The sequence below is a fragment of the Allopusillimonas ginsengisoli genome (assembly GCF_004153455.1).
Taxonomy (GTDB): domain Bacteria; phylum Pseudomonadota; class Gammaproteobacteria; order Burkholderiales; family Burkholderiaceae_B; genus Allopusillimonas; species Allopusillimonas ginsengisoli.
Genome location: NZ_SDQE01000002.1, coordinates 1 through 56,090, shown reverse-complemented (window position 1 = coordinate 56,090; position 56,090 = coordinate 1). Strand labels below are relative to the sequence as shown.

At 54.6% G+C, this 56,090-nt stretch carries 55 protein-coding genes and 3 pseudogenes (1 of these 58 running past the window's edge); 38 read left to right on the top strand and 20 right to left on the bottom strand.

Translation table 11 applies throughout. The features are described 5' to 3' along the window. A protein-coding gene (locus tag ERE07_RS05185) for a fused MFS/spermidine synthase (protein ID WP_245153469.1) crosses the window boundary here: on the top strand, window positions 1–748 show its 3' portion. The gene continues 59 nt to the left of window position 1, outside the view; only the last 748 of its 807 coding nucleotides appear in the window; the start codon falls outside the window, past its left edge; its stop codon occupies window positions 746–748. A 20-nt stretch (window positions 749–768) separates the two neighbouring features. Here the strand turns inward: ERE07_RS05185 and ERE07_RS05180 are convergent, their stop codons facing one another. Further along, entirely contained in the window at window positions 769–2,472 is a 1,704-nt protein-coding gene (locus ERE07_RS05180; protein ID WP_130007762.1) for a sulfate adenylyltransferase, read from the bottom strand. Between the two features lie 187 nt (window positions 2,473–2,659). Beyond that, window positions 2,660–3,406: a GntR family transcriptional regulator gene (locus ERE07_RS05175; protein ID WP_130007761.1), complete on the bottom strand. Its 747-nt coding sequence runs from the start codon at window positions 3,404–3,406 to the stop codon at window positions 2,660–2,662. A 170-nt stretch (window positions 3,407–3,576) separates the two neighbouring features. On the opposite strand from ERE07_RS05175, the gene ERE07_RS05170 reads away from it, so the two are divergent. The 3 genes from ERE07_RS05170 to ERE07_RS05160 are packed head-to-tail and all read left to right on the top strand — an operon-like array spanning window position 3,577 to window position 5,949. Continuing rightward, window positions 3,577–4,554, top strand: coding sequence for a Bug family tripartite tricarboxylate transporter substrate binding protein (locus ERE07_RS05170; protein WP_167670736.1), 978 nt, complete (start codon window positions 3,577–3,579; stop codon window positions 4,552–4,554). A gap of 22 nt (window positions 4,555–4,576) precedes the next feature. Then, on the top strand, window positions 4,577–5,488 hold the full coding sequence (locus ERE07_RS05165) for a fumarylacetoacetate hydrolase family protein (protein WP_130007759.1): 912 nt from the start codon (window positions 4,577–4,579) through the stop codon (window positions 5,486–5,488). Between the two features lie 20 nt (window positions 5,489–5,508). Then, on the top strand, window positions 5,509–5,949 hold the full coding sequence (locus ERE07_RS05160; protein WP_130007758.1) for a RidA family protein: 441 nt from the start codon (window positions 5,509–5,511) through the stop codon (window positions 5,947–5,949). A 114-nt stretch (window positions 5,950–6,063) separates the two neighbouring features. On the opposite strand, the gene ERE07_RS05155 is transcribed toward ERE07_RS05160, so the two are convergent. Beyond that, complete coding sequence (locus ERE07_RS05155) at window positions 6,064–7,377, bottom strand: MFS transporter (protein ID WP_130007757.1); 1,314 nt, start codon at window positions 7,375–7,377, stop codon at window positions 6,064–6,066. 158 nt (window positions 7,378–7,535) lie between these two features. On the opposite strand from ERE07_RS05155, the gene ERE07_RS05150 reads away from it, so the two are divergent. Continuing rightward, on the top strand, window positions 7,536–8,258 hold the full coding sequence (locus tag ERE07_RS05150; RefSeq protein ID WP_130007756.1) for an ArsR/SmtB family transcription factor: 723 nt from the start codon (window positions 7,536–7,538) through the stop codon (window positions 8,256–8,258). 113 nt (window positions 8,259–8,371) lie between these two features. Here the strand turns inward: ERE07_RS05150 and ERE07_RS05145 are convergent, their stop codons facing one another. From ERE07_RS05145 to ERE07_RS05130, 4 genes are all read right to left on the bottom strand, one after another. Further along, window positions 8,372–8,845: an OsmC family protein gene (locus ERE07_RS05145; RefSeq protein ID WP_130007755.1), complete on the bottom strand. Its 474-nt coding sequence runs from the start codon at window positions 8,843–8,845 to the stop codon at window positions 8,372–8,374. Window positions 8,846–8,951: 106 nt separating this feature from the next. Next, on the bottom strand, window positions 8,952–9,356 hold the full coding sequence (locus ERE07_RS05140; RefSeq protein WP_130007754.1) for a RidA family protein: 405 nt from the start codon (window positions 9,354–9,356) through the stop codon (window positions 8,952–8,954). 219 nt (window positions 9,357–9,575) lie between these two features. Beyond that, complete coding sequence (locus ERE07_RS05135) at window positions 9,576–10,001, bottom strand: DUF2231 domain-containing protein (protein ID WP_130007753.1); 426 nt, start codon at window positions 9,999–10,001, stop codon at window positions 9,576–9,578. A 4-nt stretch (window positions 10,002–10,005) separates the two neighbouring features. Then, window positions 10,006–10,344, bottom strand: coding sequence for a hypothetical protein (locus ERE07_RS05130; protein WP_130007752.1), 339 nt, complete (start codon window positions 10,342–10,344; stop codon window positions 10,006–10,008). A gap of 293 nt (window positions 10,345–10,637) precedes the next feature. On the opposite strand from ERE07_RS05130, the gene ERE07_RS05125 reads away from it, so the two are divergent. The 3 genes from ERE07_RS05125 (at window position 10,638) to ERE07_RS05115 (ending at window position 14,791) form a co-directional block, all read left to right on the top strand. Beyond that, a complete protein-coding gene (locus tag ERE07_RS05125) occupies window positions 10,638–12,401 on the top strand; it encodes an ABC transporter permease (protein ID WP_209021095.1) in 1,764 nt (587 codons plus the stop codon). A gap of 2 nt (window positions 12,402–12,403) precedes the next feature. Further along, the gene (locus tag ERE07_RS05120) at window positions 12,404–13,537 is read left to right on the top strand and encodes an ABC transporter ATP-binding protein (RefSeq protein ID WP_130007751.1); all 1,134 of its coding nucleotides are present in this window, start codon (window positions 12,404–12,406) and stop codon (window positions 13,535–13,537) included. Between the two features lie 105 nt (window positions 13,538–13,642). Next, on the top strand, window positions 13,643–14,791 hold the full coding sequence (locus ERE07_RS05115) for an ABC transporter substrate-binding protein (protein WP_209021094.1): 1,149 nt from the start codon (window positions 13,643–13,645) through the stop codon (window positions 14,789–14,791). Window positions 14,792–14,831: 40 nt separating this feature from the next. Here the strand turns inward: ERE07_RS05115 and ERE07_RS05110 are convergent, their stop codons facing one another. Beyond that, window positions 14,832–15,806, bottom strand: coding sequence for an aromatic alcohol reductase (locus ERE07_RS05110; RefSeq protein WP_130007749.1), 975 nt, complete (start codon window positions 15,804–15,806; stop codon window positions 14,832–14,834). A gap of 368 nt (window positions 15,807–16,174) precedes the next feature. Between ERE07_RS05110 and ERE07_RS05105 the strand changes: the two genes are divergently transcribed. After that, window positions 16,175–17,119, top strand: coding sequence for a LysR family transcriptional regulator (locus ERE07_RS05105; RefSeq protein WP_130007748.1), 945 nt, complete (start codon window positions 16,175–16,177; stop codon window positions 17,117–17,119). Between the two features lie 20 nt (window positions 17,120–17,139). Here ERE07_RS05105 and ERE07_RS05100 read toward each other — a convergent pair whose 3' ends face one another. After that, on the bottom strand, window positions 17,140–17,544 hold the full coding sequence (locus ERE07_RS05100) for an SRPBCC family protein (protein ID WP_130007747.1): 405 nt from the start codon (window positions 17,542–17,544) through the stop codon (window positions 17,140–17,142). Window positions 17,545–17,943: 399 nt separating this feature from the next. Continuing rightward, window positions 17,944–18,948, bottom strand: a complete 1,005-nt coding sequence (locus ERE07_RS05095) for a LacI family DNA-binding transcriptional regulator (RefSeq protein WP_167670735.1) — start codon at window positions 18,946–18,948, stop codon at window positions 17,944–17,946. A 139-nt stretch (window positions 18,949–19,087) separates the two neighbouring features. Here ERE07_RS05095 and ERE07_RS05090 point away from each other — a divergent pair, with 139 nt between their 5' ends. From ERE07_RS05090 to ERE07_RS05075, 4 genes are all read left to right on the top strand, one after another. Continuing rightward, on the top strand, window positions 19,088–20,794 hold the full coding sequence (locus ERE07_RS05090; protein ID WP_130007745.1) for a thiamine pyrophosphate-binding protein: 1,707 nt from the start codon (window positions 19,088–19,090) through the stop codon (window positions 20,792–20,794). An 8-nt stretch (window positions 20,795–20,802) separates the two neighbouring features. Beyond that, window positions 20,803–21,519: an SDR family NAD(P)-dependent oxidoreductase gene (locus ERE07_RS05085; RefSeq protein WP_130007744.1), complete on the top strand. Its 717-nt coding sequence runs from the start codon at window positions 20,803–20,805 to the stop codon at window positions 21,517–21,519. Between the two features lie 101 nt (window positions 21,520–21,620). Next, window positions 21,621–22,601, top strand: a complete 981-nt coding sequence (locus ERE07_RS05080) for a Bug family tripartite tricarboxylate transporter substrate binding protein (RefSeq protein ID WP_130008281.1) — start codon at window positions 21,621–21,623, stop codon at window positions 22,599–22,601. 2 nt (window positions 22,602–22,603) lie between these two features. After that, a complete protein-coding gene (locus tag ERE07_RS05075; protein WP_130007743.1) occupies window positions 22,604–23,374 on the top strand; it encodes an SDR family NAD(P)-dependent oxidoreductase in 771 nt (256 codons plus the stop codon). 43 nt (window positions 23,375–23,417) lie between these two features. On the opposite strand, the pseudogene ERE07_RS05070 reads toward ERE07_RS05075, so the two are convergent. After that, window positions 23,418–23,765: pseudogene (locus tag ERE07_RS05070) on the bottom strand (ATP-binding cassette domain-containing protein); the annotation flags it as partial. Window positions 23,766–23,946: 181 nt separating this feature from the next. On the opposite strand from ERE07_RS05070, the gene ERE07_RS05065 reads away from it, so the two are divergent. From ERE07_RS05065 to ERE07_RS05055, 3 genes are all read left to right on the top strand, one after another. Next, window positions 23,947–26,511, top strand: a complete 2,565-nt coding sequence (locus ERE07_RS05065) for a TonB-dependent receptor domain-containing protein (RefSeq protein ID WP_130007741.1) — start codon at window positions 23,947–23,949, stop codon at window positions 26,509–26,511. Between the two features lie 277 nt (window positions 26,512–26,788). Next, complete coding sequence (locus ERE07_RS05060) at window positions 26,789–27,577, top strand: Slam-dependent surface lipoprotein (RefSeq protein ID WP_130007740.1); 789 nt, start codon at window positions 26,789–26,791, stop codon at window positions 27,575–27,577. Between the two features lie 278 nt (window positions 27,578–27,855). Next, window positions 27,856–28,050: a hypothetical protein gene (locus ERE07_RS05055; RefSeq protein ID WP_130007739.1), complete on the top strand. Its 195-nt coding sequence runs from the start codon at window positions 27,856–27,858 to the stop codon at window positions 28,048–28,050. A gap of 33 nt (window positions 28,051–28,083) precedes the next feature. On the opposite strand, the gene ERE07_RS05050 is transcribed toward ERE07_RS05055, so the two are convergent. Beyond that, a complete protein-coding gene (locus ERE07_RS05050) occupies window positions 28,084–28,611 on the bottom strand; it encodes a rhodanese family protein (RefSeq protein WP_130007738.1) in 528 nt (175 codons plus the stop codon). A 364-nt stretch (window positions 28,612–28,975) separates the two neighbouring features. Between ERE07_RS05050 and ERE07_RS05045 the strand changes: the two genes are divergently transcribed. The 6 genes from ERE07_RS05045 to dsbG all read left to right on the top strand — a co-directional run bounded on the left by ERE07_RS05045 (window position 28,976) and on the right by dsbG (window position 35,152). Further along, window positions 28,976–29,653 carry a winged helix-turn-helix domain-containing protein gene (locus tag ERE07_RS05045; protein ID WP_130007737.1) on the top strand — a complete coding sequence of 226 codons (678 nt, stop codon included), beginning with the start codon at window positions 28,976–28,978 and terminating at the stop codon, window positions 29,651–29,653. Further along, window positions 29,650–31,008 (top strand): sensor histidine kinase, encoded by a 1,359-nt coding sequence (locus ERE07_RS05040; RefSeq protein WP_209021092.1) that lies wholly within the window; start codon window positions 29,650–29,652, stop codon window positions 31,006–31,008. Before ERE07_RS05045 ends, ERE07_RS05040 begins: the two co-directional genes overlap by 4 nt. A 109-nt stretch (window positions 31,009–31,117) precedes the next feature. Beyond that, the gene (gene dsbD / locus ERE07_RS05035) at window positions 31,118–32,965 is read left to right on the top strand and encodes a protein-disulfide reductase DsbD (protein ID WP_245153467.1); all 1,848 of its coding nucleotides are present in this window, start codon (window positions 31,118–31,120) and stop codon (window positions 32,963–32,965) included. Beyond that, window positions 32,962–33,795 carry a TlpA disulfide reductase family protein gene (locus ERE07_RS05030; protein WP_130007735.1) on the top strand — a complete coding sequence of 278 codons (834 nt, stop codon included), beginning with the start codon at window positions 32,962–32,964 and terminating at the stop codon, window positions 33,793–33,795. The genes dsbD and ERE07_RS05030 overlap by 4 nt, the downstream gene beginning before the upstream one ends. Further along, complete coding sequence (locus ERE07_RS05025; protein WP_130007734.1) at window positions 33,795–34,343, top strand: TlpA family protein disulfide reductase; 549 nt, start codon at window positions 33,795–33,797, stop codon at window positions 34,341–34,343. Before ERE07_RS05030 ends, ERE07_RS05025 begins: the two co-directional genes overlap by 1 nt. A 35-nt stretch (window positions 34,344–34,378) precedes the next feature. Then, a complete protein-coding gene (dsbG, locus tag ERE07_RS05020; protein ID WP_130007733.1) occupies window positions 34,379–35,152 on the top strand; it encodes a thiol:disulfide interchange protein DsbG in 774 nt (257 codons plus the stop codon). A 108-nt stretch (window positions 35,153–35,260) separates the two neighbouring features. Here the strand turns inward: dsbG and ERE07_RS05015 are convergent, their stop codons facing one another. Next, a complete protein-coding gene (locus ERE07_RS05015; protein WP_280634359.1) occupies window positions 35,261–35,830 on the bottom strand; it encodes an MFS transporter in 570 nt (189 codons plus the stop codon). Between the two features lie 189 nt (window positions 35,831–36,019). Between ERE07_RS05015 and ERE07_RS05010 the strand changes: the two genes are divergently transcribed. Then, window positions 36,020–36,928 carry a nucleotidyl transferase AbiEii/AbiGii toxin family protein gene (locus tag ERE07_RS05010; protein ID WP_130007732.1) on the top strand — a complete coding sequence of 303 codons (909 nt, stop codon included), beginning with the start codon at window positions 36,020–36,022 and terminating at the stop codon, window positions 36,926–36,928. On the opposite strand, the gene ERE07_RS05005 is transcribed toward ERE07_RS05010, so the two are convergent. Next, window positions 36,905–37,807 (bottom strand): type IV toxin-antitoxin system AbiEi family antitoxin domain-containing protein, encoded by a 903-nt coding sequence (locus ERE07_RS05005; RefSeq protein WP_130007731.1) that lies wholly within the window; start codon window positions 37,805–37,807, stop codon window positions 36,905–36,907. The genes ERE07_RS05010 and ERE07_RS05005 overlap by 24 nt on opposite strands. Before the next feature lie 572 nt (window positions 37,808–38,379). Then, window positions 38,380–39,291 carry a LysR family transcriptional regulator gene (locus tag ERE07_RS04995; RefSeq protein WP_130007730.1) on the bottom strand — a complete coding sequence of 304 codons (912 nt, stop codon included), beginning with the start codon at window positions 39,289–39,291 and terminating at the stop codon, window positions 38,380–38,382. 169 nt (window positions 39,292–39,460) lie between these two features. Here ERE07_RS04995 and ERE07_RS04990 point away from each other — a divergent pair, with 169 nt between their 5' ends. Continuing rightward, a complete protein-coding gene (locus ERE07_RS04990; RefSeq protein WP_130007729.1) occupies window positions 39,461–40,222 on the top strand; it encodes an SDR family oxidoreductase in 762 nt (253 codons plus the stop codon). Between the two features lie 128 nt (window positions 40,223–40,350). Beyond that, window positions 40,351–41,555, top strand: a protein-coding gene (locus tag ERE07_RS04985) for an IS3 family transposase (RefSeq protein WP_130007728.1) whose coding sequence is annotated in 2 segments (ribosomal slippage) — window positions 40,351–40,633 and window positions 40,633–41,555 — 1,206 coding nt in all. Because the reading frame shifts where the segments join, the coding sequence is not laid out codon by codon here. 226 nt (window positions 41,556–41,781) lie between these two features. On the opposite strand, the gene ERE07_RS04980 is transcribed toward ERE07_RS04985, so the two are convergent. From ERE07_RS04980 to ERE07_RS04965, 4 genes are all read right to left on the bottom strand, one after another. Continuing rightward, a complete protein-coding gene (locus ERE07_RS04980) occupies window positions 41,782–42,195 on the bottom strand; it encodes a Zn-ribbon domain-containing OB-fold protein (protein WP_130007727.1) in 414 nt (137 codons plus the stop codon). Between the two features lie 2 nt (window positions 42,196–42,197). Then, window positions 42,198–43,352, bottom strand: a complete 1,155-nt coding sequence (locus tag ERE07_RS04975) for an acetyl-CoA acetyltransferase (RefSeq protein WP_130007726.1) — start codon at window positions 43,350–43,352, stop codon at window positions 42,198–42,200. Continuing rightward, window positions 43,349–44,515: a mandelate racemase/muconate lactonizing enzyme family protein gene (locus ERE07_RS04970; protein ID WP_130007725.1), complete on the bottom strand. Its 1,167-nt coding sequence runs from the start codon at window positions 44,513–44,515 to the stop codon at window positions 43,349–43,351. Before ERE07_RS04970 ends, ERE07_RS04975 begins: the two co-directional genes overlap by 4 nt. 71 nt (window positions 44,516–44,586) lie before the next feature. After that, window positions 44,587–45,408: a FadR/GntR family transcriptional regulator gene (locus ERE07_RS04965; protein WP_130007724.1), complete on the bottom strand. Its 822-nt coding sequence runs from the start codon at window positions 45,406–45,408 to the stop codon at window positions 44,587–44,589. Window positions 45,409–45,588: 180 nt separating this feature from the next. Between ERE07_RS04965 and ERE07_RS04960 the strand changes: the two genes are divergently transcribed. The 13 genes and pseudogenes from ERE07_RS04960 to tnpC all read left to right on the top strand — a co-directional run. Continuing rightward, complete coding sequence (locus ERE07_RS04960) at window positions 45,589–46,500, top strand: 3-hydroxyacyl-CoA dehydrogenase family protein (RefSeq protein WP_209021091.1); 912 nt, start codon at window positions 45,589–45,591, stop codon at window positions 46,498–46,500. Further along, a complete protein-coding gene (locus tag ERE07_RS04955; protein WP_130007723.1) occupies window positions 46,497–47,354 on the top strand; it encodes an ABC transporter ATP-binding protein in 858 nt (285 codons plus the stop codon). Before ERE07_RS04960 ends, ERE07_RS04955 begins: the two co-directional genes overlap by 4 nt. Beyond that, window positions 47,351–48,217 carry an ABC transporter permease gene (locus ERE07_RS04950; RefSeq protein ID WP_130007722.1) on the top strand — a complete coding sequence of 289 codons (867 nt, stop codon included), beginning with the start codon at window positions 47,351–47,353 and terminating at the stop codon, window positions 48,215–48,217. The genes ERE07_RS04955 and ERE07_RS04950 overlap by 4 nt, the downstream gene beginning before the upstream one ends. Window positions 48,218–48,368: 151 nt before the next feature. Beyond that, window positions 48,369–49,352: an ABC transporter substrate-binding protein gene (locus ERE07_RS04945; protein WP_167670734.1), complete on the top strand. Its 984-nt coding sequence runs from the start codon at window positions 48,369–48,371 to the stop codon at window positions 49,350–49,352. After that, a complete protein-coding gene (locus ERE07_RS04940; protein WP_130007720.1) occupies window positions 49,349–50,587 on the top strand; it encodes a CaiB/BaiF CoA transferase family protein in 1,239 nt (412 codons plus the stop codon). The genes ERE07_RS04945 and ERE07_RS04940 overlap by 4 nt, the downstream gene beginning before the upstream one ends. Next, complete coding sequence (locus ERE07_RS04935; protein WP_130007719.1) at window positions 50,584–51,399, top strand: enoyl-CoA hydratase-related protein; 816 nt, start codon at window positions 50,584–50,586, stop codon at window positions 51,397–51,399. The genes ERE07_RS04940 and ERE07_RS04935 overlap by 4 nt, the downstream gene beginning before the upstream one ends. 573 nt (window positions 51,400–51,972) lie before the next feature. Next, window positions 51,973–52,491 (top strand): reverse transcriptase family protein, encoded by a 519-nt coding sequence (locus ERE07_RS21995; RefSeq protein WP_245153557.1) that lies wholly within the window; start codon window positions 51,973–51,975, stop codon window positions 52,489–52,491. Then, window positions 52,380–52,646, top strand: coding sequence for a reverse transcriptase domain-containing protein (locus tag ERE07_RS21990; protein ID WP_245153539.1), 267 nt, complete (start codon window positions 52,380–52,382; stop codon window positions 52,644–52,646). Before ERE07_RS21995 ends, ERE07_RS21990 begins: the two co-directional genes overlap by 112 nt. Before the next feature lie 6 nt (window positions 52,647–52,652). Beyond that, on the top strand, window positions 52,653–53,042 hold the full coding sequence (locus tag ERE07_RS21985; protein WP_245153465.1) for a group II intron maturase-specific domain-containing protein: 390 nt from the start codon (window positions 52,653–52,655) through the stop codon (window positions 53,040–53,042). 429 nt (window positions 53,043–53,471) lie between these two features. Next, window positions 53,472–53,639 (top strand): annotated as a pseudogene (locus tag ERE07_RS04925) (integrase core domain-containing protein); the annotation flags it as partial. A gap of 54 nt (window positions 53,640–53,693) precedes the next feature. Continuing rightward, window positions 53,694–54,068 carry an IS66-like element accessory protein TnpA gene (tnpA, locus tag ERE07_RS04920; protein ID WP_130007718.1) on the top strand — a complete coding sequence of 125 codons (375 nt, stop codon included), beginning with the start codon at window positions 53,694–53,696 and terminating at the stop codon, window positions 54,066–54,068. Beyond that, window positions 54,035–54,325 carry an IS66 family insertion sequence element accessory protein TnpB gene (gene tnpB, locus ERE07_RS22325; RefSeq protein WP_425330956.1) on the top strand — a complete coding sequence of 97 codons (291 nt, stop codon included), beginning with the start codon at window positions 54,035–54,037 and terminating at the stop codon, window positions 54,323–54,325. Before tnpA ends, tnpB begins: the two co-directional genes overlap by 34 nt. Beyond that, a pseudogene (gene tnpC, locus ERE07_RS04910) lies at window positions 54,294–55,673 on the top strand (IS66 family transposase); the annotation flags it as partial. The gene tnpB and the pseudogene tnpC, both read left to right, overlap by 32 nt. Here the strand turns inward: tnpC and ERE07_RS22235 are convergent. Further along, window positions 55,656–55,850 carry a hypothetical protein gene (locus ERE07_RS22235; protein ID WP_342366238.1) on the bottom strand — a complete coding sequence of 65 codons (195 nt, stop codon included), beginning with the start codon at window positions 55,848–55,850 and terminating at the stop codon, window positions 55,656–55,658. The pseudogene tnpC and the gene ERE07_RS22235 overlap by 18 nt on opposite strands. Between the last annotated feature and the right edge of the window lie 240 nt (window positions 55,851–56,090).

The following is a 56,090-nucleotide window of genomic DNA, read 5'->3' as shown; positions in this document are numbered from 1 at the left end:
GGTACATACGCCCCATACCGGAAGCATTAACCTGATTGATGAAGAGGGCGTGCGTTATCTGCATTTCGGGACTCCCTGGGTTCAGGGCGCGATGCGTCTTGATGATTCTTACGCGCTGGAAATCGAATACGTTCAGCAAATGATGGTGTGGCTGCTGTTTATGCAGCAACCTGCGCATATCGTGCAATTGGGCCTGGGAGCGGGCAGTCTCAGTAAATTCTGCTGGCGGTATTTTTCGCAAGCGCGCGTGACGGCCGTCGAGATCGACCCCGCCGTCATTGATATCTGCCGGACGTCATTTGACTTGCCGTCTGATGATCAACGACTGACCGTGTTGGCGATGGATGCCATGGATTTTGTTCGAGATCCGGCGCAGCATGGCACGGTCGACATATTACAAGTTGATCTCTACGACGCTCTGGCAGTAGCGCCGGTATTGGGGTCTACCGAGTTCTACCGGGCGTGTGCAGACTGCCTGACGCCAGAAGGCATCATGACGATCAATTTATTCTGTGATTATCCTATGCACCAGCAGCACCTGGATGTCATTGCTGACGCTTTTCCTGCGGTTGCACATTTGCCGGAGGTGCATGACGGCAATATCGTTGCGATTGCATTCAAGCAGCCGCCTTCGGTGGATTTCAGCGTCTTGTCACGGCGCGCACAACGTATCAGAAAAGAATACGGCCTGCCAGCCGAATCATGGGTTGACGGCTTGCAGGCCTGGATGCAGGGTGTTGATCAGTAAATGCCGCAGCGCGACATTATTCAATCAGCGCCGCGATAGCGCTTATAGGGAAGCACGTTCCAGATGCGTTCCTGAAGTTTGTCATGGGCGATAGAGGCCGGCACATCGTCAAGCAGTTGAATTGCAGACGCCAACTCACGTTCCACTTCGGCCTTGTCCTGATACATGAATTCGTCTGAGGCTTGATCAGGAGATTGTTGCAGCTTTTCTTCCAGATCGCTGATAATCCGTTCCTGCTGTTGCCGCAAATCAACCCGTGCCTCTTCCAGCCAGCGCGGATGCAGGTTGCGGTTGTGGTCCACGACTGAGCTGTATTCCGCGTATATGCCTGTATAGATATCGTTGGCATGGGTGCGTGCATCGTGGTTGGCAATCTCCAGATCACGGACTGTCAGATCCTCGGGCGAAAGCGGCTCTTTGCGCGGTGCGCCACCCAATCGGGTGTACTTGGTGTAGAAAGGGAACAAGCTCTGAATTACTTTGCCCACTGGCAACGTCCCCTGTCCGTCTTCCTCTGAAATGCCTTTGGGCTGTATGCCTTGCATACCAGCCAGGGCAGATTCTGGGCGGACGACCTCCTTGGGCGGCATTATGCCGTGGCGCAGCATCTCACGTATTCCCGTTCCCGAAATGTTCAGGCGATAACGCTCGTCGTGTGGACACGTTTCGATCGTGCTGTGGCTGGCGCATCGAGCACAGTAAAAAACTTCGTGGAACAGACGTATTTCAATGCCCATCTCTTGAGGGCTGAACTCATCAAATATGCTGTGACTGGCATATTTATCGTAAAAACTGCCTATGCCCGCGTGATCTCGCCCGATCAGGGCATGCGTGCAGCCGTAGTTCTTCATGATCAAGGCATGTAGTACGGTTTCGCGTGGGCCGGCAAAGATGTAGGTGACGCGTAGCGGAGATAGTATCGACCGCTCTTTGGGGTAATACGTCTCCAGCACACTGCGGTAGGCAAGCATGCGATACTCATGGCGTACATACTCGCGCTTGGCCATTTCCACCAAAGGCTGTAGCAGCAACCCATCGATGCCTTCCAGCGCATTACGGTGCATGTACTCATGACCGCGGTGCAAGGGATTGGCGCCTGTAATGAAACCTGCCACAGATTTAAACTTGCGCTCTTCGTAGAACAAGCGCCAAGTATCCTTAGGCTCGCGACGCAATTTTTCGAACGGACCCCAGTCCACGCGCTGCAGCAGGCTGAGCTTACCTCCCAACGACACATCTCCCATACGACGGTGGATGGCGTCCACGCCGGGATGATTACGATCCGTTGTGCCAAAGAGCTGTTGTGCCCGCGCTTGCTTGTCGTAATCGAAAATATCTTCAACGGCCAGGATCGCGATCGGCTCATTATGGTGATCCGTCAACGCGACTTCCGAGTCGACTGACAGGCCTTTGATGACTTCCTGGTTGCGTTCGCCGGTTGGGGCAAAGCTTAACGGTACGGGCCAGATCAATCCGTTGCTCAGGCGACCTGTATTCAGCACAGCGTTGTAGTCGGCTTCATTCATGAAGCCTTCGTTGGGCGACAAGACGCCCGTTGTGATCATTTCTATGGTGATGATGGCTTCGAGGTCCACGCGTATGCTGGGCATGGATCGTGCGCGTTCGATTTCTGCCTTCAGCTTGCCAGCAGGGACAACACGATTGACGAGAGTGCCGCCATGGGGCTGCTGTGGGCAGTGCTCAAAGGGCTGAGTAAACTCCATGAATCCTCCGAATAGGGTCAGTTTCTTATTAAGAACAGAAAACACACGGGCTTATTCTTATGAGGATCATTGTAGTGACCCTGCAGAACTTTGCTCGCGTGAACCCGGAGGTGTTCAGCAGTGTTCCTGCCAGAGCTATCTGAGCTGGCAAGGCAGTAGCGATAATTTGTGAAAAAGCGTTGGAAAGCTACTTTTTACTCAGCCGCCTCTTCCGAGTCGGCTTATTACGCCCTGCCACGCCTTCCTTCTCGGCCAGCGCACGAACCACAACAGAACAGGTGGCCATTAGATGGTCGAGCAAAGTACGCACCGCAGTGTCGGCATCGCGCCTCAACGCGGCATCCATAATCTGTCGATGTTCTTCGTGCACTTCGGGCTTGCGCGACTTCAACCTGGCCAGATTGCGATAGCGCTCAGCCTGGTCAAACAAATTCTCTGAGATCGCGATGGTCCGGCGACTTCCACACGCTGCGATTAACGCGGTGTGGAAGCGGCGGTGCGGATCGGCCCAATCTTGATTCACCACGGTGGATTCTGGGTCTTTATATCTCGGTACTTCGCCTAAACGGTAAAAGCTGAGAACAACTTCGTTTTCCCATTCGCGCCCCCCGTTTTCAATGGACTTCCGTAAGGCGCCTTCGTAGAGCCAGCAGCGTGTTTGCGTAAGGTCGATGACGTCTTCCTGACTGATCTCGCATACGAAGAAACCACGTTGATCATGTTGCGTAACCAGACCTTCTGCGGAAAGCCTGTTCAACGCTTCTCGCAAGGGAATCATGCCGGCGCCGTAGATCCCGGCCAGACTGGCTAATGTCAGTTTGGATCCCGGCCCGAGTGTTCCCAACAGAATGTCTGAACGGAGGCGGTGATAGAGAAGACTGGCAACGGTCATTTGCGGCGCAGCTTCGGCGAGAGTGGGCAAAGTGGAATGCATCGGCTTAACAATATATATGTTCTTGAATCTTAGAGCGCTTTGCGTTCATGGATGCCATATTAGACTCCGGCACAGATAATCGCAGGGCAAAGTGTTGTTTGTTGTCAAAATATATACTAAACTGGGACAAAATAACAAATAGTATATATTTTAACAAGGAGGAGACCCTAATGGCTATCAGCAATCTTGCCCGTAGCTTGGCGGTCGCATTGGCGTTGACTGCGCCCATGTTTGGACACGCCGCAGTGCAGTACCCCTCACAACCCATAAAAATGATCGTGCCTTTCCCGGCCGGAGGTCAGGGCATCGATATGGTGTCGCGTACGATTTCTAAACGGCTAAGTGAGATCACTGGCCAGTCGGCCGTTGTCGACAACCGACCGGGTGCCGGCACAATAATCGGCTCCAGCATGGTGGCAAAAGCGCCAAACGATGGCTATACCCTGCTGGTGATGGCGAACAGCTTTACCGTAAACCCCAGCATTCAGTCCGATCTTCCTTATGACACGCGGGCAGATTTCGCACCGGTTGCATTGCTCACCATAACGCCCCATGTACTCGTAGCACGGAAGGCGTTGCCCGTAAATGAATTGAAAAGTCTGATCGAGCTAGGCAAGGAAAAGCCCGGATCGATAACTTATGCCTCAATCGGCAATGGAACTTCTCCCCATCTGGCTGGAGAAATGCTGAAAAAACTAGCTGGCGTCAATTTCGTTCATGTGCCGTACAAGGGAACGCCGCTGGCCATTACAGCGTTGCTTGGCGAGCATGTCGATCTGCTGTTCGGAAATCTCCCTGATGTTCTGCCCTACATACAGGATGGCAGGTTGAAGCCAATAGCAATATCCGCCACCCAAAGGCACGCAAGCATGCCAGACGTTCCAACCATGGGCGAGGCTGGATTCCCCGAGTTCGAATCCAATTCATGGTATGGAATCGTCGCCCCGGCAGGTACATCACCTGAGGTAATTGGGCAACTCAATACGCTTCTGGTGCAGATACTTTCTGAAAAACCAATTCGCGACTCGTTTGCCGAACGCGGCCTGGATGTGATCGCAAGTACGCCAGAAGAATTCCAGGCATGGCTGAATAAGGAAATCGACAAGTACGCTCAGGTCATTAAGGACTCAGGCGCACATATAGATTAGTGGTCAGTAAAGTGGAGATCCCATGTTTTTTTGTGTATTCGAGCTTTTCGGTCGCCCTAAACTGGGCGGTTGCCTGGATCCTGATAAGGACCGCATCGTTAATCTGACGGAAGCCTGGCCAGCCAATCTGGCGCCTGCACCGACTGACCTTCTCGATCTGATAAAGCGTGGCGATGAAGGATTGGACGTTGTCGCACGTCTTTTGGACTCGGTCGAGCCTACTATGCAGGCGTCCACGCTTAAGATACTTCCGCCAATACAGCGACCGCCCAAGAATATATTTTGTGTTGGGCGCAATTACAGGCAACATATCATCGAGGGAAACGTTGCGAGAGGCATCGAGCCGAATACCTTTCCCGAACACATCGAGTTCTTCACGAAAGCGCCCACGACCATTACCGGGCATGGCGCTGATATTCCATCGCATAGTGGCATAACAGCCCAACTGGACTACGAGGCCGAACTGGCGATCGTCATCGGTGCCACGGGTAGTAATCTCGCACCCGACGCCGCCCTTGATCTTGTTTTTGGCTACACGATCGTCAACGACATCACTGCCAGAGACCTGCAACGGCGGCACGGCCAATGGTTCAAAGGGAAAACGCTGGATGGTACATGCCCGATTGGGCCATGGGTGGTGCATAAGTCGGTCTTGGCGAATGTCAACAACTTGAGCATAAGCCTCAAGGTCAATGGCGAGGTTCGACAAAGCGATAACACTGGTTCGTTGATTTTCGATATCCCCACTATTGTCGAGCAGCTGTCAAAAGGCCTTACCTTGGAGCCAGGTGACATTATTGCAACCGGGACTCCGTCTGGTGTCGGCTACGCAATGACTCCACCACACTTTCTTGGCGACGGTGACCTTGTCACTGTCGAAATCGAAGGAATCGGTCGCTTGGAAAACACTGTCCGTACCAAGCTGAACACTTAATTTTTCAAAGGAATGATGCAATGGAAAAGAAGATCATACGTAGTCCACTCGTGCCAGAGACCGGAGGCCCGTTCAACCTTGCCGTTACGTATGGCGGAATGATCTATATTTCAGGCTTACCTCCATTCGAAGAAGGTTTCTGCGCCGAGCTGCGTGAAGCCCGAAAGCTGGGTAAGCCGTTGCCCAAGATGCCGGACCTGGACATGGAAACCCAAACACACATCGTGATGAAACACCTGAAGGCGCTGCTTGAAGCGGGAGGCTCCAATATGGATTGCCTGTTGAAAGTGGTAGTGTGGCTTAAGGATCAAAGCAAAATGGGACCCTTTGACGATATCTACCGTAGCTATTTCAGCAACGATGAAGCATTGCCGACCAGAACCCGTATTCAGGCCGGGCGTACGCCATTCGACTGCGCGCTGGAGATCGATGCTATTGGTTATATACCGTCGCAGCAGTAGGTGACTGAAGACTGGCGCCCTGCGTCCTTGAGGCGAGGGGCACGCTGCTGGCGTACGAACATAAGCGACAACAGGCACGGCGTACCGCGCCTGTTTTGTCGCGCGATATTTTGATTAATCGTTATTGCTGTCGAGCCGTGTGGGCTGAGGTTGGGGCTGATATTCCCTACGTTGACCGCGATGCGCCAGATACATTGCCGCCGCAAGAAGCTGTATGCCAATGACTGTCGCAAAGAATGTGGTTTGCATAGCGTTTGGCGTTACAGCGGTTTGGCTGAGTATCAAGCCGAAGACTGCGGGTGCAAAAGCGTAGGTTCCTTGGCCAATGGCTACGATGAGCGCCACAACGCGGGCTACATTTTCCGGGGCGAAATCCGATTGAGCAACAAGCGGTGGGATAGACGTTGCGTTGCCTATCCCCGAGCCGAAAAGTATGACACCTATGGTAATGAGCCATACGTTGTGCCCGCCCGAGAGTAGCAATATTGCTGACCCGACGGCCTGAACGACATAGCCGGCTGCCGCAACGACGCGTCGATTGCCATATCGTTGAACCGCTTGAGCGGCTATGGATCGACCAACAATGGCGCATGCGGTGCCCAACCCCATGAGCCAACCCATGCGCTGTGCGCCGATCGCGGGCGAGAAAAGGTTAAAAAGATGAGCCAGCAAACCAATCTGTGCAAACAGGCCGATAGCCATGCCGGCGGATAACGTAATGAATGCTCCGTTACGCCAAAGCGCGAAACCCGGCAGTGTGTTGGCGTCTTTAGGCTGTGAGCGTTGAATTGCGCTTGTATTCGGAGGTTGGCCATCAAGAGCTTGCCCCACGCTTTCGGGCGTCTTGATAAAAACGTAACGCGTGAGCAACAGCACTGCGCAGATGACGATCATGCCTACCGTGCTCGCAGCGCCTACAAACCCTAATCCGCCAATCAACGCGACCCACAAAGGCGAGAAGATCACACCACCGACACTGGCGCCGTTGTATGCCTTGCTTAAGGCAGCGGGCCGGTTTTTGTTGTACCAGGCCGCAACAATTGTATTGATCGCTACAGCACCCATCGTTACCCATCCGGCCCCGGTCATTATTGCGGCTAAGAACAGTTGCCAGGGCATTTGAACGATCGCCCAGCCGACCACCCCGACCGCAGTGAATATGGCACCGCCCACCGTTGTTGCGGGTAAGCCAATCCGCGCATAAAGGCGCGGCAGATTTGCGACCACTAAGGCCCCAACGAGAAAATGCAACGTTACTGCTGCCGAGATCAGGCTCAGCGGCCAGTTTGTTCGTTGTGCCACCTCTGCCAGGTAGATTGGCGGCCCATAGAAGCCTATTCCCCAACCCAAGACGGCCAAAACGAATGCGGCGCGGACAACCCAAACGCCAAAGAATTTTGATGCAAGGCAGGATTGAGCAGTTTTCATGGAGTGCGTATTCCGGAGCCGGACGAGCGGCGACTGGGTGTTGAAGGGGGGGATGACGATTTATATTGTGTCTATAGCAAAAACAAGGTGCTACGGTGTAGACCGTACCGTGACACGCTTCGCTGTTGTTAGAATTGAAATAAGCTCCAGGAGGCCCCATGGTCAGTATCTCTTCTTTTGCGCAAACTGCATCATTGATGGGTGATCTTGCCCGTGCTGGCATGGTGTTGGCGTTGATGGACGGGCGTGCGCTCACCGCATCGGAGCTTGCCCGTGTCGCCGGTATTGCACCGCAAACTGCTAGCGGGCATCTCAGCCGCTTGGTCGATGCCGGCTTAGTTGTTAGAGAGGTGCAAGGGCGGCATCGCTATCATCGTTTGGCCTCTCCCGCAGTTGCCCACATGATTGAAAGCATCATGTCTTTGTCTGGGGGGGAAGACACCCCGCACGTGCCGCCGAGAAGTCCTGCACTCGTCACAGGGCCTCGTGATAAGGCGTTGCGTTATGCGCGCACTTGCTATGACCACTTGGCAGGTCAGTTAGCGGTGCAGATTACTGACAGTCTGATCGAATCAGGCCGCATTGAACTTTCCAGCGACGGTGGCGCATTGACCGACGAGGGCGACAGCTTCTTGCGCGCGCTGGGGGTAGACCTGGAGGCAGCTCGCCGCCGCTCATCGAATAAGGGAACAAGGCGCGTTTTTTGTCGCCCGTGCCTGGATTGGAGTGAACGTCGGCCTCATATTGGCGGTGCTTTGGGTGCTGCACTGTGCCAATGCTATTTCGACAAGGGCTGGATGCGACGTGCCGCGGGCGGTCGGGTCGTGACGATCACGCCAAACGGTCGGCAAGCGATTCAGGAGTTTTTTTCGACGAAGTGAGGTGACACGAAAGCACTGGTTCGGCGACAGCCTTCAGCATATGGTGGGTGGCGTGGCTATCTGAGCTGCGAACGCAAATCGAATGATAGTCCGGGTGTCTGCAATTATTCCGGCTAGCGCGCTGGAAACACCGGCTCGCAACGCACCTCCGTCTTAATCGAGTTGGCAATAAAGCACTCCTCATGGGCCTCATGATGCATATGATTGATTTCATCAGGGCTGGGCAGGTGATCGCCCGAAAACTGTACCTCCGGCCTTAGCGTGATCAAAGACACCGCCATTTTTCCCTGGGTATTTTTTTCCATTACGCCCGTTGCCGAATCAAAATAACGGTCGACGCAGAACTTTCTTTTTCGTGCGATGGAAAGAAACCAAAGCATGTGGCAGCTCGAAACGGAGGAAACAAAAGCCTCTTCCGGATCAACCGCCGAAGGGTCCGACATTGGGGCTGGTACGACAAAAGGAGACGAAGAGCCTGGTACCTCGATCCCGCCGTCGAATCTTAGTAGATGCTTTCTGCTGTACCTGTTGCTCAGGAAGTCTTGTTCACCGCGAACCCAAAGTACCTCTGCAGCGTGCTGAGCCATTTGATTACTCTCAATTATTAAGGTTTCTGCCCGAGCCGATAAAGGCGCCAGCCTCAGAAGAAGCAAGTAATCGGATGGCTTCCAGCCTGGATTCGGCCAACAGCCATCAAGTGCTGGTGGCATCAGGCAATTTTGCGATGACCTTGATCTCGAAGTCAAATCCATAAAGCCAGGTTACGCCAACAGCAGTTAAGGTTGGGTGGGGTGCATTTCCCCAATATTCCGGGACAATTTCCCAGATGGCCTCGAATTTTGATTCGGGATCAACCATAAAAACAGTGACGTCAATCACGTCATCGAAGGAACCGCCTGCCTCCACAAGAATCGCATTCAGATTATCAAAGGCCTGTCGAACTTGTGCTGCCAAATCAGGCTCGGGTGAGCCATCCTCTCGGCTGCCTACTTGTCCTGAAACGAATAAAAAGCCATTGGATCGGATTGCCGGGGAATAGCGATTCCGTTCATAGAGGGCACGACGCCCTTTTGGAAAAACAACATCACGATTTTGCATTACTACCTCCATTAACGAATCGGGTTGGATCCGGTATTGATCGTGACGTGACTATAAGAGGGCTCGCTTTGCAGATAAATAGGTAAATCGCTTCAATACTGTTTGTAAAATACAAACAATGGCCAGGGGCTGGGAATAGAGATGGATCGCAATCGATGTTATGCCAGCTGGCCTCAGCTCACCAAAGCGGGCAGGGGCGAGTGTGGGAGGTAGGCGGGCTTATCGGGGCGACGATACGTCTCTACCTATGCCATGGCCATAGACCATACGGCCGCCCAGCCAGCCACCCAGGGCCAAAGCGAGGAAGCCCGCCGCGTCGAGCAGCAATGACAGCTTATCGGGAGCGAGGGGTTGCAGATGATCCAATCGCAATAGCAGGCGGGCAGTAAACAGGATAAATGCGATGATCATGATGCTCATGTGCAGATAGGTGTCGCGCAGCGGGACGCCTTCAGGCACGCGCTGCAGCTCCAACAGCCCAGCCAGCATGGCCACGATCGCCATCACGCACCCCACCGCCAGCAGCCCGCCCGACCATCGCCACGCGGCTTCACCCAGCCGTAGACTGGCGAAATCGGCAATGACGGCCAGTGACCAACAGGCAATCGGGAAGTGAACGAGGGCGGGATGCAGTGGATGACGCATGGCGTTAGATCACCACACTGAGCAAGGTCAGAAAACCGATGATGGCTACGGCAGCGTGTATGATGACGACGGCTTTGGGTGGCAGTTGCTTGCGCAAATGGAAAGAGGCAAGAAAGAAGCCACCCAGGGCTGCAATCAATAAAATAATGAAACCGGTCAACACTTGCTGGGTCGTTGAACCCTGCACCAGCATCACAATGAGCAGGATCAGGCCGATGGCGCCAAGCAGCGCATGAATCAACGATAGTGCCCAAGGCGCAAACTTGCCGCGCAGCACATGCGAGGCAAGAATCAGACCGCCGATGGCAGCAATGGCAAAAATAAAAAGGACGTAGTTGAGCATTTCCATGGTCTCCTCGCGATGACTCGGTTTATCGGTGAGCGGTCCTGCTCTCCGGAATAAACATTAGATGCTCTGAGCGCCCGGGGCGTTTCAGTATGGTTGGGTTCAGGGTTACGCTTTACTAGCGTTGTGGGCGCGCCGCGCGGTGCGGCGCCAGGCAGATACGGCTTGACAGTCTCATAAACTCGTATAAGACTTCAGCCGTGGGAGGGTGTGTGGACGGAGCGTCGCATCTTGAAGAAATGGTTCTCTCCCGTAAGCGCAGGGGACATTCAGAAATTTCTAAATATCGCTTGAAGATAGCGTTTCGAGATCCAACGGTTGTCGTTGGCATTTTGGCAGCGCTGTTGTTTTCTTACCTGATCGTTGCCCCTATTGTCTCCCTTCTTGCGGATGCATTTCAGGTTCAGTTTGCCGATGCATCGCGTTTAGGGCAGAGCGTCGGATCGCTAACGTTCTATAACTTGGGCCGGGTGTTCAGGTCCATCGTTGCGCCAGATATTCTCTGGCTTCCGCTGGTCCACACGCTCAGTGTCGCTTTTGGGGCGATGGCTATCGCCCTCATCGTCGGGGCCGTCATGGCCTGGTTTATCAGCCGAACCGATATCATGGGTCGAAAGTGGTTCGCCACAGCACTCATTGTTCCTTATATGCTGCCCTCATGGACGCTTGCGTTGGCATGGAGTTCGGTTTTTCTTAACCGCACCGTTGGCGGCCAGCCGGGCTGGTTGGAGTCGCTTGGCTTTGAGCCTCCGGATTGGCTCGCTTATGGCCAGTTCCCCATTACCATTGTCTTGGCGCTGCACTATACGCCTTTCGTTATTTTGCTTTTTGGCAATGCGCTGCGCTCTTTTGACGCACAGATGGAAGATGCCGGACGGATGCTGGGGGCGAGTCGGACAGTGATTGCCCGCCGCATTATCCTCCCATTGATGCGACCGTCACTCTTGTCGGCCATCACACTAATCTTTGCCAAATGTCTGGGCGACTTCGGCGTGGCCTATGTGCTCGGCGCACCGGTCAAGTATGACGTGCTAGCCACGTCGTTATTTCGAAGCGTCACGGCGCGACAAGGTGGTGAAGCGGCCGTGCTGGCAGGAGTCATTATCCTCATCGGCACAATTTCTGTGCTCATTGATGCGCGACTGGTCCGCGAAGCGCGTCGATTCGTGACCATTGGCACCAAGGGGGGAATGGACCGAACGCGCCGCCTCGGATCCTGGCGTTTGCCCATGACGGCTGTCGCCGGAATGGTATTTCTTATCAGCGTCGCGATCCCCCTGACAGTCCTGTTTCTTACCACAGTCATGCGAACCCCAGGTAAGTTTACGGTGGATAACTTCACCTGGGCGTACTGGGTCGGCCATGATCTTCCCACGACGGCGCTGCGTAATGGCATTCTGATCACCGCGGATTTTTGGCATGCCGCATGGAACTCGCTGTGGATGGTGGGTATTGCAGCGATATGTGCTGGCGTATTGGGTGTTCTGGTTGGATATGTGGTGGTGCGTTCACCCTTGAAGTCGATAGGCGCTTACCTGCGTTATGTGACGTTCCTACCTTATCTGGTTCCCGGGATCGCGTTTGCGGCGGCATGTTTGTCGATATTTGCTGTGCCTCATGGGCCCATCCCCGCGCTATATGGCACCGCGGCGATTCTGATCCTGGCCCTGATGGCGGACCAGATGCCGTTTGCGTCGCGCGCGGGGATATCCGCCATGATGCAACTAGGCAAGGATCCCGAGGAAGCAGCCCAGATTGCAGGGGCGGGGTGGTGGAAACGCCTGCTGAAAATTGTCATTCCCATTCAGAAGGGGCCGCTCGCTGCAGCCATTCTGTTGCCTTTCATATCAGGATTGAAAGGCTTGAGTCTTGTGATTATGTTGGCGACGCCAGGGACTGATCTACTGACGACGTATGCGATACGGCTTGTGGACTTTGGCTACAGCCAGGCTGCCAATGCCGTCGTACTCATGTTGTCGGCGATAGCGTTCTTTGGCACCTTATTTCTGCAAAAAGCGACGAAAACGAGCCTTGCGTCAGGGCTAGGAGGGTGATTGTGCCAAGAATTACGCTACGCGGGATCCAGAAGTACTACAGCGGGAGCGGCGCACCTGCGGTGATGGATCTGGATCTCGACATCGAGGATGGAGAATTTCTGTGCATTCTGGGGCCTTCTGGTTGCGGCAAAACCACCACGCTGAGAATGATCGCCGGATTGGAGCATCCCACATCCGGTGAGATACGGGTTGGCGACCAAGTGATCGATTCGGTAGAAAAGGGCATCTATGTGCCGCCCGAGAAGCGGAATATGGGCTTTGTGTTCCAAAGTTATGCACTATGGCCGCATTTAACTGTGCAAGACAATGTGGAGTTTGGGCTTGTGCTCCGCAATGTAGGCAGTGCAGCGCGAAAAGCCGCTGCAGATGAGGTTTTGGATAAACTGGGCATCGCCAAGTATCGTGATCGGTATCCGTCTGACTTGTCCGGTGGCCAACAGCAACGCGTAGCGCTGGCGCGGATGCTGGCGGTACAACCGAGCGTGATCCTTATGGACGAACCCCTATCGAACCTGGACGCGAAATTACGTCTTGAAATGCGGGCGGAGCTCAAAAGAATTCACCTCGAGACCAAGGCGACGATCCTGTTCGTAACGCATGATCAATGGGAAGCAATGACGCTGGCCAGTGTGATTGCCGTCATGAATGAAGGAACGCTTCAGCAGCTCGGCACTCCGGACGATATTTATAATCACCCGCGCAACAGGTTCGTGGCCGAGTTTGTGGGGAGCCCGCCCATCAACTTTGTCGAGTTTGCGGCGGCCGCAACCTCGGCGCTATCAGCGTCGGTGCGAAAGTATATGGATGACATGCGCCCAGGACATCGCGTGGGTTCGGTGGGTATCCGGCCCGAAAGTATCAGGCTCATGCCATCGGCGGGTACCGCGCCAGATACGGCATACTCGGGCCAGGCCATCGTAGCCAGCATTATGCCGACTGGCGGAAGTTGGATCGTGGAGCTGATCTGGGGCGAGCAAAAGCTGTTTGCGACGACCAATACGCCACCGGGTGTACAGTCACAGGATGAGGTGACACTTTGGGTTGCGCAGGGAGATTTGCATCTTTTCGACAATGAAGGAAAGAGGCTGCCGAACCTTGGTGCGCTGTCCGATTTACCGGTGGAAGTATTATAAAGAACAGAATATTGGCCATGCGCCATTAACGACATAAGACAGGAGATGACAGTGAGATACTCAACGCACGTTCACAGAAACAGCACAGGGTTTGTGGCGTCAATCTTGGCCGCTACCCTGGCGATCGCCGGATACGGGCTCCCTGTCCTCGCGGCGTCAAGCAGCACTGATGCGTCTGCTTCCAACGGCAGCACAGGGCTGGGCATTTCCGATTCGGATTACAGCCTGGATGCGCTGATTGAAGCCGCAAAAAAAGAAAACCCGATAACGGTAGTGGATGCAACCGGCAAGATCAAAGTGATGGCCGAGAATTTTTCAAAGAAATACGGCATCCAGACCACAGGTGAAAAAATGTCGGCCTCAAACCAGGCGGAAGTGCTGGTTCGGGAGGCGCAGGCACGTAATGTGAAGCGCGACGTCTTCAACATGAGCAACCTGCCCGACGTAACGGCACAGTTCCTGCCACAGGGCATCGCAGTCAGCTGGATGCCACCCGACTTGAAGGATCAGACCCCTCCGGTCTACCAGCACCCTGCGATTACCAGTCTGAATCCCTGGGTGTGGGTATACAACCCAGCCGTCTACGGCGACACTTGTCCTGTAAACAATATGTGGGCGCTTACCGACAAAAAGTGGAAGGGAAAGGTAAGTATTCCAGATCCGCTGCTTCGCAACGAAACCATGTTTTGGCTTAACCAAATTGCCGATAACGCAGATGACAAGATGAAGGCGGCATACGAGGACTATTTTGGCAAGCCCCTCGAAACAAAACAGCCGTCTGCCACAGCCGAATGGACTAAGCGTTTCGCAGAAAACAACATCAAGGTGCAGAAAAGTGATACGGATGTTGGCCCTATAGTAGGCGCCAGCACGTCCGAACACCCGGTTATCGGGTTTGTCAGCGCGGCAATTTTTACGCACGCGAAGAACGAAAACTTTCCGCTGGCCGTCTGCAAAGACATGACGCCCTGGATTGGGCAGCTAACACCTCGCGTGGCTGTTATTGCAGCTGGAACCAAGAGTCCGAATGCTGCCAAGCTTTTTGTGCACTATATGATGTCGGCCGAAGGTATGGAGCCGCAGATGGAAGACGGCAAGATATCGACAAACAGCAAAGCAGAAATGCCGAAGAGCGAGGCGTCTGGCGTGAGTAAACTGGTTGACAAGATGTATGTCAACAACTCAGACACCACGCAAGACGACTTCAAAAATCTTCAGTTCTGGCGCGACCTCTGGACGGTGAGCAGCCGCTGACTATTTGAGACTGGCGCAGGCGACATTGCCGGGCTATCTATCACCGATAGCCTGGCACGCGTTGCATAGGTGTTTCCAATCTCGTTAGCTCGGACGTAAGCCAGGACCTGACATCTGTCGTGGGGATGGAGCGGCTTTCGTTGTAAGTACGCGCTTTGTCCCACCACATTCCATCGCCCAGCGCAAAGGCTGACCGATACCGCGCCATGACGTTGTCCGGCTCCCGGGACAACGCAGTGCTCAGAAGTTCGGGTGTAAGCAGTTCTCGTTTGAACTTGCTGTGCGTCACGTCTTCAACGATATCTGCGAGTGTTCCATACGAAAGGGTATCGCTGGCAATGTAGACAATCTGATTTGCGATACGCGGCTGCTCCAGCACAATTTCGGTCGTGAGTTTTCCGATATCTTCGGGCGTGGTCACTGTAACCTTGGTTTCCCATGTGCCCAAGCCATGTACTGTTCTGGCGGTGAAGTCCACTACGCCGAACGCCGGCTCAAATAGAAAACTCGTGAACATGCCGGTGGAAACAATCACCCATTCGGTTCGGTTCTGAGACCTCAGCAGTGTCCTGACATCGTATTGTTCATCAAAGACCGGCTGGCCGCTGCCCTTTCCAACGATGTCGTAGTTCACACCAAACTGCCATGGGAAATATCTGTGAACATTGGCAGCTAGCGCGGCATGTGTCACTTTCATTTGAGTCCCCGGGCCTGCAACAAAACCCGTGCAATTAATGACGGTACGAAACTGCTTGAACACTGCAGCCAGCTCTTCGACAGAGCAAGTGGATAAGTCGAAGGGTAGTAACTCCACGCCCAATTCAAGCAGCTCGGCTGTCGACTGCTGATCCAGTGCGCTTGGCGATTCCAGGGATTTTGGCGCGACCAGAACGGTTAGCGGCGTTTGTGCCTTTTGGCGACGAGGCACCAGTTCCCGCAGTACGGCCATGCCTAGCTGGCCTGCCCCGAGCACGAGCATGTGTTCAATATCGACTTCGTTGTGGTGATGGTTCATGAACATATTTCCTTTGCGTTGTCTGTTTGCATTGATCGGATGGCGTTAGGCACACCCATCTATCCCATATTTCGGCATAATCATCGACACTGCCACGGATTCGTTTTTGCTCGTCGAAATCGCCAGGAAGTTGGATGTCGAGGCTGAAGTAGTCATAGAGATGTCTTTTAATCGCAATCCACTCATGCCTTGGAGCAAGTGTATAGATCAGATGAGCGACTGATAAAGCCATGAAGATGGTTTTTAATATTGCTAAAAATGGAATAATATGGCGGTCCCTGATGGCTTTTTTCCGCACGTGCTTATATCAGGCTCACATTCCGGATCAGCCACAGCCATTATGAAAAGCCCAATTTGGAGAGCCAAAAATGGATAAGCTTCGAGCCATGAATATATTTGTGCGCGTTGTTGAAATGAACGGGTTCGCCAATGCAGCAAATGGGCTTTCAATGCCGCCTTCAACCGTGAGCAGGGTGATCAAGGATCTCGAAGCACATCTTGGTGCCCGGCTGCTGCAGAGAACTACCCGCACACTCAGCCTGACGCCAGATGGCACGCTTTACTACGATCACTGTCTGCGAATTCTGAGCGAGGTCAATGCTGTCGAGTCTTCGCTGTCTGGCAGCACGGCGCCTCCGCGCGGTAGGCTGCGTGTGGACATGACAGCCTCGTTCGCTCGAAGGGTAGTTCTGCCGGCTGTCAGCGAGTTCCAGCATCGCTATCCGGAAATCGACCTGATTCTTACTTTGGGAGATCGCCCCGTTGATCTTGTTCAGGAAGGCATTGATTGTGTCGTACGGGCTGGCGTACCTGACAGTTCTGCGGTACTCGTGGCCCGCCAGATTGGCAGTTTTGAATGGGTAACATGTGCGTCACCTGAGTACCTGAAACAACACGGCGAACCCAAGTCGCTGGAAGATCTGGACGCTCACCGCGTGATTGAATTCCTGTCCGGACGAACTGGGCGCTCGACTGATTGGCGCTTTTTAGTCGATGACGAGGAGCGTACCGTTCGCGTCTCTGGAAGCCTTGCCGTCAACGATACTGATGCGTATGTTACCTGTGGACTGCAAGGATTAGGCCTCATCCGCATTGCGGACTTTATCGCTTTGCCATATTTTCAGGATGGCCGCTTGGTGAATATTCTCGGCGATTACCGGGCACCTGAGGTGCCACTGTGTATCCTGTACCCACAAAATCGCCATCTTTCGCCCGCCGTACGCGCGTTCGTAGGCTGGATCAGCCTATTGGTGCGCGAAGCGGAACCAACATGGCGTTTGTTTCGCCGCGGAGAACTTGCCAAACTGGAGTAGAGGGTGTGTTTTGGTCACTATTACCGGCCTTCCACGTAGCGCGCAAAGTTATCCAGAATTGCTTGCCATCCTGCCTGCTGCTCCTCGTTGGAGTGGGTCGATTCAGCCTGGAACGAAACGCTTATGTTGACACCTTCGGGCGTTTCGGCAAACTCGACCTTGGCCTCGCGTTCCCCAAAGGAATATTCAATCAGGCGATGGGGAATGACGTTGGTATAAGTGCCGGCAAAGTCAAACCCAAAGCTGCCGTCTTTCGCTTCCATCCGCGATGAGAATTCACCGCCTGCTCGGAGGTCTACACTTGCCCGGGTGGTGTGCCAGTCATCAGACGCAGCATTCCAGCGAACTATGTCATCTGGTGTAGTGTAAGCCTCCCACACCTTTTCAATGGGGGCGCGAACATTTGTCTCAACGATAATTTTCATACGCTTTCTCCAATTGAAGGGCCCTGGCGGTATATTCGCTTTACTTTACCAAGTGAATATCAGGCGTTTCGTCGCGGATCCAAGGCTCAAGTTAGCAGAAAATAAAAAGGCCGTCTCTGAAAAATTACACAAACGGCTATTCAAATTGCTGGTGGGGTGGGGTCGAACCTGTAATCAACGGGTTTTCAGCTGGGGATTTAGGATGTGTGTATGCGATGTTGAGGGAGAAGGCGAGCGTAGGTTATATGCGCTAGGCCCAGTTGACCAATGTGCGGAATTGGTTGGACAGTGTTCAACTGTAGGCAAGAACCTGCATGAATTGGCCATGGTATGTTGAAGATGTTTGCTCGGAAGATGATGCGACACAGTCCATCCGCGAATTCCTGGGCGTAGGTGGGTTTATACCGGGCCAGTCGATTGCCGTTGTATCAGTTTCGTTGGGAGCATTTGAGCTGGTGGCATGGGGCCTTGCGTGTTAATGGCCGCAAGCAAGGTTTCGGCCGCCAACGTACCTATTTCGATGGATGGGAAGTTAATAGTGGTGAGTGGCGGGTCGATAAAGGCCGAAAACTCGCTGTTGTTGAATCCTATGATCGACATGTCGTCGGGAATATGCAGGCCCTGTTCACGCAGGCAGGCAATGGCGCCCAGGGCCAAGTAATCATTGCCGCATATCAGGGCGGAAAATGACAGTTTTCTTTTTAGCAGGCAGTTTGCAGCCTGATAACCATCGGCAAAGCCGTAGTCTGCTTCGACGATCAACTTGCGTGACAGCTGTCCGCCGCTCGCTGCAATGGTTTCGAGTAGCCCCTGATAGCGCTGGCGGGCACGCTGGTTGGAAGCAAGGTGCCCGCTGATGAACGCAAATTCGCGATGGCCCAGGCTGAGTAGATGTTCGGCTACTTGTTTACCTGCGAGATAGTTATCGAAGCCAATGGCGCCCGGTAAAGCATTGCTGGCGTCAGCCCAGATGGTGGCTACGGGTATCCCATTTTTTTCTATGAGATCAAGCCACTGAGGCGGACAGTCGTTGCCCAGGAGCACTATCCCATCCACTCCGCGCTCAATGAGCGTACGCAATGGGCGTAGATCAGCCTGTTCCTTGATGGATGGCTGTGCCAGCAATAACGTGTAGTTGGCCTTGCCCAACCCTTGACGCAAAGCTTCGATGGTTTGCGCGAATGCAGACGCGCCGATACGAGGAACGACAGCGCCGACGCTGTGTGTGTGTCGTGATACCAAAGCTCGCCCCACGCCTTGCGGCACGTAACCGAGTGCATTCACGGCGACATTGATGCGTTCGCGCGTACTGGCATCAACCATTTCGGGGCGGTGCAAGGCGCGCGATACGGTGCTGATGGATACCCCAACCATACGGGCAATGTCCTGCAAACTGGCAGCCATATTATTGCTTGAATCTCTCATTCTGCAAACGTTGGTCAGAAATATATCACAAAGCTAAAAATGACTCCATTAAATCTGTTGACATGCAAATGCAAACGTTTGTATTCTATAAAAACAACCTCTGTAGAAGGAAGAAGATATGAACGCTGTCTCTGACACTCCCATCTCTGTCACTACCAAACGGGCAATTGTCGAAACACTTGTTGAGTTAAAGGTGGACTACGCCTTTACATTGCCCGGGCTGGGTGTGACATGGATGTTGGATGAGTTCTACGAAACCAGACAGCAGTTGCGCGTGGTATTAGCCCGTAGCGAACAGGTGGCGTCCATCATGGCGCAAGTGGTGGGTCGGCTAACGGGCAAGCCTGGCGTATACATGGGGCAAGGGCCTTTCGCCAGCACAACAGGTGCTTTCGGGATCCTGGAGGCATATTTTGCAGGATCACCCATGTTGGTGTTGACAGATACTTCCTGCTATGACGGTTTTGGCATGTATGGCGTTTATCAAACCATGACGGGCGACTACGGCGCTGCCGACGTTCGTACCGTCATGAAAACCATGACCAAGTCCACATACTATGCAACAGAGCCACACGAAGCCGTGTTTGCCATTCAGCAAGCCTATAAACAAGCCAACTTACCACGCCAGGGACCAACTGCTGTCGTGCTGAAATCGCCTATCATTCGGCGCGAAATGCCCGAGCAATCGCGAGTTCAACTGTATCCCGCGCAAGGCTACCAGCACGTAGCCATGCCAAAACCTGATCCGCAGGCGATCAAGAGCCTGGCGCGGATGGTTGCTCATGCGGAAAGGCCCGTGCTCATTGTCGGCAATGGCATGCAAAATGCACGCGGCCGGACATTGATCGCAAAGCTGGCAGATCGGTTTGGACTGGCCGTAGCCACCAGCTATAACGCCAAAGGCGTAGTGGATGAAACCTCCCAGATTTCAGTCGGCATGTTGGGAACCTGGGGCATGAAGTCGGCCAATGTCGCCGTGAAAGAGGCAGATACCCTGGTGGTTATCGGTGCCAGCCTGGGTGCGGACTATATCAAATTCCGTGATCCCGAGTTCATCAAACCTGGCATTCAGCAGATTGCGCAAGTCGATATCGATGCCCGTAACGCTGGTTGGGTCTATCCGGTTGATTTGGCCGTCTGCGCTGAGGGTGGCGACGTCGTCGAAGCCTTGCTGCAGCATGATCTGGGGGCAGATCGGCGACAGGAACGATTGGACTGGATTGCCGGGTTGCAGGCTGCCCATCCCGTATTCGATGGTTCTCCAGGCTCTGCTGAAGGCATGGTTAATAATGCAGACGTCGTTAGGGTGCTGGACGCTTTCTTGACGCCTGATGACTTGCTGACTTTGGATGCGGGAACCAACCGGATCTGGGCGACCACAACTCTTAAAGTCCGCACGCCAGGTCAGCTGATCGTCCCCGGAGGCATAGGCGGCATGGGCTGGGGTGCGCCGGCTGCCGCAGCCGCCAAGTTGGTCAATCCTGAGAAAAATGTGGTTTGTCTGACAGGTGATGGTGGTTTTGCCATGACGATGAATGTCATGGCCACCTGCGTGCAGGAAAACTTGCCCATTACTGTTGTGGTGGCCAATAACAGTGGCTTGGGGATGGTGCGCGACAACTTGAAAACGCGTCGCATCGCTGTGGATTTCTCACCGACCGACTTTGCCCAGATTGCACAAGGCATGGGGTGCCGAGGAATCCGTGTCACCACACCGGAGCAGCTCTCGGCGGCATTAAATGAGGCACGCAGCGCTACCGTTCCAACGGTCATCGACGTGGTGGTGGATCCTGAGTCCAGCCATATTGAAACGTCAGATTATTGAGGCAGAGCATGAAACCTATCGCGATTGTGACGGGCGGTGCTCGCAATATTGGATGGGCTGTCGTGCAAAGAATGGCGGCCGACTATCGTGTCCTGATTGCAGATGTATCCGAGCCGCAACACGCTTTGATCGACGGCTGCGAGTATCTTCATACCGATGTGTGTGATCCTCAGCAAGTCTCCCAGCTGATGGCCTGTGCCGAACGGATGGGGGAACTGCACGCTCTTGTTCATTCCGCAGCCATTACAGCGCCTGCGCGACCCATTGTCGACCTTCCTCTGGAGGAATGGAGGAGGGTAGTGGATATCAACCTGACAGGAAGTTTTATCGTGGCTCAGGCCGCTATTGCTCCCTTATCCAAATCCAGGGGAAGCATAACGCTTTTGACCTCGCGTGCCGGGAAAACGGGATTCGCCGCACTCAATGCAGGCAAAAGCGGCACCAAGGCGCATTACTGCGCTTCCAAAGCAGGCGTGATCTCGTTGATGAAGTCGCTGGCAACCGAACTTGCTCCGGACGTACGCGTCAATGCAGTCGCTCCCGGTCCTATAGAAGGCGAGATGATCCCTCGTGAACGTTGGCCAGAAATCGCTGCGCGCGTTCCGCTGGAGCGGCTCGGCACGGCGGCCGAAGTAGCCGACGCCGTACATTTTTTGTCCAGCGCCGCGGCCAGTTTCATCACCGGTCATGTGTTGGACGTCAACGGCGGAACGTTGATGGATTAGTTCTGTCGCACCGCGAGCACAAGACAAACGCCCAGAGGCGTTGGGAGCTGTTCGATGCACAGACTGGCAGTGTCAAATCAGAAACCACCAAAGGAGATATGATGAAATTCCTGAAACCATTGACTATCCTGTTGTGCGTGGCCGCGGCTACGGGTCTGGCCCAAGCCCAAGTCACTGCTGCTTCGTATCCCGATCACCCCGTCAAGGTGATTGTCCCGTTCCCACCCGGTGGGGCTACGGACATAGTGGGGCGTGAAGTTTCAGACCGACTGGCACGCGCCCTGGGTCAACCGTTTGTAGTGGAGAATCGTAGCGGTGCCAGCGGAAATATCGGAATGGAAGCGGCGGCACGCGCAGCACCCGATGGGTACACCCTGGTTGTGGGTGCACCGCAAACCCTGACCATCAACCCACAGCTTTTCAAGTCCAATCCATTCGATCCACAGAAGGAGTTGGACCCTATTGTTGTAGTGGCGACGGTGCCTAATGTGCTGATCATCAATCCAAAATTACCAATATCGTCTGTGAAGGAACTGATCGATTACGCCAAACAGCGACCCGGTAAGGTCAACTACGGCTCATCCAGCATAGGAGGGACGCCGCATCTTTCGTCCGAATTGTTCAAGTCCATGACCAACACGGATATCCTGCATATACCTTACAGAGGCAGTTCCCCTGCCTTGACAGATCTGATGGGTGGTCAGATCGACATGATGTTCGATAACCTGCCGGCGTCGTTGCCACACATTAAGTCGGGACGTGTCAAGGCTTTGGCTGTGACCACGACTCAGCGTAGTGATGCAGCTCCCGAGCTACCCACGATGGAGGAGGCAGGAGTGCCAGGCTTTGAGTCGCAAGGATGGTTCTCATTATTGGCACCTGCAGGCACACTGCCCGCCATCCTGGAGAAAATCAATGTCGAGGTGAACAAAATACTGGCGACCGATACGTTCAAGGAACGTTTGGCCAATGTTGGGGCAGAGCCTAAAGGAGGATCAATCGCCGATTTCCGCCAGTTACTGGATATTGAAACACAGCGATGGGCCAAGGTCATCGAGTTTGCCGATATCAAGGTTGAATGAACATGCGGGGTTTGAGTGGAAAAACAGTGTTTCTGACGGCTGCGGGCGCGGGGATCGGGAAAGCAACGGCCCTGCGGCTCGCACAGGAAGGGATGCAGGTGTGGATTTCCGACCGTGATGCACGCGCCCTGGACGAAGTTGTTCAGGAGGCTGGGCGTATGAAACTGCAGGTGTCGGCAATCCAGGCTGACTCTGGCCAAGAAGCAGAAATTGCTCAAGCCATACAGCGCGCATTTGACGCTACGGGACGTTTGGATGTACTGGTCAATAATGCGGGCGGTTCGTTGCACACACCGTATCGTTTTGCCGAAGAAACGGATGAAGACTGGCAGCGGGTGATGGGGCTGAATCTAATGGGGGCGGTGTGGGCGTGCCGTGCCGCGCTGCCGCTGATGCAACGCGTCGGTTCTGGCCGAATCATCAACTACGGCTCGAAAGCAGGGCGTTACGGTAGCCTGATCGCTGGTCCGAACTACGCAGCAGCTAAGGGAGCAATCTCGGCCCTGACTCGTCAGCTCGCTATGGAGTATGGCCCCGAGGGCATTACTGTGAACTGCATTTGCCCCGGTGTAGTGTTGACGCCTCGCACTAGCGGTTTGTGGGCTGAGCGCCGTAGCGCCGCGGAGCGTGACCAGATTGTGTCTGAAATACCGCTGCGGCGTCATGCCGGCGTCGACGATATTGCTGGCATTGTTGCTTTCTTGGCGTCAGATGATGCGGCCTTCATCACAGGCGTTTCGCTAGACGTGAACGGCGGTCAGGCCATGGCGTGATGGCTGGCGCTCGTGTCGCATAAGCGGGGGGGCGCTTGCTTGATTACACTTCCAACCATTCTTTGCGCATCGCGTGGTTACTCGCCAGCGCTTCTGCATTGCCATGGAACACAATACTGCCATGGCCCATCATATCAGGGTCACCCATCAACGTACGGCATAGCGTAAGCATCTGCTGTTCGCCGCCCGATAGTACCCCAGCTGCTGTGTCTTCCCGCTCTTTGAGACGGGGAAAGAAATTGTACATATCTCCGATCGACCATCTGTTCGGACTACGTGTGTCTTTAATTCCGAGTTCGAGATTCTGGCGCACGGTCACTGTCGGAAACACATCACGGCTTTCGGGCAAATAGCCCACTCCCAGCTTCGCAACAAGGGTGCTCTGTGAACCTCCACATCATTGCCTCCACCAGAGTGGAGCGTCATCAAAGCACAAAAGTAAGTTTCGATAGTCCCCGTCCTAAAAGACACGGAAAATTTCTACACCCGTGCGTTTTAAGCGGCAGCCGGCATCCAGAAGATCAATGAGCTATATGCGCGTGCCGGAGCCAATCAAGCAAAACGGGGATTAGATGAAATCACACTGCAGTTTCACCGCAGCGCAGCGCTGCGGGCGCCGGCGCTCGACTGTACGAACAGGCAAGCTTTTCAAGCGGCACCCGATGGTCACGCTGATCAGTTCAACCTTCGTGTCCATGGCTATGTTGTCCAGTGCTTATGGTCAGGTTTCACAGCCAAAAAACAATCGCAAGGATTCAAGCCCCACGCCGGTCGCCGCAGACGGGGTATTCACGCTTGGCACGATTTCCGTGGCAGAGCGGGGCAGGTTAAACCCCGTTGACGTTCCGTATCGAACAGCTGGATCCAGCACTTATCTTTCGGGCGAGCAAATCGAACGATTTCGCGGTACTTCTGTGGGCGATTTCTTGACAGGCATTCCTGGGGTGATGAATGGCGACAGCCGCAACTCGGGCGCCGTGGATGTCAACATCCGCGGCATGCAGGGCCAAGGCAGGGTGCCTTTCATTGTCGACGGCGCTACGCAGGAAACCGCCATCTGGCAGGGATACAACGGCGCAACGCCTCGCAGCTATATTGATCCCGACTTCATCAGCTCGGTATCCATCGAGAAAGGCTTGAGTTCAAAGGCAGATGCCACCGGCGCCACAGGGGGAGTGGTGCGCGCGTCTACCCTCGTCGTACAGGACATTTTATTGCCGGGCGAGTGGTACGGAATACGGCTAAAGGGCGGTCTCAACACAAACAGTTCTCCGGTGCCCGAACCAGGCACCGATGGTGGATGGGATTGGTGGCGGGCGAGTGGAAGGGACCGCGACGGCCAACCGTTCCCCCTGCATACTGCATTTGATAGCGAAGGGTTGAGCCGGCCAGCGCTCTTCAAACCCACGGGTGGTTCAGGCAGCATAGCGGTAGCCGCCGTGACTGACTATCTCGATCTGGTTGCGGCGTATGCACGGCGCAAGAATGGAAACTACCACGCGGGCACACGAGGTGGAGGTCCCCCCAGTGTGATATCGACAACCAGTGAGTACGGAGCGACCCGGCTGGAAAATCTGGGTCTCAGCGAATACATGGCAGGCGAAGAAATTCTCAATACCTCGTTTGATAACACGTCGTGGATGGTAAAGGCCACAGCCAAGCTGGGGGCGGATCGTACGCTGGAACTAGGCATCAGAAACTACGAGAGCGATTACGGCACAATGCTTAGCTCGCGGCTTTGGGGCAGGCCTTATCAGAGTTGGCTCAGTTCCGTAGATCTTGATACTTACACTGCCCGATTCCGATGGAAGCCATTGGATCAGGATGTGATTGATCTGAGTATTGATGCATACCAAACTGTCATAGATAACCGGATCAACGCGATGGATCTAGTTCGACAGCGCCAGGTCGGCGATCCGTCCCACACTGTAGTGGGTAAAAACATTGGCCCATTCTTTCAGTGGATCGGTTCAAAAAGGCGGGGTATCACAGCGGCCAATACGTCTCAGGTGCTGACTGCGCTGGGCGGCCTCACTATCAACCTGGGTGGTACGTTCGTTCGCGAGGACACTGGTTTTCCCAAAGGGGTGGATGGCGACTGGTTCATCGCCAGATATGAATTCAATTATCCTCGGGAGGGCTGGCGTGAAGAGGTCAGTGGTTTCACCGGGCTTGAATGGAAACCCATAGATCGGCTCGCCATCAATGCGAGTGCGCGCTACTCAAAATTCGTCACCAAGGACGCTGCCAATTTTGGGAACCCTTCTTTCAAACGCGGCGATACGGGTTGGTCGCCCATGGCCACCGTGATGGTAGAGCCGCTCGGTGGTTTACAGCTCTATACCAAGTATGGCAGGGTAATTCGTGCACCCAGCATATTTGAGTCTCTGGCCGGCACGTCGTTCTACTATGCGGTTGACCAGAATCCCGTGCATTTTGAAAAAGCAAGAAACCTCGAAATCGGGCTTAATTACTTTAAGAACAGTTTCTTGATGAATGGGGATAAGCTGCGTTTTCATGCTGCGTACTTTGACAACTACATTGATGGATATCTGACGCGAGCGGCGCTTCCCTTTGCCTCTGTAACTCGGCGCGGCACACGGATCGTTTCCGTGCTTGGCCGTGTCAATCTGGATTTTGCCAAAATGCGCGGCTTTGAGCTTTCGGCGGAATACGACACGGGCAAATACTTTGGCGGCCTCGCCTGGAATCATTACACGCAGATCATGTTCTGCGCACCCCCTGGTGTGTTACATGGTAATGATCCTTTGTGCAGCAGGGGTGGGCTCGCGCATAGTTACTCGCTTCAGCAAATTCCGCCTCGCAACACCGTCACCGCAAACATCGGTGCGCGCCTGCTAGAAAGAAAACTCACTGTGGGCTCACGCGCCAACTATGTGGGTAGCCGTTTTGCTGAGAGCATTGGCAAAAACATAGGTTCAGGCGGCGTGCAGCCGTCGTTGTGGAGGCCTTACCTGCTGGTTGATGCGTACGCCAGCTACAAACTCAACAAACACACCACCTTCGATGTGGCGGTTGATAACGTGACGGATCGCTATTACATGGATGCCATCAACGCGGCGTTGATGCCGGCGCCGGGCCGGACTATACGCGGGAGCGTCACCGTCAAATTCTAAGCCTTTCAATACGTTGCCACGCCTTCTTTCTTTCCCGCGCTGGGATGGTGGGAGGCATACAGGCATAGCGATTGCATCCCAAAACCTGTCGGATCTGACAGGTGCCCCTTCTTTTTATTGCAAACGATAATCATTAGCAAATAAAATTGACCGTGCTTCTCCCATGCTGAATGGGCCCGGACACCCCCTCTCTTACCTATGGCGGAATGGCCGGTTGAGGCATCTCAGAGGAGCCGTTTCATACGGTTGTTTTGTTGTAATGCTTTAAGGAAATGCTATGCATAAACATGCAAAGAAGGCGTTCTTGGCGCTTGCAATCAGTAGCGTTGCTGGTGTCGCACAGGCTGACATCGTTACCGGACTTAGTTTCTCAGACGTAAACGGGATACGTGTCGGGCCATCCTCCGTCCAAGTCCATGGGAAAGCAGGTGTCGGGTTGGACGGACAATTTAGAGACAGATACATGGCGGCCTCCCATTTTGCTCAAACGGAGTACGTTAATGATCACGATGTTTATAACTTCAGTGGCCGTGAAGTCGCCGCCGATATGGCAGCCCGACCGGGCACTCGCGGCCCAGACCACAGCCGCATAGGCGTATGGTCTTTCGCGCAAGTGGGAAATCAGGACGTATGGTTCGGTGAATGGAGCGCGGAGTCTCAAACAGGCGCCGTTGGCACGAAAACGCCTGATACGCATACTGTTTGGTACGTAGGGGAAAACGGCGACGTAGCCGCCACGCTACCTGCCGGTGCTCCCGTCAGCTACACCATTCGATCTATCAACCATTACACCGGCTCGGCCTTGCCCACCAGCACGCTTACTGCCAACTTTGATACAGGGTCGGCCCACTCCAGCGGTGACATTCGTTTTAACAACGGTTCAATCAAAACCATTGACAAGGATGTACAGCTTGGCGCCAAAGAGGTAAGCGTAGCCAGCAGCGGCGGTACCAACGGCACGTTGGAAGGCAAGTTCTTTGGCACTGGCGCCACTGGCGTTGCGGGTATCGTCAAGTTTACTGACCGTCATCAAGACACCGCATTCGGAGGTACCAAGAACCCATAAATCTTTTGTTGGCCACAGGTCTTGCATCCGAATCCCCTGACATGATGCTCCCGCAAAACTAGGATGCATGTTCCTTGAACAAGGGCTTGCTTAGGCAAGCCCTTGTTCTATGCGTAGGCTGCACAGCTACTTGCGCGCAGGGAACTAGGACAAAACCATCTTCACACCGGACCATGTAATGACCACCTTGAGGGGCGCCTGGGATTCGATGCGCCAAGGCACCAAGATCGGCGACAAGCACAAACTATTTGATAAGAACGCTCCATTGGCGCAAGCATATGGCCGGTTTGGCGGCGGCGTTTAGCCTTATCCCTACGCTCGTAAACGAAATAAAGCAGGAAGCGCGCGTCGACGCGTTTGGTCAAGCACTGAGCGACTATCTGACCCAGTACGGTATCGACGGTGTCGAGAACGGCGATTACTGGGATATTCCTGAAGAGGATTGGCCTGGTGAGGACACCGGCAGTTCGTGATCGGGCAACACCGTTCAATGAAGGCGCGTGCGCTTATGTTGTTGAGGGCCTCCGGTTCCACGGCATTTTCATGAGCAAGCGGGCAAGGCCGCAATAGCCAGAGATACCTGCAAACACGAGTCCCGCGCCGACGAAACCCGAAAGCAGGAGGAACCATGGCGAAAGGATGGTTCCTAACACTGTTCCAAGCACAATCATTGAGCCTGCGGCAATCTGGACTTGTCGCTGCAACTCCAGCGGTTGCGAGAAATCGGATATGACTGGAAATCCAGCTTTCTTCCATGCATCCAGGCCGCCTTCAAGCACATAGCCGTCGCCGGTGACGCTGGCGCCGAGTGTTTGCGCGCTCATGCGCGTACGGTTGCCAGAGCGGCAATGAAAAATGACGGTCTTCGCATCATGGAGTTCGGCCGCGCCTTCGATCAACTGTTCCATCGGGATATGACGCGCCTGTGCAATGTGTTCACGGGCATACTCATCCAGGGCGCGGATGTCTACGAGCAGCGCGCCCTGGCTCTGATGTTGTTGGGCAGCTTCTGGTGAAAGTGATTTGAGAGACATGCTATGTTCCTTTTTAGGGAGCAAATGGTCACGTCGCGTTGCTCATGACCGTCAAGCGATTCAGCGCATGGCAATTGAGGCAATGCCTGGCGTGGCGCCGATAGGATAGAACAGTATGAGCGTCACGGCGTTTGTTCGATTTTATGCCAGCTGCATCCGAAAATGCCGGAACCCAAGGATCCCTGTGGCGCTAGGTGGCCGCAGGGATTGAGGGCGCAAGACTACCGACACCATAAATAGCCAGGATTAAGACAGCATTAAGAAGCGGAGGGAGTGAGTGAAGCTGGAAACCCTGTTAAGCTTTTTGCTTGCCACAGCCATGCGTTGAGCAACTGTGTAGCGCCATAAGGGACAGGAGTTTGAAATGCATATCTTGCTTGTCGAAGACGATTCCTTGGTGGCGAGCGGTATTATGGCCGGGTTGAAGCTGCATGGCCTGACGATTGACCATGTCAGCACTGCCAGCCTGGCGGACGCTGCGCTTGCAACCACTTATTTTGATATCTGCATTCTGGATCTCGGGCTGCCCGATGAGGACGGCATGAACCTGTTGCGCCGCTGGCGCGACCAAGGCCGCGACCTTCCCGTTCTTATCCTTACCGCTCGCGACGCATTGCACCATCGTGTGGAAGGTTTGCTCGGCGGCGGGGACGACTATCTGGTCAAGCCTTTCGATCTGGATGAATTGCAGGCGCGCCTGCATGTGCTGACACGCAGGATAGCAGGGCGCAGCAAAGATCGAATGGTTCACGGGGAATTGTCTTTCTGCGCCTCGACAGGCGAGGTCACGCTCGCCGGAAAGCCGATAACACTGGCCCGTCGGGAGCTTTCGCTGTTGCGCGCATTGCTGCAGAATCCTAAAGCTATTCTGAGCGCTGAACAGCTCTGTGATAGTGTCTATGGCTACGAACAAAATCTGGAAAGCAATGCGATCAACGTCCATATTCATCATTTGCGGCGCAAGCTTGGCAACAACATTGTTGAAACGGTGCGGGGGCTTGGCTACAGACTGGGCGCCGCCGGGAAAGTAGAAAAATCGTGAGCCTGCGCCTACGGCTTCTGTTGATCATTGGCCTGGCACTGTCGCTGCTGTGGGCTGCGGTGGCTGGCTGGATGTTCATGGATGCGCGCCAGTCATTGCGCGACGCGCTGGATAATCGCCTGGCCGCCTCCGCCCGCATGGTGGCGGGGCTGGTGGCCCAGTTTCCCGAATCGGGCGACATCGCCGCGGCTGGCAACAAACCGTTGGATGTCGTGGCGCGCGATGGGGTGGCGTGCGAGGTGAGTCTTGTTCGTGGCGAAGTCGTCATCGAAGCCGTCGCCCGTACCGCAGGCAGCCCAGACCTGGCCAACGCTCCGTTGGGATTTGGCACGCATATGTACGGCGGCAAGCGTTGGCGCACCTACGTGTTGCGCCAGGGCAATGTTCGAATTGCGACGGCAGACAGCGTCGATGTCCGGGAGGACTTGGTAAAAGAACTGATCTTGTCCGCGGGGTTGCCGTTTGTCGTTGCGCTGTTCGGAAGCCTGATAGTGCTTTGGATAGGCATTACTCATGGATTGGCGCCCGTGGAGCGTATTCGTCTTCTATTGGCGCGGCGCCGTCCGGGTGATGATAGCCCGCTGCCCAAGGTCAAGGCGCCCGTAGAACTCCATCCGCTTGTACATACTATTGAGCAGCTCCTTGAACGATTGCAGGCTGCGATTGTGCGTGAACGGCGCTTCACCGATAGTGCCGCGCACGAATTGCGCACTCCTCTAACAGGTATCAAGACTCACATACAGGTGGCAAAGCTGGCTTCTCAACGGCCCGATGAAAGCGCAACGCTGGATGCCGCGCTGGCCAAAGCCGATCAGGGCGTGCAGCAATTGCAGCATGTACTTCAACGATTGCTTGAGTTGGCGCGGTTGGACGGCCAGCCTATCCGCATGGAGGCCAGTGATCCGGTTGAGGCGGTGTACGCTGCGATTGAGGCGGTGCAGCCTCTCTACGCCGATGCTGCACATAGAGTGATCGTACAAGGGGCTTCGGAATCCCGCCAGGTACGCGTCGCCCGACCCCTCTTGCTCGCTGCCCTGACGAATCTGATTGATAATGCGATACGCTATGCGCCTGCGACAACACCCATTGCCATTCACATCGAAACACAATGCCACGGCACTTTGCGGATCAGCGTGCTTGACGAAGGCCCAGGCCTGGATGCAGAAGGTCGACTTCAAGCCGTCAATCGGTTCTGGCGCGGAGATATAAACGTTCCGGGCTACGGGCTTGGCCTGTCGATTGTCGATGCCATTGCGCGTAGACACGGCGGGACATTTGAGCTTCTGGAGCGAGATGGCTCCGGCCTTGAAGCCAGACTCGTGTTGCCTATCGCGCTCAACACGACGCCTCCATAACGGCCGAACCTGCCGGTACGGGCTTGGCTACTGCGAATCTGGCTTCGTCTTAAGCTTCTCTTAATCCTGCGGGTGCATTATCTACGCAAATCACTTGGAGGATTCCAGCTTGTCGGTTTATCGGATTGCCCGTGCAGCGTTGATTTTGTGTTGTTTTGCTCTGGGGAGTGCCTGGGCCGGCAGCAGCCTGTTTTCAGGCAATGAGCCTGAGTTTCTTGATCCTGAGGACGTATTCACGCTGGAACAAGTGCGGCAACAAGGCAGCGAGTACGTGGTGCAAGGGCATGTTGCGGACCGCTATTATGTTTATAGGCATTCACTGAAGCTGGTCGACGGTCAAGATAACGAAATCGATTTAGCCCTTCCTGCCGGAACCCCCAAGCACGACGAGTTCTTTGGCGATACGGAAATCTATACAGCTAGCGCCGCCCGCCTGCGTTATCCCGCGACAGCGTCTGGCCCGCTGACGCTGCATTGGCAGGGGTGTGCGGAAGAGGGTATTTGCTATCCACCACAGACTATACAGATCAGCGCAGGCGCGGCGCCCGCCGTGGCTGGTGAGCAAACAGCCGAACAACCGTCCGAGGGATCGCAGTCCGAACAGACCGTGCAGCGCGAGGCCGATGCGGCCAGCACGCCTTGGGACAACGGCGATGGCGAGGATCAGGCGGCGGCCCGGCGGCTTGCAACGTTGGGGCCTGTCACTGGTACGCTACTGTTTTTCGGATTCGGTCTGTTGTTGGCATTTACGCCATGCACATTGCCTATGATTCCCATCGTCTCGACCATGGTCGTTGGTAGCCAGGCCAAGCCGCGGCGAGCCTTTGTCTTGTCGTCATCATACGTTGTGGCGATGGCCGGCACATATGCGGCTGTGGGGGCCGCGGCAGGACTGGCTGGCGCCAATTTGCAGGCCACGCTGCAGTCGCCATGGCTGCTCGGCGCTTTCGCTTTGCTGTTCCTCATCCTGGCCAGCTCGTTATTCGGCCTGTTTGAGCTGCGCTTGCCTTCCGCGTTGATGAATCGCGTTCAGGCCGCCGGGCCTGCGGGTTCAGGTGGCAGCATCACCGGCGCGGCCGTGCTGGGCTTTCTATCGGCGCTTTTGGTAGGCCCGTGCATGACCGCACCCTTGGCGGGCGCGCTGTTATACATCGGGCAGACGGGCAGCGTCATTCAGGGTGGATTGGCCTTGTTTGCGCTGGGTCTGGGCATGGGCCTGCCGTTGCTGGCGATTGCGATATTCGGCGCCCGCATCCTGCCCAAGCCCGGCGCATGGATGGATAGGGTGCGCGTGGTCTTCGGCTATGTCATGGTCGGCATGGCAGTGATGATGCTGACACGTTTCTTGAACGGTGCGATGAGCCTTTTTCTCTGGGGAACCTGGATATTGTTGGTGGCCGTAGGGCTCGTCGCTTGGGCGCAAGCCGTGGCTGCCGAGCAGCGGTTGGCGTGGACCCTGCGTTCGGGAGCAGTGTTCGCCGGCCTGTGGTCCATCTTAATGCTCGTTGGCGCTGCTTCGGGAGGCGCGGCAATCTTGCAGCCTCTGGCGCATTTGCGCGGTGCGCCGGCTGCGGCCACGGCAACTTCCGAAGTGAGCTTTATACAGGCGAAATCAGTGACCGACGTCGAGACGCTTATGGCGGAAGGCTTCGCGCGCGGCCAGTGGACTTTGATTGATTTCTACGCAGACTGGTGTGTCAGCTGCCATGTGATCGAGCGTAATGTGTTTGGCGATCCTGCCGTCGCATCACGGCTGGCGCACATGCAAGTCGTGCGGCCCGATGTGACGCGCAACGATGCCGTGGATAAGGAACTGCTCAAGCACTGGGGCGTCATGGGGCCGCCCACGCTCATACTGGTGGGGCCGGATGGTAAGGAACGCCGGGATCTGCGTGTGGTGGGCGAGATCGGTGCAGGTGGCTTTCTGGAGCGCCTGGATGCGGCGAGCGTGTCATGATCGGCATTGGTCCATTCTCTATCCAGGTCGTCACTGTCATTGCCGCCATACTGGTGGCCTGGATGACCGCACGAATCGTGAGCCGGCGGATGCCAGATATGCCTGGCAAAGCAGCGGGGTCAATGATTCTTGATGCAGTGGTTTGGGGGCTATTGGCAGCCCGCCTGGGCTACATCGCGCAATGGTGGGAGGAGTATTCGGCAGCGCCCAAATCCATGATCGCCATCGGCGATGGTGGATTCACCTGGTGGCTCGGCGTGCTGGTGGCTGTTGCTTACATTTGGCGTCGGACGCGATCCGCTCGAACCCTGCGCGTCTCCGTGCTGGGAGGTGTCATGGCCGGTGTCATCGTCTGGATCCTTGCGGGCGGTGTGCTCGCTCTCTTTCTGCGTTCCGCCCCGCCTTTGCCAGACCTGCAGTTGGCGACGCTGGATGGACAGTCCGTTTCACTGCGCGAGTATGCAGGGCGACCGGTGGTGCTCAATCTTTGGGCGAGCTGGTGCCCGCCATGCCGGCGCGAAATGCCAGTGTTTGAGCAGGCTCAGACGCAGTTTCCGGATGTTGCCTTCGTTTTGATCAATCAGGGCGAAAGCACGCAAAAGGCCCAGGCGTTTCTCGAGAGCGAGGGCTTGAGCTTGACGGATGTTTTGCTTGATCCTGCTTCCCAAGCCATGCAGGCAATGCGATCGCGCGGCTTGCCCACAACAGTGTTCTTCGATGCGCAAGGGCGCCAGGTCGACGCACATTTAGGCGAGATCACCCTGCCCAGCCTCAAAGACAAGATATTGCGTCGTTTCGACCTGCCCCCCAAATCTGGTAAAGACAAGTGATGGCCATGTTTACCCTGTCTTTACGTTGGTTCTTCATTGTCGCCGTCAGCCTTTTGTCGCTGGCGGGCTGCAATCGATCGGACGACGCCGAAAAACCGTTGGCCAGCCAGACACTGGAAAGCGACGGGATAGCGGGGCAGCCTCTGCCATCTTTGCCGGACTTGCAGTTGGCGACGCTGGAAGAGCGTCTCATCCGTCTGAGCTCGTATGTGGGCACGCCTGTAGTGCTTAATCTGTGGGCAACCTGGTGCCCTCCATGCCGCCGCGAAATGCCGGTACTTGAACAAGCTCAGAAAACGTTTTCTCACGTTTCATTCGTCTTGATCAACCAGGGAGAAAGCGCTCAACAGGCCAAGGCCTTTCTTCAAAACGAAGGATTGAATTTGAAGGATGTATTGCTCGATCCGTCGTCTGAGGCTATGCGGAAAATGCGAACAGGCGGCTTGCCCACGACGTTCTTCTTTGACGCACAAGGGCACATGGTGGATCTGCATCTGGGCGAGATCTCGATGGCTGATCTCGAGGCCAAGATAGCACGCCATTTTTGATTAACCATCGGAACCGATTCAGGCAAGGAACAACTATGTTTGCACAGCGTGTGCTCTTTTCTTTTATTGCAGCGGCGCCTCTCATCCTGATGCCCAGCGGTGGTCAGGCGCAGGCCACGGACAAGCCACCCGTTATCGAGGCGTTGGAAGATCAAGGTGTAATCTTCAAGCAGGAGTTCGAGGCGGGTGACGGCGTGCGCGCTTTTGCCGGCATCGTGGGCGACAGTCCGGTCGCGGTCTACGTGCTGGCCGACGGCAATGCCATTGCGGGCACGCGCTTGAATGCCAAAGGCGAGCCCATTGATCAGGCGACGCTGCAGAACCTGGTTGCCAAGCCGATCAGTGACCAGGCTTGGGCCGAACTGGAGTCGGCGACGTGGGTGGCGGATGGCAAGGCCGATGCACCGCGCGTTATCTACACCTTCTCCGACGCAAACTGCCCCTATTGCCATCAGTTCTGGGAGGCTGCGCGTCCTTGGGTGGATGCGGGGAAAGTTCAACTTCGACACCTTTTAGTGGGGGTCATTAAGGAGGACAGTCCAGCGAAAGCGGCGGCGATTCTCGGCTCGCCCGATCCTTCGGCGGCGTTGCAGGAAAACGAGATCCAGTACGATCAGGGTGGCATAAGGCCCGCAAAGATCGTTCCGGACGATGTGCAGCGGATTCTTGATGATAACCAGATGCTTATGCTGTCCATGGGGTTTCGGGGCACGCCTGGCATCGTCGTTCGGGATGACGAGGGGTTGATCGAGAAGCACAGTGGCATGCCGCAGGGAGATGCGTTAATCGAGATTCTGGGGCCGCGCTGATCTGCGGCTGTTGATGTTGTTTCTTTCGCTACACCGCCAACCGCTCAATCGCGTTGTCTTGTTAAAGGGACCAGGGTTGCATTCGGTGCGGGACGATTTGCAGCCACGCTACTCCTGAAAGACAAGGCCCGCGAACGTATGATTCACATAGGCGATGGCAGTGAAGACGACACCCGCGATGACGACACCATTCCACTCATAGTGTTGCCATGCATAAACGCCGGTGACTGAACCTGTTGCGCCGCAAATGAAATAGAACGTCATATAGACGGTGTTCACTCGGCTACGCGCTTCTGGTTTAAGGGAAAAAATGCGCGCTTGATTGGATACCTGAGCCGCCTGCAAACCAACATCCAGGACGATGACCCCGAGTACCAGTCCCAGCAAGCTTGCTCTAGAGACGCCAAAGATGAGGAACGCGACGGTGGTCAACATGATCGACTGGGTGATTACGGTCGGCGGACCGCGCTTGTCGGCAAGCTTGCCCGCCAGGGGCGCGGCCAGTGCCCCGGCGGCGGCAATGATGCCGAACAAAATGAAGATCATACCGGTCGCGAACCCGATTTGCGTTGTGGCGGCTGCGAAGCCTACCCAAGATGTATTGCCAGAAATATCATACTTAAGTGCGTCCAGTAGTGGCTGGTTGTAGTAGATGCTCGCAATGGTTGGCTTTATCACGCAATGTCATACTTACGTTTACCAAGTGGCACCCCGCTATGCGAAGCTTCTAGCAGACTGATATATGTTGATACAGATGTTGGCCTGCTGGCGTTAGGGTTGGCTTGCGTTATTGACCTTTGTGCTCTCGTTTGGTTAACGGCTTTCGCTAGCCTCTCTATGTAATCATTACACGTCATACCGACAGAAATGAAAGCGCCCAAAAAATCAGGCAGAACGGCTGAAGCGGCAACCCCGCCCCTTCTCGAGCTTATCAAAACAACCACCATTACCTCACTATTTTCTGATGACGACTTGTTTGATTTGCTGGTCTTGAAGGGTGGTAATGCTATGAATATTATCTACCAGGTGAACTCTCGAGCCTCGGTCGACATAGATTTTTCAGTGGAGCTCGGCTTTGTCCGCGATAATGCATGGCCAAAAATCCAGGAGACCCTTAGGAATGGTTTTGCCGAAATAGGCTACCTCGCGTTCGATCTGTCCATGAGTCCCAGGCCTGGGAAAATGCCTGAAGACTTGGCTTCTTTTTGGGGTGGGTATTTGGTGGAGTTCAAGCTCATCTCTCTGTTACGAGCAAATGAGGTGGGCCAAGACGTAGACATCATGCGTCGAGAAGCTATCAATCTTGGCCAAGGCACCAGATTCACCGTCGACATTAGCCGCTATGAATACGTCGAGCATAAAGAAGCTCACGAACTAGACAACTACACCATTTATGTCTACTCACCTGAAATGATTGTCAGTGAGAAACTGCGTGCCATATGTCAACAAATGGAGGAGTACGCAAACATCATCAAGCGTAAGGGCCTTGGCAATCAGCGTGCACGCGATTTTGTCGACATTGAGGCGCTAATGAAGAAGTTCGATATTGACCTTAGCAGTGAAAGGGTCAAACACTTGATCGAGGAAATGTTTAAAGTCAAAAGAGTGCCAATCACTCTGCTCGGGCAAGTCGCTGACACGCGGGAACTTCACGCTACAGGCTACGACGAGGTACGGGCAACAATGAGCCCGGGAAGTGAAATTCGCTCCTTTGATTATTACTTTGATTTTGTGATTGAACAACTAGAGAATCTAAAATCCTTGTGGAATGTGTAGACGCCACTTCGCGTCGAACGTGGTTTTTTGTAGCCCATAGGCAAGATAAAAATCGCGCGCTATAGGCTGCCGTCGAAAAATCTCAACCAGCGAATCTTTATAGCCGGCTCGTTCTAGATAAAAGCCTATGGCCTGATGGTAGGGGTATCCGAATTTCATTGTTTTGAGCATTGCAGACAACTTGTTTACAGCTAATGTGCCTTTGGCATTCTCAAATGCCTTTGCAACCTCGGCGACACCGCCAGAGTAGAAGGGGCGAGTCACCACATCGATCATGGTTCGTTCCAAATTAGTGTAGCGAATTAACACCCCCTGATCGCTACCATCGTTAAATATTCCTTCGGTAATGCCAAGCCCTCCGTGATTTGCACTTTGCAGCATTACGATACGCACACGCTCTTCAGGCAATTCAATTTCATTCTTTGTAATTCGGGGAGGGTTCTTGAAGGCTTGGTCTATGGCTTTTTGTTCGTACAGAACAGCGCCGTCATTGCCAACGTGGGAAGTAGGTGCCTTTTCGCGATTGATATAAATTGTCTTGGGCACTTGTTCGGTTAGCCCATGGATGCGTAGCGCCGTGTAGTGACTGTAGAACCCCCTGTCAACAAGTCCCATTAGGGTCTCGTATAAGGATACTGAACCCCAGGTATAGCCCGTCACTTCGCGTTGCGGGAACGGGTACTTAACTGCCTTCAATTTACCTTTCTCAATTAAAAAGTCGATAAAGTTTTGTAAGGTAGTCCGCCGGGCTAACCGCCATGAGTCTCGGTTTTGATTGAGCAGGCGTGCGATATCGTCGGCACGCAAAACCCGTGGTCCGTTTGTGAGGGCCGCGACGATATCTTTTTTTGCAATTTGAAGACGGCTTGGGGCTGCCATGGTCGCCTCAGTTTAGTTATCTCTGTGTGGCATATATGCCACACAGAGTATCATATTTATGATGGAAGAGCAAGCTCTTGGTGGTCAGGCAGATCAAAGGGTTAGGTAGAAAAATAATAGAAAGAGGATAGAAATTATGATATGCTATGCGTCATATATGACACATAGCAAAGATAAGGCAGAAAGCGTTCTAATTAATGTGCGTAACAGGTCACGCCCAATAATCAGATGTCTCAACCACCGCGGAATGGCGCGACGACCTCTGAGTATCGCTTGAAGGAACACTATGAACGCATCACCTGACGACATCCGGACAGACCAGGCAACGGCATCGATGCGCGGACAGGGTGCAACGGTTCACCGCGCTGATGCCGCTTCTATGATCGGTACGGTTTCGTCCTCGGTGGGTATGATCGCTGCCTGTACCGTGGGATGCACCCCGATACTCAGGAGGTTGCATTGTTCTGGTACCTGACATTCCCTAAGCGCTGAAACATGTCCAGATAGGTATTCTCAATCAGTTGGTCAGGCGACCATGCTCGCACAGGAAAAACGTGTGGCTCTGTTGAAGATCAGCCGGAGGCTGCGGCGAATTTTTCGTTATATAACTCTCGCACCCAGTCTATGAATACACGCACTCTGGGCGAGAGCTGGCGATGGAACGGGTAAAGCGCACAGACAGGGAGATTCGGACACGCCCACTCATTCAACACCTGAACCAGGCGTCCGGTTTTCAGATGTTCTTCTACGCGAAAAAATGGCAACTGTATCAGTCCGCAGCCTGCTAACGCCGCGCTCAAGTAACACTCGGCATTGCTGACCGACATCCAGCCACTGGCTTTGAAATTCTCTGCCTGCCCATCGATAATGACAGTGAAGGGATAGCGGCTCTCGTTGCCATTCGCGAAGAATCCTACCGCCTGGTATTCGGCCAACTCTTCAGGGTGCTTGGGTGTGCCATATCGCGCCAGGTACTTAGGGCTGGCGCAGATCACCTCCGGCATGTTGGCCAGCTTGCTAACGACAAGCGACGAATCGCGCGGATGGCCAGCTCGTACCACGCAGTCTATGCCTTCCTTGACCAAGTCGACCAGACGGTCGCCACTATTGATGACGATATTTATTTTGGGGTAGCTGTCCCTGAATTCACCGATACGAGGCAGGATGATTGAATTCGCATGTGCCCCATGCAAGTCCAAACGTAGTGTCCCGTGTGGGTTGGCTATATGCGTGCTGAGTGATGCTTCTGCATCTTCCAGTTCAGCCAAGACCCGCTGGGTGCGTTCATAAAAAGCTTGTCCATCCAGAGTGGGTTTGACGTGGCGTGTGGTGCGATCCAGCAAGCGCGCGCCCAATCTTTTTTCCAGCTTTTTAATTGTATGTGTTGCTGTGGCGCGCGGAATTTCGAGCACGCTCGCAGCTTCGGTAAAGCTGCCCAGCTCGACGATCCGTGCGAAGAGTTGAAGAGCATCGAAGCGATCCATAACGATCCTATTGTTGAGGACTTTTGAATTAACAAGGCAATTTCATGTCATTTATGCGGTGACGGCTGATAGCTATCATGCATTCTGTGATCTGCCAACTCGATGATTCAGATGAGAAGGATTCAGGTCGCACACATTGTTTCATCTTATCTGATTAAAGGAAACGATCATGAGCACTACCAAGTCTTCATCCTCAATACCAATCGTCCCCACTGCTATCGTAACGGGAGCCTCCCGGGGTATAGGTCATTCCATCGCGCTGCGCTTAGCCGCTGATGGATTCAAAATGGTCGTCAATTACTCAGGCAACACATCGGCAGCTCAGAAAGTCGTCTCCGATATTCAGGCGCTGGGTGGTGAAGCGATCGCGATACAGGCGGATGTATCTCAGCATGATGATGTAAAGAGGCTTTTTGACACGGCCACGCAAGCCTTCGGTTCTATCTCGGTGGTTGTGCACAGCGCTGGTGTGATGCAGCTCGGTCCGATTGCTCCCGAAAGCATCGATATCTTCGATCGCATCATTCAAACGAACCTTCGGGGAGCTTTTCTCGTCTTGGGAAATGCAGCCCAATATATGCAGGCAGGTGGGCGCATTGTTGCCCTGTCATCCAGTGTGATCGCCAAATCCTTTCCCGAGTACGGTCCTTATATCGCAGCGAAGGCAGGCGTTGAGGGTTTGATCCGTGTGCTGGCCAATGAGCTGAGAGGCCGCAGTATTACGGTCAACGCGGTAGCCCCGGGTCCCGTTGCTACCGACCTGTTTCTCAAGGGAAAGAGCAACGAGGATGTCCTTCGGCTCAGCAAGATCGCACCGCTGGAACGGTTGGGGACGCCTGAAGACATCGCGCGGGCGGTGTCCTTTCTTGTGGGCGCCGATGGCAGTTGGATCAATGGCCAGGTTCTTCGAGCCAACGGGGGGTTCGCTTGAGAAGTCAGCACAACAACGTCTCAGGAACAACAGGCATGAGTTTCATATCTGAAGCATCTTCAGAATGACCTTGCCCCTGAATGACGTAGCCCTTAGTTCCGATTTAAATTGGAACCAAGGAGCAGAAGATGTCAGATTATCAATCGCGTAGCAGATACACATTGGAATTCAAGCAGGAGGGTGTCCGGCAGGTTACTGGGGGGCAATCCATCGCGTCAGTGGCCAGAACGCTGGGCATACCGAAGGCCAGCTTGAGCAATTGGGTACGCCAGCATGCACGTGGAGAAATGGGTGGGCCGGGTAGTGCCCAGAAGCCGGAAAACACAGTGACACCGGAACAGATGGAAATTGCGCGCCTGAGGGCCGAGAATGCTCGGCTGACGATGGAGCGCGATATCGCAAAAAAAGCGGCGGCGTACTTTGCGCAGGACACGCTGCAAGGTACGCCTGGGTTCAAGAAATGAAGGCGCACTGGCCCATCCGGACGATGTGTCCAGTGCTCGATGTCAGCGACAGCGGATTCTTCAACTGGCGGCGTCGTCGCAGCCAGAGGCCGCCAGCGGGCTGCGCGGGCCGGTTTAGCGATGAATGCATCCTGGCCAATATTCGAGCTATTCACGCTGAAGTCAAAGAAGAATATGGATGGCCGCGTATGCACAAGGAACTGGGTAGTCGAGAAATTCGGGTGGGAAAGGAACGGGTGCGTGTATTGATGAAGCGCCATGGCATACGCGCCAGAACGAAGCGTAAATTCGTGCTCACCACCGACAGCAAACACAAATTGCCGATTGCGCCGAACCTGGTCAATCGCCAGTTCAGTCCCCAGGCGCCCAATCAGCTCTGGAGCGGCGATATCACCTATATTCCCACAGGAGAAGGTTGGCTGTATTTGGCAGCCGTCATCGATCTGTTTAGCCGACAAGTTGTGGGATGGAACATGAGGCCACGTATGCAGACCAGCTTGGTAAAAGACGCTATGGCCATGGCTTGGTCTGGGCGACGTCCGCCAGCAGACCTGATCTTCCATAGCGACCGTGGCAGCCAGTATTGCAGCCATGAATTCCAACACGCCTTGTGTGACTGGCAAATCCGTTCATCAATGAGCAGAAAAGGAGACTGCTGGGATAACGCCCCGACCGAAAGCTTCTGGGCGCGCCTGAAAGCTGCCAGTCTCTACGGGAGAAAGTTCGACACTCACCAGGAGGCAATTCGGGCCGTGATGGACTGGATCGCCTTTTATAATCACAGACGGCTTCATTCGAGTCTAGGGTATGTGAGCCCTATGGATTACGAGAAAAGCTGGCATGCGGGTCAGCATAAAATGGCCGCATAACCCTCGAACTGAGAGCTACAAAATTCAGGGGCAACATCAAAAGCGCCTAACCATCAAACAACAAGCGCTTCTCGGTTCAGTTCGGTATGCCAGATGCGAAATATACAGATTATCCGCCTGTTGCCCGCTTTCGGGCACAGCTGCCGTAGCATATCCGATCCCGTGCCAGGCTTGACGCTATAGAATCCCTGCTACACATGCTCCAACTATTATCGATGACCACTAGCTAAGTCGGACGGAACATTGGTACCATAAAACCGTTCGTAGATTTAACAAAGGTAACCTCCACTGCCATTCCGCAATGGACTGCCATAGGTTCAGGTTCAACATCTACCAAGCAAGTCATCATGCGCGGCCCTTCCTCCAGAGTAACTAAGGCTGTAACAAAAGGTACTGCATTACGTAGTTCGGGGATGGATGTGCTGTAGTGAATGCAATATGAATATATTTCGCCGCGGCCGCTAGCTTGCACCCAGGCTATATCGCGAGAACCACAACTTGGGCAACCTGAGCGAGGGTAAAAAAAATGCGCCTGACAAGCATTGCAAAATGGCAGTATCAATCGCTGTTCGCGCGCGCTTTCCCAGAATTCGACGGCATCCGGGCTTGGGGAGATAATGGGTTGTGGAAAAATAGCCATGCCTATATCCTCGCCAGAATAGCGGTGGCTGCACTAGAGAGATAACCGCCCATAGCATTGACCAGTACGGTTTTAGCATCTGCCACTTGGCGTGGTCCGCATTCACCGCGTAGCTGGCGTACCGCCTCGATCATGAGATACATACCGAACATTCCGGGATGGTTGTATGATAATCCACCGCCGCTAGTATTGAGTGGAAAACTTCCATCAGGCGCTGTTCGCTGTCCAGAGACAAAAGCGCCACCTTCGCCTTTAGCGCAAAATCCGAGATCTTCCAACGTGACCAGCACTGTATAGGTAAAGGAATCATATAACTCGGCTACGTCGATATCAGATGGCTTCAATCCAGCCCGGGCGAAGACCTCCGCACCCGTGCGCTTGGCCGGCGTCTCCGTCAAACTTGGCATCTGGCTAATTTGATAGTGGCTAGTGGCCACGGCAGAGGCCAGCACTTCGACCACTGGGACTCCAAGCTGCCTCGCTCGGCTAGTACTGGTCAATACAACGGCCCCGCCCGAATCCGTCACCAAGCAGCAATCCGCAAGATGAAAGGGATAAACTAGCCACGGCGATTCCATGATCTCATCCACAGTCAACGGGGCACGCCGATATGCACGCGGGTTGAGCGCGGCCCACTTGCGAGTGGCTACGGCGATCTCGGCCATTTGCTCACTGGTACTACCATATTCGTGCATATGCCGAGTGGCGGCGAGGGCGTAAGCTGCCGGTGGCGATTCGACGCCGTAGATACGTTCCCATTGCCAGTCAGGCAACCAAGGATCGAAGTGGTGCGGTCGCGTCTGAATATTCCGCTTGCGGTTGGACCGACGGGTTTCCCCGTGCGTGATGAGTGCTACTTCGCAAATGCCTGATTGAATTGCTTGTATCGCTTCGTGTAGATGGGCTACAAATGATGATCCGCCGATCGAGTTGCTACCGGAGATTTTTGGCGTGATGCCCAAGTACTCAGCTACCAACAAACTGGGCATAAAATCTACACCGCAGGTATAATGGGCATCGACGTCACGCAACGAGAGGTTCGCGTGTGTCAGTGCATTTAGTGCCGCTTCGGCGTGCATCTGCAACGCATTTTTGTCCGGTACCACGCCGATCTGATCTGCCTCGGCGGCGCCCACGAAAGCCACGCCCGTGCTCATTGCACAGACCTATAACGATTGATGTATTCCCAATCCAACTCAAGGCCAAGTCCCGGTCCTTGAGGGACGGTATAGTACCCGCCCTCAAAAGTCTGCCGATTAGCAATGAGGTTCCAGAAGATTGGATCACGGTCCGGATCGAAAGTCTCGATATAGGTTCCGTGCGGAATAGAAGCCAACAGGTGGGCCGAGACCTGCGGCTCTTCGTGGTGCCCCATCTGAACTTCGTAGGCTGATGCTATGGCAGCAACACGCAACCATTCACTTGGCCCACCGATCCAACTAGCATCGGCGTTGCAGACATCGATAGCGCCAGAAGCGATCAGATCGCGCTGGCCAGCCCGCGTGGATTCACTCTGACCGGCAGCTACAGAGACACCAGCTGCCAATCGGACATCACGCATCGAGAAGCGATCATTGAGCCATTGGCATGGCTCCTCAAACCAACGTAAATTAAGGTCAGCAGTGGCACGGCAGAATTGGATCGCTTGCTGCCGTGTATAACCCTGATTAGCGTCGACCATTAATACAAAATCATCGCCGGCAATCTTACGAGCTAGCCGAGTGCGTTGGGCATCGACTTCGGGCGAACGTCCGCCAACTTTGAATTTGCAGCCGCCGAATCCGAGTTCCAAATATTTTTCGATCTGCCTGGTAATCTCGGCATCCTCGTTCTCGCCCTCGGCAGCATAATAGCCACCGATACAGATTACCTGCAGACGATTACGATACCCGCCCCAAATCTGGAACAGCGGTAGGCCAACCGCCTTACCGAATAGATCCCACAACGCCGTATCAACACAGGCGATGGCTTGCAGTGATAATGACCGGTCACGTAAAATATCATAGGTGGAAGGCAACATAGCCTCCCAAGCCCCTTCGATATTAAGGGCTGAACGGCCAATTATATTAGGCGCGATCTCATTGCGAAGAATGCTCAAAATAACAGATTGCTCAGCATCAGTATCGCCATTATAAGCTTCGCCGATTAAGCCACCCGCCGTATAAATGCGGGTAACGATGGTACAGCGCGAGGTCATTGAATAGTGGCTGCCTTTGAACCGGCGCTTCAGCGGTACTCGTATTGGGATAAACTCCAAACGCTCGATTTTCAGATCGGCTGGGTTTAACGTTTGGCGCTTTAATTCAGTAATGCTGCTCATTGGATTCCTTCAATTGATATTTAAGAAAAGATGGACATAGATGGACGATCATTCTTGATTTTTAAATTGTTTTAATCGCGGCTCGGCCGGTCCTTGGCGCTGCGAGTGCGCGGTGCCTGCAAATCAGCTTCGAAACGGTCGAAACTGACATGCGCCATCACCAAACGCTGCGCCTGTGTGACGTTACGGGAGCGCAGCGAAGCCAAAATTGCGCGATGCTCGCTATGCCATTCGGCGTAACGACCAACACTGGCCTTTAACCCACCTGATAATGAGCGCCAAGCGTCCTGCAACATCAATTCGACCTCGTAAAGCCAAGTGTTACCAGTGATCTCAATCAGCGCCAGTTCGAACTCTAGCGGTTCCCAAGCGTAAGAAGGATTCTTGGTCATCTCTTCAGCTTGTTGATCGAGCAATTGCTCAAGGCGATCGAAATCCTCCTCTGAGGCGCGCTGAACCACTGCATTTACTACTGCAATTTCAATGCCGACCCGCGTCTCGACTAGATTGCGTAGCGCGTTTTCCTCGGTCGCGTCAAAAATTGCTACCGATGAGGCTCTCCAAGTTGCAGTGGCCGCGGCTACATACGTACCGTCGCCATGCCGAACTTCCACCAGACCTAGTGTGGTTAACACCCGCATGGCTTCGCGTAGTGAAGATCGGCTGACCTTAAGCTGCTCGATGAAGTAACGCTCCGGTGGAAGTCTATCGCCAGGCTGCAGGTTATTGGATTCAATGTAGGCACGGATCTCATGCACCACCCGCTCGGTCACTTTTCCAATGCCGGAGCTTCTAAGGTATGACGTCCGATGATTATCAGGCCTGCATGTCTTGGGCCCAAACCCAGAATTATATTTTTCATCGTCGAGCGGAAATGGAATGGTTTTTTTCATAGTGTGTAAGATTAAATTATAAAGGTCTGATAAGTCAAGCTTGCAAAGCTAAAAAATCGATGATAATCTGACGTCTGATGTTTAAACGACTTTCCGATAATAACGAGCGAATACGCGGTTAAGGTCAGACATCTATGCGCCGCGCGCCAGTAAGCAAACATAAAGGAGACCAAGAAATTGTTGAACTTTTCGACTCATCCCCCGACTTTACGATTGGTTGTAATCGGTGCAGGAACCATGGGGCGCGGCATCGCGACTGCGGCCTTACAAGCGGGATTGGCGACCACTTTGGTGGATTTGGCGCCGGAGGCCCTAGAAGCTGCGCGCACGACGATCGAGCGTCGACTCCAACGGGCAGTGGTTTCGACCGCTGCGGGCTTGGAGGCATTCCGCTGTAGTACTAATTTGGCCGAAGCAGTGCGCGAGGCTAATGTTGTAATCGAAGCAATTCCCGAAATTGAACAGGCTAAGATCGAGATCTTCGCGCAGATACATGCGTGTGCACCCCAGTATGCATTATTGGCGAGTAATACGTCGACTATGAGTGTTTCGACGCTAGCCCAGGCCTGCGGAGGATCGGATCGTGTAATCGGTATGCACTTTTTTAACCCGGTGCATCGGATGGCTCTCGTTGAAATCGTAACTGGTGCCGCGACCTCGCAGGAGACCGTGGCAGATGCTAGGGCACTCTGCGCACGGCTGGGCAAGGATCCAATTGTGGTGCGCGACGTGCCTGGCTTCGTTACGAGTCGGTTAGGTCTGCTTCTGGGTAATGCAGCGATGCGATTGGTCGAAGAAGGAGTGGCTTCAGTGGCTGACATCGACAAAGCCATGCGGCTTGGCTATGGACATCCAATGGGGCCGTTGGAGCTGGCCGATCTAGTGGGTCTCGACGCTCGCCTCAATAATCTACGCAGTATGTTGACACGCTCCGGAGAGCCAGAATATCGGGCCCCAGCTATTCTCGAACGTTTGGTAGCCGCCGGCCAATTAGGGAAAAAAAGCGGCGTCGGTTTCTACGCCTATCAAGGGGACGCTGTGCAGGGGTTGCAGCCTTTACTCGGCCTGAACGGAAGGGTGGAGCACCTATGACAGCCTCCGTTTTTGCTACCGGACCCGTTAAAGGAATATGTGGACGTATCGATATTCGCGATACTTCCAAACTCTATCAGCGCTCTGGTAGCTCTCCCGTACAGGCCTTGCTTCCGGTCGATCTGTCGATTGCGCCTGGCGAATTCATTAGTCTAGTTGGGCCTAGTGGGTGTGGTAAGACAACATTGTTGATGATGATCTGCGGTTTGCTGAGCGCCACTACTGGTAATGTAACTGTTGATAATCATCCAATATACGCTGGCGATCCGACGGTGAGCATCGCCTTCCAGAAACCGACCTTGCTTCGCTGGAAGACTGTGCTGGAAAATGTGCTATTGCCCGCGCGCATTATGCACAGCTTAGATGATGATGTGCATCGGCGCGCCAATGAGCTGCTTGCGGTGACGGGCTTGAGTGCATTTAAGGATCGTTTCCCGCATGAGTTGTCTGGTGGTATGCAGCAACGGGCGTCGATCGTGCGAGCTTTGGTCACGGATCCGAACGTGCTGCTGATGGATGAACCATTTGCCGCACTCGATGAATTCACACGTGACCTCCTCAATGACGAGCTTCTGCGCCTTTGGACGCAGCGGCGCAAGACGGTCGTCTTTGTAACCCATAACATTAGTGAAGCCGTTTATCTGTCCGATCGGGTGGTGATTATGGCACCGCGCCCGGGCCGGGTGCTTGACGTGATCAATATCCCCGTATCCCGGCCGCGTCGGGCTGAGATGCGGGACGAGGCCAACTTTATGGGATTAGTGCGCAGCATTCGAACGGCACTCAATGAATCTTCTGTTTCGGGTACAGCCGGACCAATGGGGGTATTTGCTGGGGAGGGCCAAGCTCAATGACAATGCTCGAACTGAAAACTGAAGATTCAAATGTCCAGGATACATTCTCGGTGAATTCGTCCGCGAGCGCCATGACCTCGCGAGCCCAGCAAACTTTCCCCAGGGATCATACCCGCACAATCGCTGTTGTACTGGCCATAGCTATGGGGCTCTCAATCTTATTTTTTTGGAAGTTAGCTGTGCACCAGCAATGGGTCTCGACTATTGTCTTGCCCGCACCGGAGAGCGTTGCTATTGCGTTGTACCAAGGGTTGATTGGCGGCGAAGTGACCTGGTGGATCGATATCTGGGTGACATTGAAGGAAACAATGATCGGTTTCGTTTGCGGTATCACGGTCGCGCTGACCTTGGGGGCTTTATTTGCTTACGTGCCGGTATTACGAATGGCGGCCTTTCCCTATGTCGTCTTTCTGCAGACTTTCCCGAAGATCGCGATTGCTCCAGTGCTGGTGGCTTGGTTGGGCTATGGCCTGTTGCCCAAAATCGTTATTGGTGCATTGCTTGCATTCTTCCCTGTGTTCGCCAATACCGTAGCGGGCTTATCGCAAATCAATGCCGATGAATTACGACTATTGCGCTCCTTCGGTGCCAGCCGTTGGCAGGAGTTGCGCTATCTGCGACTCCCCAGTGCGCTGCCTTATATTTTCGCTGCCATGGATGTAGCCGTGGTGGTGTCGTTGCTGGGCGTAATCGTTGGGGAGTTCGTTGGTGCCGAGCAAGGTCTGGGCTATCGAATCCAGGCTCGTACTGGTTTCGGTGACATGGCTTCGGTATATGCCGTCCTTTTCATCCTCGGTTGCATCGGCACCAGCCTGTACCAACTGATGCGCTTCCTGCGATCACTGCTGCTCTTCGAAGAATAAGCGATTTCATTTTCCCATTCATTTCAAAGGAATTACCATGTCGTATCAACTGATACATCGCACAAGTAGAGTGCGGCGGCGTTTTCTCCTAACAATGCTAGCTGGTACAGCGCTCGTTGGCAGTAGCGTGGCTGCCGCGGGTGGTGGGCCTGTGAAGGTCGTATTTGCAGTCGGTAACCCAACGTTGGCGATCGATACGGCTCCCTACACATCAGTACCGATGGCCATGGATTATTGGAAAGGTCTTGATGTGAAAGTGTTGGTAACAAAGGGAGCAATTCAGAATTTACAAGCCCTGCTGACTGGCCAAGCGGATATTGCCAATCTTGGTATGTCGGCGATGTATTCACTGGCGACTAAGCACCCCGAACTGCAGGTGATAAGCTTGGCGGCCGGTAATATTTGGCACACCGCGGTGCCTGAAGGAAGTGCGATCAAAAATCAAGCCGATTTGAAAGGCAAGACGATTGGCGTTCAGACTCTAACTTCGGCTAGTTTCCTTTACGGCCGTGCCGCATTAGCTGGGGCTGGCCTGGATCCTGATAAAGATGTGAAATGGCTACCGGTCGGTGTCGGTGCTGGTGCTGCCAATGCATTGAAGCAAGGGCACATCGATGCTTATGCCAGTTACGACGGCCCTTTGGGAACGATCGGTAGTATTCTTGATGTCTCGATGCGCTCGTTGCCCAGTATTATGGATGATCAACCAGGCACGTTGGGTCTGGTAACGACGAAGAAATACCTTACTGAGAATCGCGATATTGTAGTCGAGTTCCTTCGTGGTTTTAATGCTGGCCAACACTTTGCTGCAGCGAATCCGTTGGCTGCGGTACAGATTCACTGGAAAGCGCACCCTGATCAAAAGCCAAGCAACATCGACGAGGCTAAGGCGATTAATCAAGCGCTCAGCCTCGTGGATCGCCGCTTCAAGGTGATGGATCAGCTGGGGTCCGATAATTTGACCGGTTACTTAGACCAAATGACTGTGCAGAAATCACTCGATTTCTTTTTCAAAAATAAGATTATCGAGCGGCCACTCAAAGCTAGCGAAGTAACAGCGTTGGATATTGCCAAAGATGCAGCCGAGTATGACATCGTGACCGTTGAACGTGATGCCAAGGAGTGGACCGAATGAGAGAAGAGACTAAGGGTATCGCTGGCGTCGCACGTGAGCAGCTGCCACTGGCAGGAATACGGATCATAGACTGCACTCATGCCATGGCTGGCCCATATGCCACCAGCCTTATGGGTGACCTTGGTGCCGAGGTGATCAAGGTGGAGGCGCCGGGCGGGGATTTTCTGCGTAAGATGGATCAGAAGTTCGCGCCGGGCGAAAGCATTTATTTCCATAGCATTAATCGGAGTAAGCGTTCGATCGCTATAGACCTGAAGCGCTCCGCGGGCCATCAAGTGCTTGAGAGCTTACTGTGCGATGCGGATATTTTTATTACTAATCTACGCGTAGCTGCGGTGCAGAAACTTCGGCTTGATTACGAAAGTATCGCCAAAATTCGGCCCGAGATCGTCTATTGCTCGGTGACAGCGTTCGGAGAAACGGGTCCGCGCTCGCTCGAGCCCGGCCTTGACCTGCTGGGCCAAGCCGTTAGCGGCATCATGGCAATGACTGGAGAACATGCCGGTCCGCCGTTGAAGGCGGGTCCGTCAATCACAGATATCGTTACATCATTTCTCCTATGCTTCAGTGCTATCACAGCGTTGCGTGCTCGGGATCGCGATGGTGTTGGCCAGAAAGTTGAACTGAATTTGGCCGATAGCGGCTTTGCCACCATGCCTAATTTGGTCACTGAATATATGCATACCCACGTGCCGATGCGCCCCTGGGGCAGTGGGCATCCGCAGGCAGTGCCGTATCAAGCTTTCCTGGCAGAAGATGGTTATTTCGTATTGGCTTGCTTATCCGATGACATCTGGAAGAAAATCGGGGAGGCGATTGATGATCCGGTCACGCGTGATCCACGCTATACCAGAAACACGGCCCGCATCGATTACCGCGTGGAGCTTGTCGATGGACTTCAACGGCTCTTCGCCAGCGCGCCGCGCGAGCACTGGATGACACCACTGCGGCGATTGGGAGTTCCCTGTGCTCCTGTGAATACGCTGGAAGAGGCCATTGTCGACCCACAGTTTGATCACAACGGTATGCTGCGCTGTATGCAGCATCCGGAATTTGGCAGGTACACCGTGGTTGATAATCCAATCAAGATGGATCGTACCCCCGCGGCGCCCTTTGGTTATGCGCCGGCGATTGGGGAGCACTCGAAGGAGATCCTGCTTGAAGCCGGTTTTTCGTCTAATCATATAGAAGAGCTTCTGAGCACTGGCATAATCACCGATCGGAGCCGCACATGAAAAGCACTGGCGGTACAGCGGCTAGGACACCACTCATAGTAAGCCAATACGGTTTAATTGACCGGCTGTTAGTTGACTCTCCGGCCAATCGCAACGCCCTCTCGATCTGTTTGATGGAAGCAATTATTGACGCGATCGAGCGGAGCGCTCAGCGTTGCGCTCGGATGCTGGTTATTGATCACACTGGTGATGTTTTTAGTGCTGGTGTCGACTTGAAGGAACGGTTGGCATTAAAGAATCAGCCACAACGCCATTCGGCGTTGCTCGGGCAGTTGCTCGCGACCCTTTGGGCATATCCGGCACCGGTGATTTGCCGAGTAGCCGGCCGTGTGCGTGGCGGTGGCATTGGCCTAATTGCATGCAGCGATATCGTTGTATGTTCCAGCGGTGCTGATTTCGCCTTCAGTGAAGTGCGGGTGGGAGTTGCACCAGCGCTAGTAGGCAGTTTCAGCCTAGCAGGTCTTAGCTCTAGAGCGCTCAAGCCCTGGTTATTGAGTGGGGAAAGCTTCGGTGCAGAGGAAGCATTACGGCTAGGGCTTGTTACTCGGATTGCCACAGATCCAACCACTGATATCGGTCCGGAAATGAAGGCCGTATTAAAAGGGGCGCCCGGTGGCCAGCGGGCCACTAAGAGCTTGGTACGTGAACTCGCTAGAGAATCCCCATTGCAAGAGATCACAGCGATGCAGCGACTATCGGCCGAGTTGTTCGCAACGGTTGAAGCAATGGAGGGCATGGCGGCCTTCGGTGAGAAGCGTGCGCCGACTTGGGTAGCGGAAGGGGAAGCGGATCTCCATTTGCTATTGGATTAGAATGATTAGATCTGACCAGCTGGCTTTGCCGTATTCTCGAACCTGGTACACTGAAACCGTCTCGACGATAAATTTACGGCCTGGAAAAAAATCCTTTATCACCATCGATGCCCGCACAGCTTGCGGGTTTTTTTATGGTGCGCCCGGCAGGGCGCACCCACTAGAGGGTGCAAGTCCCTTACTCGCCCGACAAGGGGAAGAGTTAGCCTACGGCAAGGGTTTCGCGGGTGACTGCGAGTCTGAAGGAAGCCGGATGGCAAAGCGCCGGCCTGACGCACAGGAAGCGGATGAGGCGTTGCATCGGGGTCAGGCGGCCATAATCGTCGAAGCCCGATACATGTCCGGAACGATGCAACGTAGATCCGACAGGCATAGGCGTGCAAGTGGGTGCGCAATACCCGGGGAGATCTGATCGGGTGCTGGGAGACTGGCTACTGTCCACCGCGAGGTGGCGGGATGCACGATCAGAAGTCAGCAGAGGGCATAGTAGGCGGTGGAGAAGGCGGTGAGCCGATGAGCACCCACCGACGAAGGCCCGAACAGAGGTTACCGAGAGTAGGACGAATGATCTCGATGTGTGTTGATGAAGCAGAAGCCCTGGAGACAGGGGCCAAGGACGAGGTAGGCGGCCGGAAGCTGTCCGAGGGCGTTCGGGGTGCTGAGATGCGCACGGCAACATGCGGGCAAACGAAATCGGAGGACGAAGCGCTCATGGAGCGCGTCGTAGAACGCGAGAACATGAGTCAGGCGTATCGCCGGGTGCTCAGGAACAAGGGGGCTGCCGGCGTAGACGCCATGACTACTGAGGACCTGGGCGCTTGGTTGAAACAGCACTGGCCGTGTGTACACGAAGCGCTGCTGGATGGCAGCTATATACCGCAATCGGTGCGTCGAGCGGACATTCCCAAGCCAGACGGCGGGGTTCGCACGCTGGGCGTACCGACGGTGGTGGGTCGCTGTCGCCGCTGCTATCGGACATCGTGCTCACGGGCCTGGATCACCACCTGGAAGCTCGAGGGCTGGCGTTCTGCCGGTATGCCGATGACTGCAATATTTGCGTGGGCAGCAAACGGGCGGGCGAACGCGTCATGACGAGTACCAGGGCCTATCTTGAGAAGGCCTTGAGGCTTGTTGTGAATGAAGCCAAGAGCAAGGTGGCACGCCCCGGAACCTGTAAGTTCCTGGGCTACCGCGTGGCTACCCGGCTCAAAGAGGCGCACATCAGGATCGCCCCCCAAAGCATCTAGCGATTGATGCAGCGGGTGCGAGAACTGATGCGTCAGGGGCGCGGTCAATCCCTGGCATGCACCATCCAGACGCTCAACCCGCTGCTGCGGGGCTGGGCGAATTACTTCCGCCTAAGTGTTCAGCATAAGCGGATGAGGAATCTGGATGGATGGGTGCGCCGTCGGCTGCGCTGCCTGCTATGGCGGCAATGGAAACGACCACGAGCTCGACAACGATACCTGTTGACTCAGGGGTTGGACTCTGATCGGGCATGGAAATCCAGCGTCAATGGTCGTGGGCCGTGGTGGAATGCGGGCGCTTCGCATATGGAACAGGCGTATCCGAACGCCTGGTTCCAGCGGCTCGGACTGGTCTCGATCCACAAGACAGTGGTCGGCCTCCAGCGTATCCACTGAACCGCCGTATGCGGAACCGCACGTACGGTGGTGTGAGAGGGCTGAGGGGGTAACCCCTCACCCTACTCGATTGCCTCGTGTGTGCTTGTAGAACGTGCTACGACCGATGCCCAGGACTTTGCAAACTTCAGCCGGGCCGTGGCCGTTCGCTGCTATTGTGCGAATGGCCGGGATCTTTTCTGCAGAGAGGCCGGGCCGTCCACCTTTGCCCCCACGCGCAGCAGCCAGCTCGGTATATGTTCGTTCCATAATCAAGTGCCGCTCAAACTCGGCTAGGGCGGCAAAGATAACCATTTCTGTTAGCCTTATGATCAACACGCATTAATAGAGGGCAAAGTCTTACATGAGCGTTGCATACTTGGCTAAATTTTCGAATATCGGGAGCCACCTAAAAGATAGCTAGGAGCAAAAATGGCCACGAGTTCATATCTGTCGATGGAATGGTTCCTCAACCGACTAGAGGCCCGGGTATTCATTGAGGACTGGCGTCGCCACTACAATGAGATCCGACCGCATTCGAGTCTAAATTACCAAACCCCACACGAGTTTGTGGGAAACCTGACCAACGAATGTAAGCGTCTGCCGAACACACCTTGATGGAGCGTAGCGATCGGGACGATAGTCCCCACTTGTTTTTAGTGGGGACTATTCATGGATCCAAACACTTCAGTCCAGCGACCCGCGCGGCGCAAGCACAGCAAGGCCCTCAAGGCACAGATTCTTCAGGCTTGTGAGCAGCCTGGCGCTTCGGTCGCGGGCATCGCCATTGCACACGGCCTGAACCCGAACATGGTGCAGCGCTGGCGCCGCGAAGCCAGGCGCGGTGAACTGACACTGTCGGACGCGCCGGCGTTTATTCCTGTCGTTGCCACGGCGGGCTGCGCGATGAGCACACGCCATAGCGCACAGACTGCGTCGGTGGCCATCGAGGTTCAACTGCAACGGGGTAGTTTGCAAGCGCGAGTGAGCTGGCCCGCACAGGCCGCTGGCGAGTGCGCCGCCTGGCTGCGGGAACTGTTTCGGTGATCCGCATCGAGAGAATCTGGTTAGCCGTCGAACCCGTGGACATGCGTAGCGGCATGGATCGGCTACTGGCCAGGGTAGTGGAAGTCTTCGGCGCCTCGCAGCCGCATCACGCTTATGTATTTGCTAACCGCCGTGGCACACGGCTAAAGGTCCTGGCGTGTGACGGCTTCGGCATCTGGCTGGCTGTGCGCCGCTCACAGCCATGGCATCATGGCGGCCATGTCTGTGAAATCTGCCCCTACCCTCGAACAGCTTGATGCCGAGGCCCTGCGGGCCTTGGCTAGGCAATTAATGGGTGAGCTCGATGAAACCCGCCAGGTCGTGGCCAAGCAAGCGCACGACATCCAGTTCAAGGAAACCCACATCGGTAAGCTCACGCATGAGATTGCGGTGCTGCGCCGCTATCGCTTCGGCAAGAAGAGCGAACAGCTTGGCGGTGAACAGGGCTTGTTGCTGGAAGACGCGGTCGATGCCGACATCGCTGCCATCGAACAGGAACTGATCAGTCTGGGCGGACAGCCCGCTGAGAAAAAGGCTGTGTCTCAGCCTAAGCGTCAGGCCTTGCCGCCGGAGTTGCCCCGTATCCAGGTGCGCCACGAACCGCACTCTACCACCTGCACCTGTGGCTGCCAGATGCAGCGCATCGGTGAGGACATCACCGAGAAGTTGGATTTTATCCCTGGCGTGCTGCGCGTCGAGCAGCATGTCCGGGGCAAGTGGGCTTGCCGCCAGTGCGAGACGTTGACCCAAGCGCCCATGCCGGCACAGGTCATCGACAAGGGGATCGCCACCTCCGGGTTACTGACCCACGTGTTGGTTGCAAAGTATGCCGACCACCTGCCGCTGTATCGCCAAGAACAGATCTTTGCGCGCGCCGGTTTAAGGATCCCCCGCTCTACGCTTGCTGAATGGGTAGGCGTATGCGGGGTGCGCTTGCAGCCGCTGGTCGATGCCCTGCGCGAGGCCATCCTGAACGAGCCGGTGGTGCATGTGGACGAAACACCTGTTCAAGTCCTGCAACCAGGGAGCAAGAAGACCCATCGCGCGTATCTGTGGGCCTATGCTCCCGGCGCCTTCCAGGATCTGAAAGCCGTTGTTTACGACTTCACCGAAGGACGTAGTGGTGCTCACGCCAGGGCCTTCCTGGGTGACTGGCGCGGTGAACTGATCTGCGACGATTACGGTGGATATAAAGCGTGCTTCGAGCAAGGCATTGCCGAAGTCGGTTGCATGGCGCACGCCCGGCGCAAGTTCTTCGAACTACATCAGTCTGGCAAAAGCCTGATTGCTGAACAGGCACTGAAGTCCATCGGGCAGCTCTATGAGATCGAAGCCCAGGTGACAGACTTGCTGCCTGAGCCGCGCCAGCGCCTACGTGAGCAACAGGCCAGGCCGATTGCCCAGGCACTGCATACCTGGATGGCAGCCCATCGACTGAAGGTGCCCGACGGTACCGGCATTGCCCGAGCGCTGGACTACAGCTTGAAGCGTTGGGCGGCGCTGACGCGCTACCTGGTTGATGGTCGATTACCCATCGATAACAACTGGATCGAGAACCAGATCCGGCCTATCGCGAAGGGTCGTTCATTATGCACCTCCTTCCGAAACCTCGATAAACATTGGGAGTTGTCCTTCAACATTGCTACGACACGGGCGATGTTTGCGCGTCAACGCCGCCGTGACAGCGTCACTGCGCAAATCGCTTGCACGAATCTGCCATGGAGCATCGGGCATAACCTGTTCAGCAGGCAGCACTCGATCATTGATCAGACGTCGAATCATGTAATGGGTGACTCCAAGCAGTTTTGCAGCCTCAGACATCGTCAACCATTGCCCATTCTTCTGGGCCGATCGATAGGCATCGATGTCTCGCACGCGCCGTATGGAGCTGACGCGATGCACCGTCCAGGTCTTGTTTTGGCCGGTCCGCATTCCCATCCGGTTTAGCGATGCGGCGATATCCTGATCGGACCATCGGCCTGCCATGCTACCGATGACTGCGAGCGCTTCGTCAGACGTGCT

What these genes read in the sequence shown, in the direction of transcription:
- ERE07_RS05180 (WP_130007762.1), bottom strand. Translation starts at nt 2,472, where the DNA reads ATGGAGTTTACTCAGCCCTTTGAGCACTGCCCACAGCAGCCCCATGGC.
- ERE07_RS05175 (WP_130007761.1), bottom strand. Translation starts at nt 3,406, where the DNA reads ATGCATTCCACTTTGCCCACTCTCGCCGAAGCTGCGCCGCAAATGACC.
- ERE07_RS05170 (WP_167670736.1), top strand. Translation starts at nt 3,577, where the DNA reads ATGGCTATCAGCAATCTTGCCCGTAGCTTGGCGGTCGCATTGGCGTTG.
- ERE07_RS05165 (WP_130007759.1), top strand. Translation starts at nt 4,577, where the DNA reads ATGTTTTTTTGTGTATTCGAGCTTTTCGGTCGCCCTAAACTGGGCGGT.
- ERE07_RS05160 (WP_130007758.1), top strand. Translation starts at nt 5,509, where the DNA reads ATGGAAAAGAAGATCATACGTAGTCCACTCGTGCCAGAGACCGGAGGC.
- ERE07_RS05155 (WP_130007757.1), bottom strand. Translation starts at nt 7,377, where the DNA reads ATGAAAACTGCTCAATCCTGCCTTGCATCAAAATTCTTTGGCGTTTGG.
- ERE07_RS05150 (WP_130007756.1), top strand. Translation starts at nt 7,536, where the DNA reads ATGGTCAGTATCTCTTCTTTTGCGCAAACTGCATCATTGATGGGTGAT.
- ERE07_RS05145 (WP_130007755.1), bottom strand. Translation starts at nt 8,845, where the DNA reads ATGGCTCAGCACGCTGCAGAGGTACTTTGGGTTCGCGGTGAACAAGAC.
- ERE07_RS05140 (WP_130007754.1), bottom strand. Translation starts at nt 9,356, where the DNA reads ATGCAAAATCGTGATGTTGTTTTTCCAAAAGGGCGTCGTGCCCTCTAT.
- ERE07_RS05135 (WP_130007753.1), bottom strand. Translation starts at nt 10,001, where the DNA reads ATGCGTCATCCACTGCATCCCGCCCTCGTTCACTTCCCGATTGCCTGT.
- ERE07_RS05130 (WP_130007752.1), bottom strand. Translation starts at nt 10,344, where the DNA reads ATGCTCAACTACGTCCTTTTTATTTTTGCCATTGCTGCCATCGGCGGT.
- ERE07_RS05110 (WP_130007749.1), bottom strand. Translation starts at nt 15,806, where the DNA reads ATGAACCATCACCACAACGAAGTCGATATTGAACACATGCTCGTGCTC.
- ERE07_RS05105 (WP_130007748.1), top strand. Translation starts at nt 16,175, where the DNA reads ATGGATAAGCTTCGAGCCATGAATATATTTGTGCGCGTTGTTGAAATG.
- ERE07_RS05100 (WP_130007747.1), bottom strand. Translation starts at nt 17,544, where the DNA reads ATGAAAATTATCGTTGAGACAAATGTTCGCGCCCCCATTGAAAAGGTG.
- ERE07_RS05095 (WP_167670735.1), bottom strand. Translation starts at nt 18,948, where the DNA reads ATGGCTGCCAGTTTGCAGGACATTGCCCGTATGGTTGGGGTATCCATC.
- ERE07_RS05090 (WP_130007745.1), top strand. Translation starts at nt 19,088, where the DNA reads ATGAACGCTGTCTCTGACACTCCCATCTCTGTCACTACCAAACGGGCA.
- ERE07_RS05085 (WP_130007744.1), top strand. Translation starts at nt 20,803, where the DNA reads ATGAAACCTATCGCGATTGTGACGGGCGGTGCTCGCAATATTGGATGG.
- ERE07_RS05080 (WP_130008281.1), top strand. Translation starts at nt 21,621, where the DNA reads ATGAAATTCCTGAAACCATTGACTATCCTGTTGTGCGTGGCCGCGGCT.
- ERE07_RS05075 (WP_130007743.1), top strand. Translation starts at nt 22,604, where the DNA reads ATGCGGGGTTTGAGTGGAAAAACAGTGTTTCTGACGGCTGCGGGCGCG.
- ERE07_RS05065 (WP_130007741.1), top strand. Translation starts at nt 23,947, where the DNA reads ATGAAATCACACTGCAGTTTCACCGCAGCGCAGCGCTGCGGGCGCCGG.
- ERE07_RS05060 (WP_130007740.1), top strand. Translation starts at nt 26,789, where the DNA reads ATGCATAAACATGCAAAGAAGGCGTTCTTGGCGCTTGCAATCAGTAGC.
- ERE07_RS05055 (WP_130007739.1), top strand. Translation starts at nt 27,856, where the DNA reads ATGGCCGGTTTGGCGGCGGCGTTTAGCCTTATCCCTACGCTCGTAAAC.
- ERE07_RS05050 (WP_130007738.1), bottom strand. Translation starts at nt 28,611, where the DNA reads ATGTCTCTCAAATCACTTTCACCAGAAGCTGCCCAACAACATCAGAGC.
- ERE07_RS05045 (WP_130007737.1), top strand. Translation starts at nt 28,976, where the DNA reads ATGCATATCTTGCTTGTCGAAGACGATTCCTTGGTGGCGAGCGGTATT.
- ERE07_RS05030 (WP_130007735.1), top strand. Translation starts at nt 32,962, where the DNA reads ATGATCGGCATTGGTCCATTCTCTATCCAGGTCGTCACTGTCATTGCC.
- ERE07_RS05025 (WP_130007734.1), top strand. Translation starts at nt 33,795, where the DNA reads ATGGCCATGTTTACCCTGTCTTTACGTTGGTTCTTCATTGTCGCCGTC.
- dsbG (WP_130007733.1), top strand. Translation starts at nt 34,379, where the DNA reads ATGTTTGCACAGCGTGTGCTCTTTTCTTTTATTGCAGCGGCGCCTCTC.
- ERE07_RS05010 (WP_130007732.1), top strand. Translation starts at nt 36,020, where the DNA reads ATGAAAGCGCCCAAAAAATCAGGCAGAACGGCTGAAGCGGCAACCCCG.
- ERE07_RS05005 (WP_130007731.1), bottom strand. Translation starts at nt 37,807, where the DNA reads ATGGCAGCCCCAAGCCGTCTTCAAATTGCAAAAAAAGATATCGTCGCG.
- ERE07_RS04995 (WP_130007730.1), bottom strand. Translation starts at nt 39,291, where the DNA reads ATGGATCGCTTCGATGCTCTTCAACTCTTCGCACGGATCGTCGAGCTG.
- ERE07_RS04990 (WP_130007729.1), top strand. Translation starts at nt 39,461, where the DNA reads ATGAGCACTACCAAGTCTTCATCCTCAATACCAATCGTCCCCACTGCT.
- ERE07_RS04980 (WP_130007727.1), bottom strand. Translation starts at nt 42,195, where the DNA reads ATGGCTATTTTTCCACAACCCATTATCTCCCCAAGCCCGGATGCCGTC.
- ERE07_RS04975 (WP_130007726.1), bottom strand. Translation starts at nt 43,352, where the DNA reads ATGAGCACGGGCGTGGCTTTCGTGGGCGCCGCCGAGGCAGATCAGATC.
- ERE07_RS04970 (WP_130007725.1), bottom strand. Translation starts at nt 44,515, where the DNA reads ATGAGCAGCATTACTGAATTAAAGCGCCAAACGTTAAACCCAGCCGAT.
- ERE07_RS04965 (WP_130007724.1), bottom strand. Translation starts at nt 45,408, where the DNA reads ATGAAAAAAACCATTCCATTTCCGCTCGACGATGAAAAATATAATTCT.
- ERE07_RS04955 (WP_130007723.1), top strand. Translation starts at nt 46,497, where the DNA reads ATGACAGCCTCCGTTTTTGCTACCGGACCCGTTAAAGGAATATGTGGA.
- ERE07_RS04950 (WP_130007722.1), top strand. Translation starts at nt 47,351, where the DNA reads ATGACAATGCTCGAACTGAAAACTGAAGATTCAAATGTCCAGGATACA.
- ERE07_RS04940 (WP_130007720.1), top strand. Translation starts at nt 49,349, where the DNA reads ATGAGAGAAGAGACTAAGGGTATCGCTGGCGTCGCACGTGAGCAGCTG.
- ERE07_RS04935 (WP_130007719.1), top strand. Translation starts at nt 50,584, where the DNA reads ATGAAAAGCACTGGCGGTACAGCGGCTAGGACACCACTCATAGTAAGC.
- ERE07_RS21995 (WP_245153557.1), top strand. Translation starts at nt 51,973, where the DNA reads ATGTGTGTTGATGAAGCAGAAGCCCTGGAGACAGGGGCCAAGGACGAG.
- ERE07_RS21985 (WP_245153465.1), top strand. Translation starts at nt 52,653, where the DNA reads ATGCAGCGGGTGCGAGAACTGATGCGTCAGGGGCGCGGTCAATCCCTG.
- tnpA (WP_130007718.1), top strand. Translation starts at nt 53,694, where the DNA reads ATGGATCCAAACACTTCAGTCCAGCGACCCGCGCGGCGCAAGCACAGC.
- ERE07_RS22235 (WP_342366238.1), bottom strand. Translation starts at nt 55,850, where the DNA reads ATGATTCGACGTCTGATCAATGATCGAGTGCTGCCTGCTGAACAGGTT.